This is a genomic window from Deltaproteobacteria bacterium (genome assembly GCA_029858205.1).
GTDB lineage: Bacteria > Desulfobacterota > GWC2-55-46 > GWC2-55-46 > DRQE01 > JAOUFM01.
Genome location: JAOUFM010000001.1, coordinates 1 through 57,671 on the forward strand (window position 1 = coordinate 1; position 57,671 = coordinate 57,671).

Consider the following 57,671-nt stretch of genomic DNA (forward strand, 5'->3'; position numbering starts at 1 on the left):
GGTATTCGACAGTATCGCTCTCTCTATGCCGGCCCTTTCCTTGGCAAAAAGGAAGTTGGCCTGTCCGATAATGGCAGTGGTTACGTCGGAATCGCGGCTAAGGAACGACGACATATCGACCATCGTGAGAAAAGAATTGTTCATTGCGGTATAGTAAGCGATGGCATCGGCCGCGGAAATGGTCATGGCGCTTACCGCGCTTCTCTTGTCCTGAAGCTGGTCAAGCCTGCTGACGGCGTCATTGATAAGCGACTTAAAGTCCGAGCCGTACTCGTCGATATCCATTGCCTTCAGGTCGGCCCGGAACTCGGCGATTTTTTTATCCGTATCAGAACGCTGGGTAAGGAGTTCCGATGCATTCTCCTTGCCGCCGCTGCCGAGGAAAAGGGCCGTCTGCCCCCTCTCCTTTTGCAGCTCATGTACCATGGAGCTTGTAAGCACAACGACATCTGTCACCTCGTCGAGCTTGTTCATACTGCTAAGATACGCCGCCTTGCTGACTATCTCCGATATGGAAAAATACAGCGCCGCGATTATCGGCAGAATAATCATGAGAATCAGCTTATTTCTTACCTTCATGTTTGAAAGAAATGTCATACAGTCTCTCCTTTTCTTTGTTATTAAAAAAACTACTCCTTCACTATCTCCATATCCATCTTGTCCTCGATGAGCTTAAAGACACCGGGGACGTCCAGAACCATCACGATTTCGCCTGTGCCGAGGATGCTCGCACCCGCTACACCTTCCACAGGCTCCGGAAGCCTCTCGATGAACTTTCCAAGCGGCTTAATCACCGTCTCGACCTTGCCGAGAAAACCGTCCACGATAAAGCCCACGCGTTTGCGCATGATATTCACTATCAGCACCGAGTACCTCTGTAGCTTGCTTCTATCCACCATCTTCATATCAAGCACGTCGCTAAGGAACACGAGCGGCACGGCATGATGACGAAGCATGTACATCATCTGCCCTTTTATGGACTCGATTTTTGTGATATCCACCATTATAGTCTCATCCACGTAATTTAACGGGATACCGTAGTTAAGGCTGCCCTCTTTAAGAAGGAATAGCTGCACTATGGCGAGGGTTAGCGGCATCTTCATCGTGAACTTCGTGCCAAGCCCCTTCTTGAAGCTAACATCCACGCTCCCACCAAGCTTCTCGATGTTGGTCTTGACAACATCCATGCCAACACCCCTGCCCGAGAGGTCGTCTACCTTCTCGGATGTAGAGAACCCGGACATGAAGATAATCTTCACTGCATCGTCGTCGTGGATTTCCTTTGCCTCTTCTTCATTAAGTATACCACGCACTATCGCTTCCCGCTTTATGCGCTCGGGGTCGAGCCCCTTGCCATCGTCCTCGATTTCCACGACAACCGAGTTATGCTCGTGCGAGGCCCTAAGCGTGAGCGTGCCGATAGCAGGCTTCCCGGCCTTTTTCCTGTCTTCGGGAAGTTCTATGCCGTGCCCTATAGAGTTACGTACCATATGGAGAATCGGGTCGTGCAGGACTTCTATGATGGTCTTATCGAGCTCTGTATCCTCTCCAAATATCTTCAAATCGACTTCCTTGCCAAGGGGCTTGGAGATATCCCTTACAAGGCGGTAGAACTTATTAAAAAGCTGTTTTATCGGCACCATCCTGATGGATAGCACTTCGTCCTGCAGCTGCGACGATATGGAGGCAATAAACGAGGCAACGTCGTCGAAGGCCCTGTTTCTCATCTCGCCCTTTAGCTGAAGCATGCGCGAACGCCCTGCCGCAAGCTCTCCGACGAGGTTTACGAGCTTATCGAGCCTGCCTGTGGAGACCCTCATGTACGCTGCCTCGGCCTCCGGTATATCGCGTCTCTCCTGAGCCCTTCTCTCCTTATGTCGCCTATTGCTGTCGGCCTTTTTGGCAGCCGCTGTCTTTGCGCTGTTTTTTACGTCCTTCGCCGCCTTGGCAGCCTCAAGAGAGCCCGGGCCCTCAAGAAGCGCTTCGAGCCTCTTGAATATGGCAACGAGGTCGTGGTCTACTTCCCTGCCCTCAATAAACTCAATCAGCATGTGTCTTGAAATATCGAGACCTTCGAAAAGAGCGTCGTTTATGCCCGAAAAGAACGGAAAGGCCTTGTCCCTGAGCTTTCCAAGCACGTTCTCCATCCTGTGGGCCAGGTCGGACATGTCCATGAGACCTATAAATCCGGCATTGCCCTTTAGCGTGTGGAACGCGCGAAATATCTTGTTAATGAGCTCCGAGTTGGACGAGTCCTTCTCGAGCTCAACAAGATCCTTGCCGACCGCTTCGATGAGCTCTTTACTCTCGTCGATGAACTCGCCGTAGAGTTCTTTTATGCTTATATTATCCTCTGCCACGACTACCGCCTTTCGCGAATATAACGTACTTTGACAAACGCCTACACGCCTAACGCCTTGGATACCGCCTCGATAAGCTCAGGCGGCTGAAAGGGCTTGGTAAGAAAGCTCGTTGCGCCAAGGGACATAGCCTTTTGCCTGTCTGCGTCGCCCTTTTCGCTCGTGAGCATCAGTATCGGAATGTCCTTATACGGGGTCTTGGTCTTGATTTCCTTTAAGACCTCGAGCCCGTTCATCCTCGGCATCATAATGTCGAGAATGATAAGGTCAAACGATTCCGTTCCAAGCTTCTCTAGCGCCTCGATGCCGTCGTTTGCGGTCACGACGTCGTAGCCCTTATACTTAAGCGTGAAGCTTATGAACTTCTGCGTGGCCGGTGAGTCTTCGGCGCTTAGTATCTTCTTTGCCATCATTACCTCCTTGGTTGGTACAAAAAATATTTCAGGACAATACTTTCTCTGCCGTTATCGAACGCAGCTATACACTTAGTCCGGCCTTAAGCGAATTTTCGAACTCCCCGGATGCCGCCGGCTTCTGGTACACCATGCCTCCCGGATGAAAACGCATGGCAAAGGGCACCTTTCTTACGTCAACCGACTCGGCGTTGCCAAGAAGGAGAAAACCTCCGGGCGCGAGCAGCCTTAGGAATTTCGCCGCTATCTTCTCCTGCACATCGTCCGGAAAATATATGAACACGTTCCTGCAAAACACGAAATCCAGCGGCGCCAGGCGCGACGCGTGCATGTCTATCTCGGTTAGAAGGTTCAGGTGCGCGAAGTTTATCATGTTCATCACGGATTCCTTTGCCGCGTACTCCTCTCCCCTCTTGTAAAAATACTTATCGACGATTTCCTTTTGCATGTCCGTGAACCTGAACCCCGGGAAAATCCCTTTTCTCGCAAGCGAGAGGGCGCGCGTCGAGATGTCCGTTGCCATTATCTGCGCTGTCCACGTCGAGAGAAGCGGCATGGCCTCGTGAAGTATTATGCCAAGCGTGACCGGCTCCTCGCCTGTAGAGCATGCAGCGCTCCATATCTTTAGCGTCTTGTCGTTTGTCTGCTTCTTTCTCTCGAATGTCTCCTTTAAAAGCACGTCCCTGAAACTTTTAAGCTGATCGTGGTTCCTGAAAAACGACGTCTCCTGCACGGTTATGAGGTTCACGAGCTGCTGAAACTCTCCGGAATTGGTCGGACTGTACTTTAAAAAGTAATAGTACTCCTCGAATGTCGAGATGCTTACCGCAGCCATCCTGTCCAAGAGCCTGTATTCAAGATAGTCCACTCTTGTATCCCTTATATGTATGCCCGTACGCTCCCTTATAAGGTCGCGTATGATAACGAAGTCTTTGCTCGGTATCCGCTTTGCCGGTTGTTGTGTCATTTACCCGTGCCTTGCCATAAGTTCCTGAGCAGCCTCTCTCACAAACTGGTTCTCGTCGTCAGCCACCTTCCTGACGGCAGAGATGTACTTCTTGTTGGTGCAAAACCCTATGGAGCACACAGCTGCCTCTCGCACCTGCCAGGAACTGTCCTCGAGAAGAGAGACAAGGGCCGTGCAGCTCTCGTCGGAGGCAAAGGTCGAGAGCACCTCGGCAATCGTCTTTCTAACGTCCTCGTCATCGTCCTTTAGCATGGATATGAGTTCCTTTAGCGAACTCTCGTCTTTAAGCGCCCCGATGGACTTGACACTCGCTATCCTCACGAGCCCGACAGGGTCCTTTAGCCCCTTGTGCAGAGCAACAACGCCACGCTTATCGCCCACCTGCCCAAGCGACACGGCGGCATGGTACCTCACCCACATGTCGTCATCGTTTGCAACAAGCAGACAAAGCGGCTCAACGCCCCTTTTATCCTTGAGCTCGCCGATTACCGTTGCGGCGGATTTCCTTAGCACAGCATCGTCGCTTCCAAGAAGCATGATAGGCAGCGAACCTATCTTTATATCCTCTATTTTGGCAAGGGCCACCACTGCCGCGTTCTTTACAAGCGGGTCGTGGTCCTTCAAAAGCGGCTCTATCAACTCTACCGCCCGCTTATCCCCTTTTTTGCCGAATATCTGTATGGCAGAGCGCTTTAGCGACGAATCGTCGCTGGCAAGCGCGCCCTTCAGGTTCGAGAACAGCTCGTCTGTCATCGGATACGCGCTAACGCCCTCAACAGCCGCGTGCCGCACCTTTTCCGAATCGTCTTTAAGAAGCTTTATCATCGTGGTAAGGCCGCCGGCCGGCGCAAGCCTTCCGACCGCTATGGCCGCGGCCCTTCTTATATCGTCGTCCTCGTCGGTAAGAAGCGGTATGAGCGCGCCCTCGCCCTCGCGTATGCCGATTTCTCCAAGCGCCTCTATGGCAAGAAGCCTCGCCCTTTTCTCCGGTATGGAGAGAAGGTCTAGAAGTGTCGGAACCGAGGCATTTCCAAACCCTATCATGGCCTCGTACGCAGAGACGCTTAAGTCCTCGTCTTTCGCGCTAAGCTTCGAGGCAATGGGCTTTAACGCGGGCTCGATTTTCAGCCACCCGAGTATTACGGTCGCGGCCTTGCAGACCTCGGGCTTTTCCGAGCCAAGCGCCTTCAATCCTGACTTTATGAGAAGTTCGGAGTTTATCTTCGCGTTCCCGGGAATATTGTACGGAGGGGTTGCCCTCTGCTTTAAGACCATCAACGCCTTGAGTATTGCGTTATTTAGTTCGTCGTTCTCCGCATCAATGGCAGCGGCGATATCGGGCATTATGGATATGTCCGCGATATTGCTTAGCGCCTCGACGACCTGCGCCTTTATGAACGTGTCGGTCGAGAGCATGCTCTTAAGCTTCGGTATGGCCCTCTCATCGCCTATCATGGAAAGGGCTTCGACGGCAGCGCTCTGGAGCCACATGTCCTTATCAAGGAACTTAAGAAGGTGTTCTGTTGCTTCCTTATCGCCTATTTTTCCAAGCGCCTGTATGATGTAGTACTGGACGTCAACAACGGAATTATCGAGGGTCTTTAAAAGCTTCTTGGTGCCGCGCTTATCCTTTATATCGCCGATGACGTCTGCAGCGTAGCGGACTATGTTGGGGTCCTTGTCGTTTAGCGCGTCGAGCACGACGTTTATGGCCTTGTCGCCAAGGCCCGTTAGTATCTCTATGGCCGAACTTCTAACCCTCGCGTCCTCGTCCTTCAAAACAGAAAGAAGAAGCGGCATGCCCATGTCGCTGCCTATTTTGATCAAGGCCTCGACCGCTGCCTCCCTTACGAGCCACGATTCGTCCCTGAAGGCCTTTATCAGCGGCCTAACCGCCTCGTTGGCGCCGCTTTCGCCAAGATACCGGCACGCATCCCTTCTTACGAATTCATCGTGATTCGAAAGTTTCTCGATGACAGCTCTAAGTCCCATGGAATTTTCCTCCCGCAAGTGTCACTCCCGCAAATACGATTATACTCAGATGCCGATACGCTTGAACTCGACGTTAAAAGTCTCGATACGGCGCTTAAGGTCGTCGGAACTCGACGCAAGCTCCTTGATGGCCTTAATGTTCTCCGATGAAATGTACTCTATTATCTCGATTGCCTGAAGTATCTGGTCGGAATCGTTTTTCTGGCCCCTGGTTATATCGAACATCTCCTTGACCATGCCCTTGACCTCTTCTATGACCTTGGTAACATAGGCATTGGCCTTTTCCTGCTCGAGGTTTGCCGCGGCAACGTCCTGGGTGATGGTGACCATCCTCGCTGCCGAGACCTTTATCTTGTCGCTTCTTTCGGAATGCTCTTCCATGGCCGCGGCGACCTCGCGTATATAGCCGACTTCGTCCTGGATGGACTTTTTCACCTGCTTAGCCTCGTTCGACTGCTGCACCGTGCTCTCGGCTATCAGGCGCGCCATCTCGGAGGCCTTCACCGTGCTCGAATGTATCTTCTTTAGCGCAGCTCCTGCCTCGTGCGCGAGCTTAACGCCGTCCTCTGCGCTCCACTTGCCCATCTCGTTTGCCTGTATGACGTCGCTAACCATGTTCTGAATGCCGCCGATGATGCCTGAAATCTCAACGGTCGACTGCGCGGTCTGCTCTGCAAGGCGCTTTATCTCGTCTGCAACAACGGCAAAACCCTTGCCGTGCTCGCCTGCCTGCGCAGCGATTATAGACGCGTTCAAAGCAAGAAGGTTCGTTCTGTCGGTTATCTCGTTTATGACGTTTACGATATCGCCTACCTCGCCCGACTTCTCGCCGAGTTTATGGACGACGTTCGCGCTCTCGATGACGATTTCCTTTATTCTCGTCATGCCGTCGATGGTCTTTGTTGCCGAAGCGCTTCCGAGCTCGGCGTCTCTTTTTACGGCCTCCGACAAAGCGTACGACTCCTTGGCGCTGCGTTCAATCTCCTTTATGGCCGCGTCTATCCTGGCAACCGCCTTCGACGTATCGTCCGACGATTCGGAGAGCCCTGTAAACCGCTTCCTTATCTCGCGAACGGAATTGACCATGCCCTCGATATTGGCAGAGACCTCTTTGACATTATTTAAGAGGTCCTGCGTCGACCTGCTTATCATCTTGTTCGACTCGACCATGTCGAGAATCGAGTTCGTGGCCTTCTCGGCATTCGGATAAAGGCGCTCGACCATGCCAACGAGCTTCATTATGGAGGCCGATATGCCTTCTATGGAATGCGCGGTTTCCTTAAGAGAGAACGACTGCGCGTCCGTGCCAAGGGAAATCTGGTCGGCCTTCACGGCAACGCCCTTGATATAGGCCGTAACGTCCTCGAGCGGCCCCTTTAATCCCTTTACCGCGTCGACAAGCTCGGAGAGGACAGAGGCAAGCGCTATGTCTACCGGTTCATCGCCCTGCGTAAGACGGTCGGCGTATCTGCCCATCCCTACGGAAACAACGGCGGTATCGACGGCCTTCTTGTCCTCGGTCCTGCGCGACACGTAGACAAGGACATTGAAAACCGCAAGCAGTATCATTAGCGTTACGTCAATGGAGATATTATTCAGGGAAACACGGCTTATGAACAATCCCAGCAGCAGGCCGGAGTTCAAAAGCACCTGTATTTTAATGCTCCTGAGTATTTCTGAGGTCATACTTTATTCAAGGCGCTCTACTTTAGCACCCTGTTTATCCTCTCCATAAGATCGGACGGGCTAAACGGCTTTACGATGTAATCCTTTGCGCCCATGTCCAGGGCCTTTTGCACCCTTTGTGAGTCCGATACGGCCGTAAGCATGATTACCGGCACGCCCTTGGTCTCGGGAATTTCCTTAAGCACCGCGAAGGTTGCAAACCCGTCCATCTGCGGCATCATCATGTCGAGAAGTATCAGGCTCGGCGTCTTTATTTCCTTACTCTTCAACTTCTCGATGGCCTCTTCGCCGGACACGGCATACTGCACATCGAAACCCTTGGAAATGAGCAGAAAGCTCATCATCTTATCGTGTCTTGTGTCGTCGTCTATCACGAGTATGCACTTCTTAACCGACATCTTTGACAATCCTCCGTTTATTAGTGCGTTGCTATCGGCAGAACCCGAAACTGCGGCGCGCCCCCGGATGTGAATAAGGCGCGCTTCCTTGAATCACCAACAGCGCGCGCCTCTATAGCCTGTAAAAGGCTGCAATTATCCGTCAAGCGATATTGAGAAGCTTTTTTGCCGTGTCGATGAGGCCGGTGGCGTGTATGGGCTTGGTTATGTACGAATTGGCGCCAAGCGCCAGTGCCCTGTCCCTGTCCTCCTGCCCGCCTTCGGTGGTTATCACCACTATCGGAACGTCCTTGTTGTTCGGGTCCTTGCGTATGAGGCTCACGAGCTTTATGCCGTCCATTATCGGCATGTTTATGTCGGTAAGAATCAAGTCGAACTTGCCGCCCGATATCTTCTTCAAACCGTCAACGCCGTCATTGGCCTCGACTATCTCGACATCCTTTAGCCGCTTTAGCGTGAAGGTTATCAGCTGACGCATGGTCGGCGAATCTTCGACAACGAGAACTTTAGCCATAATAGAAAGACCTTTCTCCTTTGATAAATTTTACTGACAATCCCTGCAAACGCCGTAGAAGTTCACGTGCGCCGAGCTAACCTTGTACATGTCCCCTACACCCTCAGGAAGCATCGTCTCGAGACCGAAGTCCTTGAACACGTCCCCTATCTTGCCGCACTTGGTGCATATCACGTGATGGTGCGGCGTTGTGTTCGGATCATAGTGACGTCTTTCGTTGTCTATCGTGAGCTCAAGCACCGCTCCGCTCTCCTTCAATGCCTGCACGGTGTTGTAGACTGTGGCAAACGATATGGCAGGATGCTTCTTTCTTATGCCGGCGTATATGACCTCGGCGCTCGGATGGTCGGTTCTGCCGTCCAGGAACTCGAATATTGCCATACGCTGCGGCGTGAGCTTAAAGCCGCTTTTTCTGACCTTTTCCATCATAATGTTTGCATTCATCGATACACTCCAAAAACAGTAGTAAAAGCTACTTAGTCATCAAATCTATGAAGCCCTGTATGGTCGAGAGCTTTCTCTCGGACTCGGAATAGAGCTTGGAGCTAAATATCGCCGTTGCCGTGTGACCGGCAAGAAGCGTGAAGAGCTCGTAATCGAGCTTTGTGAACTTGTCCTTTTGCGCAAGGAGCGAATAGATGACGATGGTGCCTATGACGCGCTCCTTTATCTTCATGGGTATGCAGACGATTGGCTTGGTGACGTCGTACTTGGCGCCGAAGGCCAGGTTCTCGGCAAAGTAGTTTTCTCCGGTCTCGGCGGTCTTTCCGATTATGCCTTCTCCAGCCGGCACCGGCGCTACCTCTTCCTTTTCCATGCCCTCGGTAGCAACGACCGTCAACCTGCTCGTCTTTTCGTCAAGTAGCATCAGAGCGAACTTCTCCGCGCCGACGAGATTTATGATTATCTCAAGTATTATGCGAAGCACTTCGTTGAAGTCGAGTGTCGAGTGCAGCTGATAGCTCGCGACATAGAGGTTGGCCATGATGTTATTCTCGTTCTCTATCTCGATGTAGCGCTGAGCGAAGTCCTGGTTCTCGGCCTCGACCTCCTTGTAACGGTCCTGCAACTTGACCTTTTCCTCGGAAAGCGCGGCGAGCTGTTTTTGCAGCTTATCGAGCTGCGAGGATAAGTTCGCATCCCCGCTTGCCATGCCAATTGTCGTATTCGCTTCCTCGAGTTGGGCAACGCGGTACCTGAGCTTCTCGTTTTCCTTCAATATCTCGTTGGTAAACTCGGTGCCCTTTTTGAGGATATTGAGGATTTCCTCTCCCCTGCCGCCGGAGAGCAATCCTTTTTCAATATCCTGCTCAAGGTCCTTATCCTTGCTCATAAAAAAACCTCCTCATTATGCTGTGAACGGATAAACATCACTACGCTAATCTGGCGTCCACTACAAGTTATGAATTTATCGGAATAATATCGAAAATTTTAACATAAAACCCTTTATCGCACAAGGGGTATTATTAAAAAAATGCTTAATCTGCCCAACATCAAAAAACGAACGAAAACGGGGCATTACAGATACCCTCTTTAGAGCCCTTCGCCCGCTTCAACCGCCTCTGCCTGGCCGATAAGCTCCTTGAACTTTCGCACGCTTTCCCCCGGCAGTTCGTGGCGTTCAATGTAAGACCGCTCGATATCTTCAATAAAGAACCTGTCAAAACCGCTGTTTTCAATGAAATCCTCGCGTATCTTCGTATCGAAGGAAACTATCAGCTTGGGCAACACCTCGTTTAAATAAAATATCTCCATCTTTAGCGTCGTGAAAACCTTCATCATGACGTTCTTTGGTATCTTGGAAATAGGGCCGTCCTTCAAAAGGCTCTTTAACGCCTCCTTCAAGAACCCGTCCTGCTCCTTTACGTCTATCTCCATGAAGCTTGGCACTTTATCGAGGCGGTCCTTTGCGGTCTTATAGAGAACCTGCACCATCTTGTTCTCCTCGTTTATCTTGGCTATCTCTGTGGCAACGTCGTTTAAGGACTTATAACCGTTCTCGACCTCTTTTAGCCCCGTCGTAATCGCGTTTATCTTCCTTCTTCCGGCGCCAAGGAGGTACGGGTCTCTTAAGAGGTCGTCTATGAAGAGCTTATTATAGAGCCCTGGAGAAAGTTCCTCGAAGCTCTTCTTGTTGCCAAGGAGGCTTCTTAGCTTCTCAACCGACACGTCGTCGTCCATAAAGGACATGTGATTTATCATCGATGACGTGGTGTCGAACCTGTCGAAGTACGTAATCAACTCGCTAAAACGCTCGAAGGCCGTTACGTTTCCGGCCTTGAACTTCTCATCGCACATCCTGCCGGCATCGAGCATAAGGCCGTCGAAGCTCTGGTCGCGGCTCGCCATCGCCGCCTTCTTGTTGACAAGCAGCTTGACTACGTCGTCCTTACTTATGACGGCGTCCAAACCGCCCTCCATCATGAAGAGCCCCTCGAGAAGCGCCCTGGTCTCCCTCACGAACTCTGGTTCGTCGTGCTGCGCGGCAAGGGCCTTGTCCTTCAGAAGCATTTCGTCTAGCGCATCGAAGAGATAATGCGGTATGTTGTTCTTTATGGCAAGGGCGCGGAGCCTGTTTAGCGCGGCAAGGTCCTTTGCGGCTATTTCCGCCATGCTTTCGAAGGATATGAGTATGTCCTTATACTCGTCCACGACGCGCTTGTTGTCGCGGTGATTGTACATGACGTCTATCTTTATTCTCTCCTGCTGGTACTGGTCGATGCCGAATTCGGCGGCAAAGGAGTTAAGCACCCTGTCGTCGTCCTCTGTTATGATGCGCTTTTCGAAATACAGTTCCTTGAAGAAATCGCAAAACCGCTTATTGACGCGGTTCACAATCCTAAAGAGAAACACCACCGGGTTATAGCCGTCGAGATCGGCGGTAAGCTCCGATATCAGCGACATGTCGTCCTCGCGCCCTATGGAAGGCGTGTACTTAAGGGTCTTGCCAATTAGCCTTAGGAGTTCCTCCTGCTTTGCCTTTATGTCGCCGGGGATATCGACGCTTATGAAGAAGTAATAGTTCGTAACGGCATTGCCGTCCATGAACATGCTATCGAAGTTTATGGAGCCGTCCGTTTCGTTTGTGAACTTAAGATGCGCCTTGTCCTTGTCGAACCCGACGCCGTACATCGCAAGACGGTTTAGAACGTCCTTTCTTACAAGGTCCTTGATTGGCTGCTCAACACCGAACATGTATTTACAGAAGCTGCCGCCGTTGCCGCGGTGCCTCACGCCGTTTTTATCGAGTATAATCTCGTTGCCGGCGTAGAAAAAACGGTCCGAGCCGTTATCCTGCTGCTCGTAGAAATGACGGTGCATGAGCGCCTTGCCGGCTATCGTGGCAAAGTACTCGACAGTCTCGTTCACCTTACCGTGAAATGTCATTTCCTGTATCATGCTATAATCCCATCCATCCTATATAATATATAAAACAAGCAGTTATGGCAATTCCAATCTATTGGCTCTCCGTCTGCCTCTTTAATGCCTCATTTTTGCACGCGGTGACTATAGCCGGCGCTATGGAGTTAAGCGGCAGCACCTCGTCGACCGAGCCAGTAGCTATGGCCTCCTTTGGCATACCGAATATGACGGAGGTCTCCTCGGACTGCGCGATGATATGCGCGCCCTTTGCCTTTAGCGCCTTAACGCCCTCCTTGCCGTCGTTGCCCATGCCCGTTAGCACAACTGCCACGGCCAGATGCCCGAACAACTCGGCCCCGGATAAAAACATCTTATCCACAGAGGGCACAAACTTATCTGTCCCACCAGTGGTAAGATGTGTCTTTATATCTATGCCGTCGTGCACAAATGTCATGTTGTACCCTCCAGGCGCTATGAGCATCCTGCCCTGCCTGAGCACAGAGCCGTGCGAGGCTTCCTCGACCTTGATATAGGAAAACCTGTTTAGCCTGTCGGCAAACGAGCGCGTAAACCCGGCCGGCATGTGCTGCGACACGGCAAATGCGGCAGGCACGTCGGCAGCAATCATCGCGCAGATGGTGTTTAGCGCGGCAGGGCCTCCGGTTGACGAGCCGATTAGCACAACGGAAAACGGAAAGGCAACCGCCTTTTTCCCGGTAAAGGGCTTTGCGGTATAGAGCCTGCCCATCTCGATTGCCTTCGAGGGCTTTACCGCGTCTATATTCATGGACGAGGCCATGGCAATCTTGGTCAGGAGCTCGTCCTTTACGTTATAAAGGTCTGTGGACGCAAGGTGTGTCGGCTTTGCGATAAAGTCGACCGCGCCAAGCTCCATGGCCTTGAAAACGAACCTCACCTCGTCTCTCGAGCTTATTACTATGACCGGAGTCGGGAAATTACTCATGAGGATACGAAGGAAGGTAAAGCCGTCCATCTTTGGCATCTCGAGATCAAGCGTGATGACGTCGGGCTTTAACTCGATTACGCGCTTCATCGCGTCCTCGCCGTCCACGGCAGTGCCCACGACCTCGATAAGCGGCGAGGTTTCTAGCATCTCCTTGATGGCCTTTCTGTTGAAGGCCGAATCGTCTACGACAAGCACTCTTTGTCTTTTATACATAAGTACGCCTCAAAGCGCCGGTTCCTTTACCGCATGGCGCAGCGGTTTCTGGTACACCATGTCGTTCTTGAAGTGCTTTAGCGTGAACTGTGTAGTGATGTTCATCAGCGATTCCGAATGCCCAAGCATCAGATACCCCTCGTCGTCGAGCATCCCGTAGAACGTCTCCATGACCCTCTTTTTGGCCTTTGTGTCGAAGTATATGATGACGTTTCTGCAAAATATCACGTCCATGCGCCCAAGGAGCTCGACCTTCATCGGATCGAGGAGATTGACGTGCGAGAAGGTAACCATGGACTTCGGCTCGTCTGCGAGCCTCTTACGGTCGCCCTCGTCGATAAAGTACTTCATCCACTGCTCGTCCACGCCCCTGAAGGAGGCCTTGCCGTAAACGCCCTTTCTCGCAACGCCCAGCACGCGGTGGCTTATATCGCTTCCGAGTATGTCGACCTGCCATCCCTTTAAGAGCCCCTTCTTTCGCATTTCCAGAACAAGCATGGCGATGGAATAAGGCTCTTCCCCGGTCGAGCACCCCGCGCTCCAGATGCGAAGCACCTTCTCGCGCTTGCGCGCGGCTATCTCGGTTATTATTTCCTCGCTAAAGGCCTTTAACTGGTAGTTCTCGCGGAAAAAGTAGGTTTCGTTGGTGGTGAGGTTGTCGGCGACCTTGGCCATCTCCTCGTCGCGCTTTATATCGTAGCGAAGGTAGAGCGCGTAGTCTCGAAACGTCTCTAGCTGAAGCTCGCTAACGCGCCTCGACAAACGCTTCTCGAGAAGGTACTTCTTGTCCGGCTCGAAAAACAGTCCGCAGTACTCGTATATGACGTCGCGCAGATCGCAAAACTCGTCATCGGACATCGCAAGAGCTATATTTTCGGAAAAAAGAGGCATAGCATTCCATAAAACGCCGGCAACCGCGCCGCTTAGCGCGCTCCGAGCTTTATAAGTTTATCCTCCGCTGCCCTGACAACCTCCGAGTCCTCATGCGAAAGCCCGAGCCTCAAAAACGCTATCGCGGCCCCGCCCTTTGCCTCGTACACGGCGTCCATGGTCATTATCGCAACAAGCGGCGTCTCGCGCTCTATCGCATGCTCAAGGGCATTCGACGCGTCGTCCGACTCAAACCTCGATAGCCCCTTTAGCGCGGCGCCCCTGACCCACACGTCGTCGTCCTTGGATGCGAGAATAAGCAGCTTCTCGACCTCTTCTCCGCCTAACTTTTCCAGCGCCTTTGCGGCCGAGAGCCTGACCTTCACGTTCTCGTCAGCAAGGGCTATTGCCAGGTGCTCGACCCCGTGCTCCACCCTGGCAGCGCCAAGCGCCGTCGAGGCAACGCGCCTTACCTCTGCGTCCTCGTCCTTCAACAGAGCAAGCAGCGCCTTTTCGGCCTCCTTGCACTCTATGGTGCCAAGCACCGCAGCTATGTGCTTGCGAAGAGCAGGCTCCTTGCCCTTGGAGAGCTCCATTATGCTCTCAACGACATCCTTGGGGTGCTGCTTTGCCAGCACGATAAGGGCCTTTGCCGCGGCCTCGGAAACATCGCTATACCTGTCGGCAAGAAGCGTTGCCACGTCGCCTATGGCCTCAACAGCGCCAAGACGCGCAATGGATTTAAGCGCCGCCGAGCGCGTGTGTCCGTAAGGATCCTTCAATGCCGTCTTTAACGTCGGGAGGGCATCTCGCACCCCGGCGTCCCCAAACACCGCGCAAAGCATGGCGCGCGTTTTATCGTCGCTGGATTCGCTAAAACATCTTATTATATCGGCAGGAACCTCCCTGACGGCAATGCTCTCTATCGCGCCCTTTAAGTCCTCGCTCAGATCGTCGTCGCCGGAAAGCGCAAATAACGCCGGAAGGTTCGCTGCGGAGCCTGATATGCCTATCAGGTCGATGGCCGCGATAACCACCATCTTATTTGAAGAAGACAGTAACTGAGTCAAAAGCCCGGGGTCGGAGTTATCACGGATAATCGGATAGTGCTTGCGTATATCAGAGCGACCAAGCGAATTAAGTATCTTTACTATGCTCACGGCAGATGCGGCCCTGCTCTTCTCGCTCCTGTCCTTTAGCCCTTTCACAAGATGCTCGAGCGCAGAGGCGCTTAACGTGGCGCCAAGGGCCTCCATCGCCGCTTTTCTCAAAAACGGCTCGTGTATGCTTTTCGCTACCGGTTCTACAGGCACTCCCCTGCCTATCTTTGCAAGGGACTCGAGCACGGAAAACCTCAACCACTGATCTTCGTCCTTTTCCAGAAGATCTACAAGCGTTGTCACAGCCTCCTCGCCGCCGATTTTTCCGATGGCCTCGCCTGCCGCGGCCTTGACATTGGAATCATTGTCCCTCAACGCGCCAATCAGCCCCTCTACAGCGCACCTGTCGCCTATGTCGCCGAGTATGTCGGCGGCGAACTTCCTTATGGCCTCGTCCTTGTCCTTGAGCGCCGCCAAAAGGAGCCTTAGCGATGCGCCGCCGGCCTTGGTAAGAAGCTCTACAGCCGAGTTCCTCAGCCCTGCGTTATCCTGGTTCCTTAGCGCCTCTATCAGGCGGCTTATAAGGGACTCGTCTCCGATATGCGGCGTCAGGGCGTCGGCAGCGGTCTTTCTCACGCGCCAGCTCAAATCGCCAAGGGCCTCCATAAGAAGCGCCGCAGAATCATCGAAGGCACGGCTGCGCAGAGACTCGACAGCGGCTATGCGCGACTCTTCATCAGGGTCAGCAAGTTTTTTTCGTATATCATCTGTCATAGAATTGATATGCCGGCGATAACACGCTTACCTGCCCCGCGCCTAACGGCCGTCACGCAAGGCGACGGCGGCGCGCAGACAGAAAAGCGGCTTAAAAAAACACGTCAGGAGCTTATGCCGTACTCCCGCTTCTTAGCTGCAATGAATTCTTCGAAGGCCTCTTTTAGATAAGACTCGGGCCGTATCTCCGGTGTCGAGAGCCTCTTCTTGAAATACTTTATGCCGTCCTTTATATCGTCCATCAAAAGATTATAGAGATTGCCGCCCTTGATGCCCTCCTCCACGGCATCGTTATTATACAAAACGATGTCGGAGACGATAATCCTCGCGAGTTTTCGTGCCCTTACCGTAACGTCGTCGGCATTAGGGTCGATGGGCTGGGTCGAGTTCTGGAGCGCGTCGGCGTACTTATCTGGCTCATACGACGTCGGCATCGGTGCCGGTGCGGCCGCGCCGCTGATACTCGAGCCCAGAAGGTTTTCCAACTTGGATATGAACATGTCGTGTATGTGGTGGCGCTCTATGTAGTCGTCTGCGCCGTAAAGAGAGGCCGGGTTCCTCTTGTACCTGGTCTTGTCGTAGACAGCGGTCATGAGTATCACCTTTATCCTGGAAGACAGGTGCGCGTTCTCCTTTATATGAGAACAGACCTCGAAGCCGTAGAGCTTTGAGAGCGCGACGTCGAGCACCGCAACGTCGGGCTTCACCTCCTCGACTATCTTCATTGCCTCTACTCCGTCGTATGCGCTTAGCATCTCGGCAGATGTCGCCGCCAATGCGTCCTTGAAAGCTATGTGCACGGCGCTGTCGTCGTTTGCTATGAGTATCTTCCATGTCCTGCCGGCTATAGCCTTTTGCCCCGCGCCGTCCCATACAAACACGTTCGAACAGACCTTGCAGCGCATCTTGGCTCCAGGCGGCGGAAGCTTCGCATCATCGACCTCGAAAACGGTAGAACATCCCGGACATGTTATGTTCACGCTGTTGGAGCCTCCTTATCGGTTATAACCTCTAATCCGTCGAACGAGAGCTTCTCCTTCGAGGTCAGTATCTTGTCGATGTTGAGTATCATCACAAGTTCATCCGAGTCCCACAAAACGCCTTCCAGGTAATCGGTATCCACGCCCTTTACCACGTGCGGGGCTTCCTTAATCTCGTTTTTCTCCGTGTTGATTACCCTCTCGACCGAGTCCACTATCATGCCGGTATCTTTCCCTCCAACCTTTACGATAACAACGCGCGTCTTCGCACCGCGCTCAGCGCCGGCAATGCCGAGCCTTTTACGCATGTCGATTACCGGCACGGCCTGGCCCCTCAGGTTCATCACGCCTTCGATAAAATCAGGCACCTTGGGCACGGCCGTTATCTTCTGAAATCTTATTATCTCGCGTATCTTCATTATATCGGCTGCGTACATGACGTCGCCGACCTTGAAACACGCAAATTGCACGCTCATATGTCCCTATACCCTGGAAAGTACTTTATCAACCGCGATGAGTATGAACGGCCTACCATCGCACCTGCCAATAGCCTGTATCGTCTCGGTATCGAGCGAGTCCACCATTGGCGGCGGCTCAAGCGTCTTTCTCGGCACCCTTACAACCCCTTCGATAGCATCTACCTTGAAGCCCATCAGCTCTTCACCGTCCTTGACTATGATAATACGCTCCCTAGATATCCCGGCCTCGTCCATGAAGCTCGGCTGCACATAGCCTTTTATGCTAAGGGCCGTTGGCAGATCCATCACCGGCACGACAGTGCCTCTTAGCGAAAGGACACCGAATATAACGTCCGGGGCCCTTGGCACATCGGTTAGATCCTTGGTCTTTATTATCTCGCGTATCTCGAGTATGTCGATGGCGTATATCTCCCTGCCTATCATGAAGGTAATTGCCTCGAGGTCCTCGCCTGCAGCTTCCTCTGACTCAACTGGCGCAGCCTCAGACACTTCCTCCGGCATAGGCGCAGTAACCGCCGCCGCTTCGCCGGCAGCAGGGGTATCGTCGATTATGTAATCCTCCATCACCTCGGAAGGCGCTGCGGCCAGAGGCTTCGTGGACGCAGCCTCTGGCGTATCGTCTATAAGATAATCCTCGCTGCCCTCGGGCTGCGCCTCTGGCACGGTGTCGTCGATGATGAAATCAGCGCTGTCATCAAAAGACACGGCCTCGACCTTTGGAGCCGCTTCGGCAACTTTTTCAAGCGCTTCCGGAGTATCGTCGATTATGAAATCATCGTCAGGCGCCGAAGGCCTTGGCGGCGGACTAACGATATCGAGAGATGCCTCGTCAACGGACACTGCGCGAGGCAACACCTCGGGCACTGCGTCTTCCTTTGGCGCCAAGTCCTTTAGAGCCGCTTCTTTCGCAGCCTCCATCTGTTTTGCTTTTTTTCTTATCTCGGCTATGTCCATACGTTAACTCTTCCAGTTTATGAAGCCGAAGTCTCTTGCAACGTCCACAACGACCTCGCTGTCTATTATGGAGTCCTCCCTGCCAAACCCGACTATTATCGAGTTACTCGATAAATTATTTATCTTCCTCGGTATGCCGCCCGAGAAACGGTATATGGCCTCGAGCGCTGCCTCCGTAAAAAGAGGCTCTTCCCTTCCGGCCCTTTTAAGACGGAATGCAATGTACTCCTTTGTCTCCTCGAACCCGAGCGCAGGGATATGGTACTGTATGCCGATTCTCTGCCTGAAAGGCTCGAAGTACCCGGACATGAGACGCGTCTTTAATTCCGGCTGCCCTAGAAGCACAAGAGAGAGAAGGTTTGCGTCGTCGAGCTGCAAATTCGTTATAAGCCTCAACTCGTCAAGCCCCTCGTTACCCGGAATAAGCTGCCCCTCATCCACTATAAGCACCGGGCACACGCCTGCCTGGTAGAATTCGAAAAGCTTCGTGCCGATTTCGTCAATAAGCTCCGTTCTGTACTGGCTCGGGTTCTCGACACCGAGCTTTATCGCAAAGAGCCTTAAAAGCTCGCCCTGGGAAAAAAGCGGCGCAACGATGTTGATTATCTTGAACCTCTCGTCAAGAGAGTCCATCAAGCATCTCGACAGAGTCGTCTTGCCTGCCCCGACCTCTCCTGTGAGAACGACAATCTCTCGTTCCTCGACACCGTACTTTAACCTCGCAAGCGCTTCCCTGTGCGCCCGGCTAAGATATAGAAACTCCGGGTCCGGCGTCTTGCTAAAGGGTTTTTTCGATAGTCCGTAAAACGCCTCGAACATGCGCTACACCTTGTCTCCGCTGTAAGATGTCCTTCCGCCCATGAACTCCTCGATTATGCCGCCAACGTCGAGCACGAGTATGGTCTCCTGCTTATAGTCGGTCGCGCCGGCGATTACGCCTATGTTCTTTAGCCTCTTGCCAATTGACTTTATCACGATGTCCTGCTGCCCCTTAAGATCATCGACAACGAGCCCGAGCCTCTTTTCCGCAAGCCCAACGACTATGACGTACTTGGCCCTGCCGCCTTCCTTCGTTATGCCGAGAAAATTCCCAACCCTCACAAGCGGGATATTGGTGTCCCTAAGATGCACGTACTCCTTTTCCTCGACAGTCTCTATCGACGAAGGTTCGAGAATAAATGTCTCGAGTATGGAGTTAAGCGGCACGGCAAACCTTCTCCCCCCTGTCTCCGTTATAAGGGCGCGCATGATGGCAAGCGTCATCGGCAGCACGAGCGACATGGTGGTGCCTTTGCCAAGCGTGCTCTCTATGTTGACCATTCCCGAGAGCGCAGCGATGTTGCTTTTGACGACATCCATGCCTACACCCCTGCCCGATATCTCGCTTACCTTTTCGCTAGTGCTAAAACCCGGGAGGAACATGAAGTTAAGTATGTCTTCTCTCTTGTACTTCGCCCCGGCATCGGCAAGCCCCATGCTAACGGCCTTCTTAAGTATCTTATCCGGGTCTATGCCCTTGCCGTCGTCCGAGACCTCGATGACGACGTGGTTGCCGCGCTGAAAGGCGTTTGCGAGTATCGTGCCTCTTGGATCCTTACCGGCCTTTTTCCTGTCAGCCGGCAATTCTATGCCGTGGTCTATGCAGTTTCTGATTATATGCATGAGCGGGCCGCCAAGCTCCTCGACTATAAGCTTATCGAGCCTTGTTTCCTCGCCCCTCATCTCGAAGGTAACGTCCTTGCCAAGGTCTCTGGCGAGCTTTCTAACGGTCCTGGCAAGCTTATCGAAGACCTGGCTAAGCGGCACCATCCTTGCTTCGAGCAGGCCCTGCTGAAGCTCCGTGAGCTTCTTATCCAGGTTCATGTGGGCCTTGGAGAACGCTGCGGCAAGCTCAACGTCCTTCCACTTATAACGTATTGTGTCTATGACGCCGCCCATGTACGCCTTGATGAGCGAAAGCTCTCCGACTACGTTCATAAGACCATCGAGCATAGAGATATCGACCCTTACCGTCCTCGATATGCTCTTTAGCCCTTCGTCAGAGACCGGCTGCTCCTGCGGCAAATGTTCTGCCGCGCGCTCGACCTCCGCCTTGGGAGCCGCCTCGTGACCGCCCTTTACGGCACTTTCGATTCTGACGTTCTTATTGTCGATTACGCGCGCGATGTCGTCTTTTCTTGCGCGTGTAGCAAGTATTATATCGAAGTCTATGGTCTCTCCGGGAGTGGAGCCGGGAGAAGGAAGTGTGGTTATGGTCTCGCCGTTTTGCTTCAAGACGGCGGTTAGCTCGTCAAGGCCCTGGTCGAAGGTGGCTATCGGAAACGATGCCGTGACCCTGAAGATGTGCATGTGTTCCTTAAGGCACGTTATCAGGCGGTGTTCCTCGAACTCGGTAAGAACGTTTAGTATTGCCGGATCGACGCCGTCGGTAATGGAGGTATCGCCGGCCTTTGCCTGGTTCTTTTGTATCGTGGCCTTTATCCTGTCGACCACCGCGTCTACGGAAACACCGGGCTCGACGCCGCGGCTTTTGGAATCCAGAAGCACGCGGATTACAGAGAGCGCCTCGAGAAGCATGTCCGTTACCTCGACGGTCATCTCGACACGGCCAAGACGCACGCCGTCCAAAAGCTCCTCAAGGTTGTGAGTGAGGCGCTCCATCAGGGTAAAGCCAAACATCCCGGAGAGTCCCTTTAGAGAATGCGCCGAACGGAATATGGAATTAAGCAGATCCGGGCTCGCTCCTCCCGGCTCATCGAGCTTCATCAGGTCCGCGTTAAGGTGCTCGATTATCTCCTCTGATTCGGAGATAAACTCATTGAGGGAACCCTCGTTACCCATGTTCTGTGTGTCACTCACGCCGCTGCCCTTTCGTAACAAAGCGACTCTACTTAAGGTACTTCATGACAATCTTTTGCAACTCTTCCGGCTTAAACGGCTTTACCACGTACTCGTTTGCGCCGAGCGCAAGACCTTTTTTCACGTCGTTTGCGCTGCCCTCTGTGCTTATGATGAACAAAGGAATATTCTTGTAGTTTTCGCTCTTCTTTATGAAGTTAACGAGCTCGAGCCCGTTTATGTCCGGCATGTTTATGTCGGTGATTATAAGGTCGTAGCGCTCCCTTGGGAGCATCTTAAGGGCTTCGAAGCCGTTTGGAGTCTCGACGAACTCGAAGTCCCCGAGCATGTCGAGGGTAGACACGATCATCGACCTTATGGTTGAAGAGTCCTCGGCTATAAGAATTTTTCGCACGCTCTCTTACCCTTTAACGGCGCCTATACGGCCATGCCCTCGTCGTCGGCAGGGGGCTGCCCCTGCCCGCCAAGTTTCTTTTGCAAAAGCATTCTCTCAAGCACTATCCTCATCTGCGCCAGGAATATCTCGAGGCTCGATATATCGCCGACCCTCGCATTCGTCTGCGCGTTGTCGGCGTAGAGTATGAAGGCGACCTTGCCTCTCACAACAACCGGGTTTACGTAGGACTCCGGCGCGACCTTTCCGCCAAGCGTATCGATTATATACTTGTCCGTGGTCGTGTCGTCGAGCCTTCTTACAATCCTCGACTGCGTTGCAATGGCGTCGGCCACTATCGATTTTTCCGTGAGCGGGAACTTCATCTTCCTTACCACCAAGTCGGCGTTCGCGTCCGTAAGCTCTATGCCGAACTGCCCCATTCCGACGATGTTGCCCTGCTTTATGGCAAACACTACGGCGCGGTTCATTATCTCGCTTGCGAACCGAAGCATCAGGAGCACGGCCTCGCTCATGGTAAGCGGTCTCGCAAGCTCTTCGAGCATTTCCTTTAGAAGCTTTAGGCCCTTGCTTTCCTGTATCATCACGGGCTTGTCTCTATCGATATCCCTGAAAAGTTTTTCGCCCTCGAGTTCCTTCAGGAGCTCCGGCGTGATTATCTGAAAATGCTCCGGCTCCTCTATGACCGGCGTCTCGGAGGAATCATTGTCGCCGGAAGACACGACACCGACGGTAATATCGTGCGACGACGTCTCGTCGCCAAGCACTCCGGCCTCGCCAACGGGTATATCGTCTGGAATAACGCCTGTGCGCATGGCCTCGTCGTGCACGCGCGAGCCTTCCATGGCCATGAACTGCGGGTTAACACCCGTGCTAAGCATATACTGCACCTTGTCTGTCTTTAGCACCTCCGGTGTCTCAAAGTAATCCTTCAATTCAAAGACAAACGTGCCGTCGTGCCAGAAGAAGAAGGAAACCACCAACTTTTCTATCAGGGCCTTTGCCGCTGTTTCAACAATCTCTTTGTTAACACTAAGCTTGTTTATGAGTATGGTGCCAAGATTCTCGGCGTACTCGCCCTTTTTCTGGGCTTCCATGGCACTAAGCACCGTGCCTGTTGCGACAGCGCCCTCGGCAGCGAGAAAATCCCCTACACTTCTCGTATTGACCGAACTCGTAGCCTTCACAACAAGGCCGTTTCTAAAGACAATGCTGCCAACGCGCTTTGAGCTGTTTAGCCACAGTATGCCGGACTTCTGGCTAAAGCTTATTATCTGGAGTATCTCTCCAAGCCCAAGGTCCTCTATTTTACCGACCAATTTCATTCAAATAACCCCTCTGATGTTTCATAAAACGAGAAATGCCGTAACAAACGCAAGAATACGCATCGAATGCGACACGATATCAAAAACCCTTTAATTTACCAAGGGTAAGCACACCACTGCTTATTATAACATAGCTGTATAATTATAATTTACAGGGCTGCTAAAAGCAAGAATTTTATGGTGTTTTTAAAGAGTTGCGTAATTCGGACTGTATGTGGATGGAATCATTAAAAACCACTTCATACGAGCTGCCTCAGGCCGCCAGGCTGCTTTTGGGCCCCCTGATAAAATAAAAGCCGCCCCAAAAGGCGGCTTTTATGGAAAAACATCATATAGTTCGAGCCAAAATTACACGACGAAATTATCGATTTTACCTTTAAGCACTGTCGTGTGCTCGTCGAGCTTCTGTATGGTGGTGTCGATGTTGGCGATGCTCGAAGTATGTTCCTTACTTTTCTTCTTTATGGTCTCGACAAGTCTAACTATTTTATCGAAGCATATCTTCTGATCCATGCAGCTCTTGGTTATGCTCTCCATGTGGGAGGCGACCTCGGCTATGACGCCTGAGATGTGCTTTATTTCCTTGGACTGCTCATTCGTTGACTGCTCGACATGGAGCGTAATGTCCTTCATCAGCTCTGTAGCCGAGCTTATGCCCTCTGCTGCCCTGGACTGCTCATCCGTTGCCTTCTTTATGCCCTCGACCATGCCGTTTATCCTGTGTATGGACTCAACGACCATGCTTATGCCTCTCGATTGCTCCTCCGTTGCCCTCTCGACCTTCTTTGCCATGGCAAGCGAGTTATCGGCGCTCTTTATTATCTTATTTAGCGCGTCTTCACCCTCCCTCGACATCCTTGTTCCCTCCTCGACCCTCTCGAGGCTCGATTCCATGGACTTGACCGCTATATGTACCTCTTCCTGAACGAGCTTTATCATGCTCGATATTTCCTTTGTCGATGCGGTTGTCCTGTCGGAGAGATCCTTAACCTCGTTTGCCACGACGGCAAACCCCTTGCCGTGCTCTCCGGCCTGGGCTGCGAGAATGGTTGCGTTTAGCGCAAGAAGGTTGGTCGTATCCGCGACCTCGTTTATGACGCTGACTATCTTGCCTATCTCAACGGAGCGCTGCCCGAGCTTATCGACAACGCCGGCGGCCTTCGAGACCTCTTCCTTGATTTTCTCGATACCCTTTCTGGTCTTGCCCATGGCATCCATGCCAAGCGTAAAGGCGTCCTCCTTGACCCTCTCGGCAAGCACTGCCTGCTCCCTCGAATGCCCGGCGACTTCCTTGATGGTAAAGTCTATTTCGTTTGCCGCGGTTCCTACCTGCTCCGTTTCGCCAAGAAGAGTATCTACGTGGTTCGCCACTTCCCTAAGTGTCGCGGCTATCTGGATTATAGAAGAAGCCGACTCGCCAACAGCCGAGGCAAGCCTCTGGACGTTTTCAGAGACCTCGGATATCGCCGCGCTCATCTCAAGAGTAGAAGCCGACGCGCCTTCTGCGGAGGCATGTATGCTTTCGCTTCTCTCGGCAACGTGCTTAACAGAGGCATCGACTTCCTGTATTGCGTCGAAAGATTCCTCGATTGCCAAGTTCTGGCCTTCACTCGCCATCTTTAACCCGCCAACAGCCTCCCTTATGCCCTTGGTCGCGCCCACAAGCTCGTCAACGGCAGAGGCCACGTTCTTTATAAGCCCCTGCAGTCCGTCCACGAACTTATTGAACCACCTGGAGAGCTGCCCGACCTCGTCTTCTGTGGTAACGTGGAGTCTTCTGGTAAGATTTGCCGTACCCTCGGAAATTGTCCTTAACATCTCTGAGGTATGCTTTATCGGGGTCGAAACAACCGTATTTACGACTATGCCAAGTATGAGGCTCACGCCACCTATCGTGAGAAGGCCTATCAGGAACCATTTGAGCCTGTTCGTGGCAAGCTGGTCATACATATCGTCTAGCGAAGTGCTTATCATCAAAACGCCCCTGGCATCGTCCGATACGTGGCAGGCCATGCACTCGGGGCGGTGAAGAACGGGCACAAGCGTTGTAAGCAGCTTCTTGCCGCCTTCTTCCTCGACGTAGCTTATGCCGACCTTGGCGTCCTTTGCCGTGAACATGAACTCCTTGAACTTCGGATTGTCTATGCCCTTTGCAACGTTGCTTTTTACGTCCGGATGATTGGCCGTCCATTCGGGCTTAAGCGAGCCTATGCGTTTTTTCACCTCATCAAGGGTCTTGAAATCCTTAAACGCCTCCTCGCGCCCGTTGCCGCGTATAAGCTGCACGCGCTCGATGCCGCGCACCTCTTTTGTGCCATCCACAAGGTAGCGCGCCATCTCTGCCCTCATATCGAGCATATCCTTGTATATGGCATGCAATATGGGCTCTGCCATCATCTGGTTGGCACGGGTCTTCTCATCTATCAGCGCCTTTTCCTCGCTCTTTACGGCCTGTACGATAAGGAAGGTAATGCCTATGGCAGTAACGATTATGACAATGGCAAGAAGCTTTACAAGAAGTTTCTTGGAAAAACTCACGATAGTCTCCTCACTCAAACTTATGGTTGCGTGGTCCGGGATGAAAACGATTATAAAAATTCAAAATCGGCGCCGCACTGCGCTGCCAATACGAGCCGTATTATACCACAAAAACACCTCTAAATTTACCAGTAATTTCGACATGTTGTCAAGACATTTGGCAATGCCGTGCCGCTCTTATGCAAAAACTGCAGCATTTGATACGCTTTTTACGCGCTCTATCACCATTAAAGTTGACAATAAGTGCGGGAATTGGTAGAGTATTTTTCTCTAGTTGCAAGAGGTCCCATCGTCTAGCGGCCCAGGACGTCGCCCTCTCACGGCGAAAACGGGGGTTCGAGTCCCCCTGGGATCACCAGTTGTCTTACAGTCTTTTTTTTCGTTGCCCCTTTCGGGGCTTTCTCCGGTGTAACCACAGTGTAACCATCGAGAGCCTTGACCACTTCAATACTACCATACAGACATAAAAATAAATACCGCTGCCGGACGTCCGGCAGCGGTATCTCAAACAAGGCTTCAGAAACCGTAAGAAACCATCATTCCCCACCCTGTCTTGGTAACCAGTTTAGTGTCGACATTGGTTGCTCCGGCAGGCAAAGGCCTGCCTTCGACATAACCGTTAGCAAGAACCTTTTCCTTTGGGTCAACGACATATCCCACACCTATGTTGAAAGTCTGATTACTTCTTTCATCATTATATTGCTTATACTTAAAACCGACCATAAAGCCTAACATCGCAGCATCTATCAACTCACCCTCATCAGGTTTTATTCCCAAAAACGGGCCAAAGAAGACATTTTTACAAAAAGGAACTCTCCTAATAAAGTTATGTGTCTCAAACATAAGCCCAACATTCTGATTATCTCCTTCGTCGATGCTTACAACACCGTTCTTCTCAGTTGCCGAATTAACCACCCTTTTTCCCGTATAATTCGTATATAAAATTCCCATGCCAAACTTAAACTTGAAAGTTTGCTCCAACTCATCCTTTTTATTCTTCGCCTTCGCTATTAGATCCTTTATAGCACTTTTTTGCTGTTCCTGAGAAAGTTTATTCTCAGGATTCAATATCTCATCAATAGCCGCATCTAATTGCTTCTCTACTTCAGCCGCTGATTCTGTACTTTTAAGCTCTTTAGTAAACTTTTTATCTGTCTCTGCTATTTTTACAAGTGCCTTTTTAGCATCGTTAGATGAGTCCTGCTGCGCATCCTCACCAAAAGACTCTTTCTGAAGCACAAACACGCTAACGAACAACAACACTGCTACAAAGACCATACTCCTTGCACTCCATGTCATGTCCTTACCCTACCTTTCCTGTTGTATTTTTTTATGCCGCCCCCATAACCACCGCCCGTAACCAAGCATGTACCGCCGCCAATAAGCAGCAAAGGAAACCGCCTAAAGCATACTTTCGGTCACGATAAAACCTTAAGTGTTCTGGGAGCCAGCATAAAATAGCACCATCAGGGATGTTTTTCAAGAAAAAAATGATTTTTATATTTTTTAGGAAAAACACAGGCGGATGGAACAATACAAAAAATTAACAAAAAAATGCGGCGCTTTAAAAATAAGCCTATCTGCAAGACACTACGCAAGCCAAAATTATATCCATTAACAAACCAGCCCCCTACTCCCCGGGCGACCACATATAGAGGAACTTAAAGCCGCTACCTGCCTCATCAAGGCCGAACACGGACGTATTGAACATGCTGATGTCGAGAGACAGCGGCGCTGCTGCTGTAGCGGAATACACGTTTGGCCTGAAACTTCCTGGCCTCGAATACACGATAATGGATGCGTCCTTTAGCCCTGCCCTGGACTTGGCATCAGCCACGGCATCATCTGCGTAACCTACTGTATCGACAAGCCCGTTACCAACTGCCTCGTCGGCTGTGAACACGCGTCCGTCGATAACGGCCTTTAGCCTGTCGTCCTTTAGCCCTCTTCTCTCGGAAACAAGTGTTTTAAAGCGCGTAAACAGGCCGTCCACAATACCCTGAATGACCTTTCGCTCCTTCTCGGTAGAGGGCCTAAGCGGCGAGCCCATGTCCTTTAGCTCCCCGGACTTTACCGTCTCATCCGTGAGGCCGACCTTCTGCATAAGCCCGCTTGCGTTCACCCTATACGCTATGACGCCAATTGAACCGGTAACTGTCGTCGGATGGGCTACAATCGAATCAGCGGCAAGCGCGATATAGTAGCCTCCTGAAGCTGCGATCGACGATAACAGCGCGACAACAGGCACGTTCTTTTTCTTCCTAAACACCGTAATCTCGTTATAAAGCACGTCCGTTGTAGTGACGTCGCCGCCTATGGAATCTATCCTAACGATAAGGGCCTTTACGTCCGCGTCCTTTGCGGCCTTATCAAGCTCTTCTCTTACCCTCGATACCAGCCTTTCACCCTCTGAAAACGCAAAACGCTTTTCCGTTTTATCGGTTATGATGCCGCTTATATCAAGAAATAATATCTTATCCTTACCCTCGCCGCCGACAGTGAACTCCTTTAGCGGCCCCTTTGGTTCGGTAAGGGATATGTTGTATATGCATGAGGAGAGAAAAACAGAAAGGAACAAAACAAGCGCGGCTACAGCGGCCCTGCCGCTATGCGTAATCCCAGGAATCATCATGCCTCCTCTATTATGCGGCGTATGCGCTTTTGGGTTTCATCAACGGTCTCGACCCCGGTATTGAGTATGTGGCAGGGAGCAGCCTCGAAAAGAGAATTGAAAAACCTCCGCTGCTCGTCTCTACGCCTTACTAAAAGATAGGGATTATAATACGGCTCATAGCTAAACTCTCCGATATTGGCCCCTGCCCCGGCAAGCACCTGGTACTTGCCTTCCTCGAGTACCTTTATCGCATCTGTAGCGGCAAGCGAAAGCTCGGAGGGCGATTCCTTGTCCCTTCGTAGAAGTATCACGGACTTAACTACCGCCCGCTCAACGAACTTATCTGGCCCGGCTATCCATTCGGGGTCAAGCAGAGCGCGCGAATTTGGGAACTTCGTAAAGTCGTTATCCTCGACGTTCTCGCACTTGGATTTACGAAGTAGCCTTTCCAGATCGGGAAAGCTGCGCACCATGTCGGTTCGAAGATAGAACTTACGCTCCGATATATCGGCCATGGCAAGCCCCTTCTTATATGTAACGAATATCCAGTCGTCGGAATGAATTTTACCGTCAGGAAGCTGCATTAGCCCCCACGTGTGCGTGCTCTTTCCGGTGCCCGTGGGAGCGATTATAACAACCCCCTTGCCCTTCACTATGGCGCAGGAGCCGTGTATGGAGTGGACGTTATGCTGGGCCTCGAGTATATCGGCCGCGAGCCCGAGGGCCCAGGACTTGCACTGGCCGTAGTACTCGGTATTTATGAATACCGCTGTTCTCGTTTCGTGGTTATAATACGCGTGAGGTTCGTGGCCTTCGACACCGGTTACCGCGTATATAAGGCCGTGCGGCATGACTGTGTGCGTCCTTGGCCCGGCAAACCAGTTCTCCACCCAGAAGTCGTAGAGGTGGTATGAATTGGTACGAAGCCGTATGACTATGCCGTGTATGTTGGCGTTCCAGTGATAGGTCTCGAACGACGAGGCAAGCTTTTCTTCGGCAAGGGCAACAAGACGGTTACGCTCCTCGACACTCACGTCCTTTGTCGAGTCCACTCTGCGCTTTACGGCAGTGACGCTGTTGGATATCATCAGGGCCCTTTTTCTACGTGATTTTTCCCTGGCGCGCCATGAAGTCTCCGACTGCGAGCCTAAGTACAGCGCTTAAGTCCCACGCCTGCGAGAGCTTTTTCGAGTATTCAGCCGCAAGCTCCTCAAGCGCCTCTATCTGATCGCACTCAAGCGTAACGGTTATGCTCTCCATCTCGTCGTGATGACCGTGGCCGTCGCCGCCGTGCCCGTGATGTTCTCCCATACGCTTCTCCCTTAAATTATTTTTGCTTAAGCGCAGCTATGCCTTCTTTTGCGTCCTTTACAAGCGGGCTGTCAGGATACTTCTCTACAAAGGCCTCGAGCTTTGCCGCTGCCTCCGGGTTCTTGCCGTCATCGATAAGCTTAAGGGCTTCGTTGAATGCGGCCCTCTCCTCGTCCTTTATCACTACACTCTTCCAGTAGAGCTCTTCCTTATTCTCGCCCTCTGCGCCCTTTGCGCCTGCAACAGCGTTCTTGGAGCTCGATGCAGAGTCGTTGCCGGAATTAAGCTTTAACTTATATGAGATGCCCTTTAGCCACTTGCTTACGGTGCCGTTACCTGCCAAAGCAGCCCCGGGCATAAATAGAGCAAAAACAGCAACCGCCGTAAACACCACCAATATCCTTTTCATAAACTACCTCCTTGTCATTCGTGAAAGAATTACTTCTTTAGTTCCATATAGACCCCGTAGTAGCGTTCCTTTGCGCCCGGGTCTATTTCGAGCGCCTTATCAAAGACCTTCTCCGCCTCGTCCTTCTCGCCATTCTTAAAAAGCGCGCGAGCGAGATTGGCAAGCACTCCGGCATCGGCCGCGTCCAACTCAGAGGCCTTGCTGTAATGCTTTATTGCCTCGCCGTAATCGCCGCTTAGATAATACGCGTTGCCGATGTTGTTATATGATTCGGCGCCAAGCCCCGGCTCCTTCAAAAGCCGCTTAGCGTACTCAACGGCCTTGGTAACGTTACCCTCGGCAGCGCTGTCCTGTATGAGTGCGTTAAGGCCGTCTGCTCCAACGACCTCTGCCTCGCGCTTTCTCACGCTTCCCTTCTCGGCAATAAGCGCCTCGAGCTCTTTGGGGAACTTCTTCTCTATCTCGGCCTTGCCGATGTTCAAATCAAGCGACGATTTGACGAGATTCGGGGCCTTATACCTCGACCTTGCCTCGTTTATGTCAACGGTCTTAAGCTTCCCGGTCCATCTGCCGTAATTCTCCATACCCTTTTTCCATGCGTCGGTAAAAGAATACCCCGAAAGTGTCGTCTCTATCGGCAGCCACACATGCCCGTCCTCTATAACGTAGCTTCCTTCGGATATGCCAAGTGTAGAGGCCTGGGTATCGGGCACGCCGGTTGAGAACATCATGAACACGTGGCCCGGCGCATCTATAAGTTTAGTCCTTATCCCGAGGGATTCAAGGGCAGAGATGTAGAGGCTCGTAAGATCGTCGCAGTCGCCTGCCTTTCTAGATAACGTTTCCCTTGGAAACTGCACGTAGTCAACAACCGTCGTAACGCCCGAGACGGCCTCGAAGGGGCTATTGGGGTCGACCATATATGTAATGCCAGCAACCCCCATGGCGGCGAATACAGCCCTTGCCTTGACGATGTTTTTATTTAACGCAACGTCCTTATATGCCGAAGCCGCGTCACCGGCAAATGTAACGACAACCGGGTCCTTTGGCGTTATGAATGACGCAATTTTACCCTTATCGTCCCACACAAGGGCGTGCTTCTCGTAGACAAAGAGCGGCGCCGTTGTCGAGTACGACTGCTCCTTCTTGCCCTCATAGTATGTGACCTTTACCTCGCTCTGTAAAAACGTATCGTCGGTCATGTCGAGTATCTTCTCCGAGAACACGGCCTTCAGCTCTTTTGTGATTTTCGTTCCGGGAGAGATATCTCCGATGTCAATGTTGGTTGAGAAGTCCATGTACTCCTTTATGGAGACAGAGACCTTTGCCGAAGAAAATGTTTTTTGCGTATTGTTAGTGACCGATACCGTGCCGACCGGGTTCGAGGCATAGTACTTATAGTTGCTTGAAAAAGCCTCGATAAAATCTATTGCGACCGTAAGAGGCGGCCCTCCCGAGCCAAGTGTAGTTGCCTCCTCGGCCGCCATGGCGACCGCGCCCTTTAGCTTGTCGGCCATCATGTCAAAGGCCTTTTTAACGGCAGCCTCGCCGCCCTGCTTCTCGGAGATATGGAGTATGGACGACCTCTCGGAAAGTTCCTTTATGAGTTTCTTAGACGACGCGCCGTAGACGTTCACGCCAAGCGCTGCCTCGATATTACGAAGTTTACTGCCAAGCACCTCGCCCTTTGCAACACTCGAATCGTTTAGCTCTACTACCACCGAGACGTTATCGGCCCGCTCGCCTATCGCGTAGAAATCGCCTCTGCCAAGGTCCTCGGCCTTGTACCCGGCGGCATTCAGGCTATCGACAACGGATTTTCTAAGCGCCTCGCTGCCATTTCTCGAAATAACGCCGACACTGACAAACTTATGCTTGGCGCCGCCCGCTCCGTTGCCCTTTATGCCAAGTAGCGCCTGCAAAAGCCCTCTGTCAACAAAGGCTAGGGAGAATGTAACCTCGTCGTTCTCGTAGAAGACCTCGCCGCCAAGAAAGAACTTCGATATGTCCCTGGAGACCTTTTCGTCATAGAGCGCCCTGTCGGCCTCGGTCGGCTCTGGCACGACGGACTCAAAGACCTTTGAAACGGAAGACGTCTCAACCGACTTTGGCAGCACGCCAAGGCTCACAGAGCCCTTTGCCCTGCGCTTTTTCACTACAACCGCCTCGACAAGAGTTGCGGCAACGTCCCTTTCGGGAAGCTTTACGTTCTTATCTCCGGAATTTACGAGCACGCGCACGGCCTCTACACCGGCGCCGCTTCTATTCTTCAAAAGCTCGGCAGCCTTTGCCTTATTGCCGGTTTTATGGAAGGCGTACGCAAATAGCGCGGCAACGCTGTCGTAGACCTCGTCAGTTGGCACAGCTTGATACGACGAAGCGACCGTGCCCCACTCGCCCTTTGCCGCGTACACGGCGACATCGGCTACTGACACCTCTTTTTTGGGCGCTACAGCGCCCTCGCCCTTATCTTCGCAACGCGCCGAAGGGGCCGTAAGAAAAATAACCGAGACAACTGCCGCAAAAAGCAACAGCGCCGTATATCTATACGATGTGTTCATAGATTAAAATACCGGAACGTCAGAGCCTTCCGTCGCTAATAACGGAATTGATGGCCTCTTCTATGGCCGAGGTGTCGGCCGATTTTTTGAGCGCTATAAAATACGCGCGGACAAGTTTATCGAGCGCGCCCTTGTAGTTCTTCTTTTCACGAAGCTTCTCGGCCTCGGCAACGAGCTTGACGTCCATGCTGGCAAATATCTTTCTTAAGTCGGCCTTCAAATCCTCCACAGCCTCGCTTCGCGCAGTGTTCAAGAGCTCGCCGTCGGAGGGAAGGTTCGCGATCTTCGCCTCTATGACGAACTCTCCCAGGTTTACGCTGTCTGACGACTCATCGGAAACGTCCTTCTTCTTTTCTATCAGGCCGCTGTATAGAACGATGCCCCTCGCCTTTTCCGTGTCAACCACCTTGTAGCCCACACTTACAAAGGCCGTTTTCTTATACCTCACGCCGTCGACCTTCACGTCCTCGTAGACCGGCGTATCCCTGTACTTTGTGGGTTCGGGCCCTTCTTTCTTTTTCTGCCACTCGTCGTAGGCAGGGTTGCGCGTCTGGGTCATGCCGGTCTTGCCGCGCACCATCTTGCTCATCTTGCTTTCCTTGCTCTCCACCTTATAATCGGAAATATCGCCGACAAGCATGTAATCCGCATCTACGAACTTCATCGCGTTCTCACCCGACTCCCCGCCCTGCAGAGCCTTGACCTCGCTCTCCTTCACTATGTCGCTTAGGGCCGCGCCCCTCTCAACCACATTGACATCCGTTGCCATGTCCTTTATGAAAAAATCGGTAATCTTGGTGGTAAAGAACCTGCCCGCGCTCTCGTCGCCAGAAGGCCCGGTAAACGGCCTGACCGCGACCGTCGAAAGCGCCCTTCGCTTGACCTCGTCCCTCACCTTGTCGCGAAGCTGTGCCGTATCGCCGTAATCGGACTGTATGTTATACGCTGTCTCTATGTACGGGTACGCGCTTATATAATCGCCGGCGCCGATAGATGTTTTGGTCTTGGAAATGAGGCTGTCCAGAAGTTTGTTGATTGTTTGCGAGGGCTTGTTAACGCCGCCCCTCTTAGAGGCCGGAACCTGCTTATACATGCCAACGGCCTTTACAAACCAGTACCCGGCGAAGAGCGGGCTGCCGGAATCGAAGAGATCCTCTCCCTCGGTGAAGAAATAGTTCGCCGCGTTTACCTTGGCCGCGGTTATCTTTGCCTTGATATCGCCGGCGTTATCGTACTTTGCCGCAAAATCATAGAACCTGAAGGCCTCGTCGTACTTGTTGGCTGCCGCTGCCTCATCGCCCTTTTTCACGGCATATTCGAAGGAGTCCTTTTCCCTGGCCTCGTCTATGGCAGATGATGCCGCCGAGTTCGACGCGTCGATATACAAAACGTCTTCGTACGTCTTCCTTGCCGTTTTCCAGTCCTCGATAGCCGAGGCCTTTGAAGCCGCTTCGAGAAGGGCTGCCGAGGCCTTGGCAGCGAACTCGCTTAACGCGGGCTTTTGCCCCTCATCTAGCGTTACAGCGCTCTTATATGCGTCGAAAGCGCCCCTTACGTCGTTTGAGCCGTAGAGCTTTTCGCCTTCCTTGATTTTCTTCGTAACAGCCTTATTCGTTTCCTTTTCTGCATCGGATATCGCGGCGTTTATCTTCGAGAGGTCGGCCTTCGGGCTTACCTCGGCTATAAGAGAGACCTCGTCCCTTAAACCCTTTATCGCGCCAAGCGGAAACGGCTTCTCGCCCTTTTCGATTTTCTCAGTCAGGGTTGTCATTAGCTGACCGCCGTATATCGCCCGAACCTTGGGCATCTTTTCGCAAAGCGGCTCCTTGGGGTTCTTCGGGCAGACCTCTTTGAGGATTTTATACGCCTCGCCGTAGTCGTTGGCCTTTACCGCTGTTTCGTAGGATTGTTTGTAAGGAGCGGCTGCGCAGCCGAAAAACGCGGCTGCCACAGCGCTCAGGATAACGGCTTTCAAGATATGATAATTTCCACGCATGCAAAACCTCCTATGGCAAGAGCTTGTCGGAAAGGGGCCAAATCTCAGGCCAGAGGGCGCTTGCCCTTTTTAGCGGCCTTTTTTGCTCCGCCCTTCCTTGACTTGGCTATTATGCGCTTCTTCCACGCAACGTGCCTGTTGATGATATTTACCACATCGCGCGGACTGTCGGTGACTTCTATCAATTTGATATCATCTTTGTCGATTGTACCATATTTAACCATATTTCCCCTAATGAATTCAAGGAGCGGCTCCCAGTACGCCTTGCCCACAAGAATTACCGGAAACTTGTATATCTTATGCGTCTGTATGAGGGTTAGTGCCTCGAAGAACTCATCCATCGTGCCAAACCCTCCGGGCATGATAACGTAACCCATCGAGTACTTGACAAGCATGACCTTTCTTACGAAAAAGTAATGGAAGTTTAGCGATAGGGTCTGGTGCGGGTTGGGCTTTTGCTCGTGCGGTATGACGATGTTTAGCCCGACCGACCTCCCGCCCCTTTCAAAGGCCCCCCTGTTCGCGGCCTCCATGATGCCCGGGCCGCCGCCTGTCACTACGGTATAGCCGCTCTCCGAGATGCGTCTGGCTATGTCGACAGCGAGGCGGTAATACTCATGGCGCGGATGAAAACGCGCGGAGCCAAACACAGTCACCGCAGGGCCGATGTCGGCGAGTTCCTCGAAGCCATCGACAAACTCGCTCATAATCTTAAATACGCGCCAGGTCTCCTGGCCTCTTAAATCGGCTATGGATTTTTTCGACATTATGCTGCCTATTTCCCTTCTGTGGTATTTTTTACTCCCACTCTATCGTCCCGGGCGGCTTGGAGGTAATATCGTATGTAACGCGGTTAACGCCCTTGACCTCGTTTATCACGCGTGAAGAAATCCTGGCCATTACTTCGTAAGGAAGCCTTGCCCAGTCAGCTGTCATGCCGTCGGTGCTTGTTACCGCTCTGACCGCAAGCGTATTCTCGTACGTCCTCTCATCTCCCATGACGCCGACTGTCTTTACAGGCAAAAGAACCGCAAAGGCCTGCCAGAGCTTGGTATACAGCCCGGCTGCCTTGATTTCTTCAAGCACAATTGCGTCAGCCTCTCTTAGTATATCGCACCTCTCTCTTGTGACCTCGCCTATTATCCTTATCGCAAGCCCTGGGCCCGGGAACGGGTGCCTGTTTATCATGTCTTCCGCAAGCCCGAGTTCTCTGCCAAGCCTTCTAACCTCGTCCTTAAATAGTTCGCGAAGCGGTTCGACAAGCTTCAGTTTCATGTTCTTTAAAAGCCCGCCGACGTTATGGTGGCTCTTGATTGTCGCCGACGGACCCTTGAACGACACGCTCTCGATTACGTCCGGATAAAGTGTGCCCTGCGCAAGGAAAGCAACACCCTTTATTCTCAATGCCTCTGCGTCGAACACATGTATGAACTCGTTACCGATTATTTTTCTCTTTCTTTCGGGGTCTACCACACCCTTTAGCCTCTTAAAGAACCTGGCACTTGCGTCCACCTTCTTAACATTCATCTTGAAGCTTTTCGTAAGTGTCGAGTAGACCTTGTCAGCCTCGTTCTTTCTTAATACGCCGTTATCAACGAATATGCAGGTCAAGCGGTTGCCGATTGCCCTGTGGACTATGGCAGCTGTAACGCAGGAATCAACGCCGCCGCTTATGCCGCAGACAACCTTGCCTGTTGGCCCGACCTTTGCCCTTATATCCTCGATTGCCGTGCCGATAAAGGACTTCATTGTCCACCCGGACTTAAGCCCGCATATGCCGTGGACAAAGTTCTGTATGATTTTAAACCCGTGCTGCGTGTGCACGACCTCAGGATGGAACTGAACACCATAATACCCGAGTGAATCGCTACGAACAGCGCATATAACGCCGTTCTCGCTCCTTGCCGTTACCTTAAAGCCCTTTGGCGGTTTCTCGATTCTGTCGCCGTGGCTCATCCAGACTTTGAAGGGCTTTTTACCCGTGCCCTTGAATATGCCCTTTGAGTCTATTACTTTTAGCATCGCAGGGCCGTATTCGCGCGTGTTGCTCTTTTTGATTTTCCCGCCAAAGAGCTTTCCCGCAAGCTGCATGCCATAGCAAATGCCAAGCACCGGAACGCCGAGGTTAAAGACTTCCTTAGATACCATCGGAGCGCCCTTGTCATGCACGCTCGAAGGCCCGCCTGACAGTATTATGCCGCCCGGAGCAAACGAACGTATGAATGCCATCGACACCGTGCACGGATGTATCTCACAATACACCTTACTCTCGCGCACCCTTCTCGCGATTAGCTGCGTGTACTGGCTTCCAAAGTCGAGTATGAGGATTCTTTCGGAATGCGGGTCTTTTCTCATGACACCTCTATCTTATAGTTCGGCGCTTCTTTGGTGATTATAACGTCGTGCACATGGCTTTCCTTTAGCCCAGACGGCGTAATGCGCACGAACTTCGCCTTCTTATGTACCTCGGCTATGCTCTTTGTGCCCATGTACCCCATGCCGGCCCTTAGTCCGCCAATCAGCTGGAATATGGTTGAAGAAAGCGGGCCTTTATGCGGAACGCGGCCCTCGATACCTTCGGGAACAAGCTTAAGCTCGCTCTCAACATCGTCCTGGAAGTACCTGTCTTTGCTACCTTTTTTCATAGCTTCAATAGACCCCATCCCCCTGTATACCTTAAAAGTCCTACCTTGATAAAGGATAGTCTCCCCCGGGCTTTCCTCTGTGCCTGCAAAGAGCCCGCCTATCATTACAGAATGTGCCCCTGCTGCTATGGCCTTTGTTACGTCTCCGGAGTACTTTATGCCGCCATCGGCTATTACCGGTATGCCGCGCCTCTTTGCAACCCCTACGGCATCCATTACAGCTGAAAGCTGCGGTACTCCTATACCGGTGACTATCCTTGTCGTGCATATGGAGCCCGGACCAACCCCCACCTTTACGGCATCCACACCTGCCTTTATAAGCGCGGCAGTACCTTCGGCAGTGGCAACATTACCGGCTATGATCTGGCATTTGAAGTTCCGCTTTATGTCGCGTACAGCTTCGAGCACACCCTTACTGTGCCCGTGAGCAGTGTCAACGACTATGCAGTCGACTCCTGCATCGAGAAGCGCCTGCACCCTTTTATCCCTGTCAAAGGAAACCCCAACAGCAGCGCCGACCCTAAGCCTTCCGTACCTGTCCTTACACGAGTTCGGGTACTTATTTCTCTTCTCGATGTCGGTCATTGTGATGAGGCCCTTGAGTTTGCCCTTTTTATCGGCAACCGGGAGCTTCTCTATCCTGTGCTTATGCATCACTGCCATTGCCTTATCAAGCGAAACACCGGGGAGCGCAGTTATCATGTCCGTCGTCATTATGTCCGCGATTCGCTTATTAAGCTGTGTTTCGTACCTGATGTCCCTGTTCGTGACGATTCCAACAAGCTTATCGCCCTTTACAACCGGGAACCCTGAGATGTGCTCACGCCTCATTATCTCGATTGCGTCCGAGAGCCTCTGCTCAGGGGAAAGCGTCATGGGCTTTTGTATAATGACAGACTCGTACTTCTTTACCTTATCGACCTGAGCGGCCTGCTCGTCTATGGTGAGGTTCTTATGTATAATGCCGATGCCGCCCTCCTCTGCTATTGAGATGGCCATCCTCGACTCGGTAACAGAGTCCATTGCGGAGCTTACAAACGGCACATTCAGCCGTATCTCTTTTGTAAGCTGCGTAGAGATGTCTACGTCCCTCGGAAGCACCTTTGAAAATGACGGCATAAGAAGGACATCGTCGAATGTCAGCCCCTGCTTAATGTCGGAAGGTTTTGGCATGTTCTCTCCTTTCGTTTAAAACGTTTATGCAAGTCCGAGTTCCTTTATTATCAAGCCTTCGAGAAGCCCGGCATCGCTCACCCTTATGGAATCGAAACCAAAGGCCTCCATTACCTCTATCGTTATCGCGGAGCCGGGGATGATTAAATCCTCTCTCCCCTTTTCAAGTGTCAGGTAGCGCGCCCTCTCGGAAAGCGGCATTGCCGAAAGCTCCTTGTATATCGCGCGAACCCTGTCAATGCCGAGCACGTAACGGTTGATTCTTTCCCTGTCGTAAATATCGAGCCTCTGGTCTATTGCCGCAAGTGTCGTGATCGTGCCTGCGGTGCCGACTATCTCAGAGCCTTCTTTTGAAAAAAAATCCTTTATATCTATGCCGTCCTTCTCAAAAAGCCCTCTTACCGTAACTACCACGTCCCTGACATGTGATTCCAATTCCAAAAGGCTTTGCTTTGACGGCAACTCTTCTGTAAGGTAGCGCTCCGTCAGGTGCACAACGCCAAGCTCCATGCTCCATGCGCTGACGACCCTGTAGCCCTCGGTTATTATGAACTCTGTTGAGCCGCCGCCTATATCGAATATCAATCGGCGCGCTGTGTCGTCCTTGCCAATAGCCACTACCGACAGTACACCTGCTACCGAAAGCCTTGCCTCGTCATCCCCGCTTACAACACTTGGCCTGATGCCGCTTCTTTTCTCAGCCTCGTCTATGAACCAGGGGCTGTTTACAGCGCGTCTTACGACACTCGTTGCCGCGTTAACAACCTTGCCAACGCCAAACTTCTTTATATCTATTGCAAAATCTTCCAGCGCCTTTACTGTTCTCTCTGCCGCGTCCTTATCTATGCCATGCTCCTCGGTATACGAGCCGCCAAGCCTTGTAATATGTCTCTTATAAAGCAGCGGCCTTATGCCGCCTGTTTCCGAGGCCTCGGCTATAAGGAGCCTTAGCGTGTTGGTTCCTATATCAACGGAGGCGCATCTCAAGGGTTCGACTTAAACCACCTCTCCACTTCATCGTGCCACCCCGGCAGCACCACGTGCCCTGCCTTCGCGTTCCTAAAGACCTTCTTCTTTGTTGAGTCAGGGATTTTCTTTATCGTGTTCTGTATGCCTTCTTCGGGGCAAATGGTATCAGCGCCGCCTATGCCAATTAGCACGGGCTTCTTCATATAAGGCGCGTAGCGCATGACATCTATATAGGTGAGTGTTTTATCGGCAGCGGCAACATCTGCCGCCTTCCCCGCTTTGGAAAGCTTTGAGCGAAATTCCCTGACAATGGGATATGGCCCGCCGTCTGCCTTTTCAATGCCAAGAGGAACGTCATTTAAAAAAGGCACTCCGGCTGCAATGGCAGTCATGCGCTCATCCAAAACGGATAGCATCATTGAAGTGCCGCCTCCCATGGACGTGCCGTTAAGATAGATGCTCCCTGCCTCCGGAAGTGTCTTTAAATAATCGATTCCGCGTATCGCGTCGAGGAGCACGCCTACCAGAAAATAGGTTTCGGGCTTTTCTATGCCCTTTATTATAAGGTCCGTTGCCTCCGGGTTATATTCCTTTGCAAGCTGGCCGTGGCCCCTGACGTCTATTGCGAGAGCGAGGAATCCCTTCTTCGCAAACCGTTTTGCCCACTCGGGCCTGCCGTAGTCCCCGTAGCCGTGGAGAAGAAGGATTGCCGGAAGCTTGCCCTTTGCCTTTGCAGGCATGGCCACAACGCCGTGAACAGGAACGTTACCGTAGCTCATGAACTTCACTTCATAGGTCTTTATGCCGTCCGCTATAACAGGCTTTGTAGTTTCATAAGAAGGGTTAACTGCGCTAAGCTCAGTAAGCCTTGCCTCCCAGAAGGTCCTTAAATCGTCGGGAAGTTCTTTTACAGACGCAAAACCGTCTGCGACAAAAAATACAATCAATACGATTGCAACAACTACGGCACCAAAACGCCTTATCACCGCTTTACTCCCTCTCTTTCCTTTACATAGTGCGATGCGTACTCGATATAGTTCTTTGACGATTTAAGAATTTTCGCCACTTCGTCGTCAGTAAGCTCGCGCACTGCCTTGGCAGGGCTGCCGATGATGAGGCTACGCGGAGGGAACTTTTTACCCTCTGTAACAAGCGCTCCTGCCCCTACAATCGAATCCTCGGCAATGACAGCGTCGTCGAGGATAATTGCGCCCATGCCGATTAAGCATCTGTCCTTTACTGTGCAGCCGTGGAGAACGACGTTATGGCCAATTGTAATTTCACTTCCGATTATAAGAGGGAATGTATCTTTGGTAACATGCAAAACGGAGTTATCCTGGACGTTGGTTCTCTCGCCTATGCGGATATAATGGACATCGCCCCTGACAACGGCATTGAACCACACACTCGAGTACTCGCCTATCTCAACGTCCCCGATAACGCGCGCAGAGTCCTCGATAAATACGGTTTCATGAACCTTTGGCATCATGCCTTTATACGGCATCAGCATGTACTTGAAATCCTTCCTTATATAATGTCCGGTTAATGCAATAAGTTATCAAAATCCCCGGGCTTTGGCAATGGAATAGATGGCGCCAAAACGCCGGTCTCAGAGCATCTCAACCGTAAGCTTTAACACCTTTTTCGTGCCCTTTGCCACTTTATGACCTTCTGCCTGCCGAAGCCCGGCAAGCCACAAGACCTCGCCCGTTGCAGATACTATGACAGGAGTAGTGCGCCTCTTTGCAAGCGGCACCTTTGAATCTATAAATATATCTTTCAGTTTTCGAGTACGGCCATTCATGCCAAACGGCGCTATCCTGTCACCAGGAAGAGTAGCCCTCACACAAAGCGGCACATCGAACGAATCAAGAGAGAAGTACGCCGTATGCCTGTCAGCGCCAAAAGTCTTTGGAGCCTTACTAAGAATCGACACATGAACGCGCGCCTTTAACTGCTTTACAAACGTAACTCCCGGAATTGCAAGTTCAACTGCGCCTACAGCCGCTCTCGTGTCATCCTCTCTTGGAGCCATGGCAACGACCATATCATTATACGAACGGCTAAAGCGCACGCCGCTGCCTGCATCCACATAAGCAGCCCTGCCGCCCTTTGTAAGAAGCCCGAGGAGCGCATCCATCGTTTTTGCGCTTACCTCCATATCGCGGACAAAGGCCCTTGCAGCCCTAAGAAGCGCCCTTGAAGAAAGAGCAGAATGGACAGAGCTAAGAAGCCCGATATCGAGCGTAAGAGAGGCCTTTGCCTTCTTTATCAACGCGGCATCGAAGATATCTGCCGCAGCAGCCTCGATAAACTCGTCGTCACGAGAGAGAAGCCTTGCTGTTCGGGCAATCGTATCAACCACCGACGGGTTGAAATTCTTTTCCATATATGGCACAAGGCTAAGACGGACTTTATTTCTAAGGTACTTCTCTGTCCTGTTCGATGAATCCTCGACAAACCTTATCTTATTATCCCGTGCGTAACGCTCTATATCCGTGCGGCTCACGTCCAGAAGCGGCCTCACAAAAATACCGGACTTCTGCGCAATGCCCTTTAGCCCGCCAAGAGAAGCGCCCTTCATAAGACGCATGAGCACTGTTTCAATCAGGTCGTTCTTATTATGCGCAAGCGCGACAATAGAGGCATTGTGCTTCTTCGCACAATCCAGAAGAAAAGCCTTTCTCGCCTCTCTTGCAGCCTCCTGCATGCCGCCGTCTTTCTTTACGTCCTTTAACTCCCCTGCCTTGAGCCTTTTACCAACGAACTTGAGTGCGAGCTTCTTTGCCGTACTTTTCACAAAATCATGGTCTCGCCTCGACTCTCTACCACGAAGATTATGGTCAAGGTGGCAGACTATGATACTTATGCCAAGCGGTTCTTTTATTTTGGAAAGGACATGCAAAAGCGTCATGGAATCCACGCCGCCGGAAACGGCAACGCAGACCTTCGCGCCCTTTTTAAACATCTTGTATCCTGCTATATTCTCTCTTACCCTTGTCTCTATATCCATGCCCTCTTATCCCTAAAACGCGAAAAGCCGGCAAAGAGCCGGCTTTTACAGAGAAAAAAACACCGTCCGGCCTATTCGTGGTGCGAGTCCTTTTCCTTTGCCTTCATGTAGTACACGAGCGCCACAAGCACGAGCGCTATGGACACGGCGAACATCAACGTATCCTTGGCATCCTTCCACTCGGCTATATGCTCGAGGAAGGTGACTGCGAGCATTAGAGCTATGACGCTAGAAAGCTTCTTCTTTAAATCGTCCAGGTTGTTAATATTAAGCCACTCCGGCATCTTAAGCTCGCCTATAAACAGTTCGTAGAGCGCGACTGCGAATATATAAAGGATAACGGCCAGAAGAAAACCGTCGAGTATCGCAACCATGTGCACTGTGGCCGAAACGCTCTCTCCTGTCGCAAACGAATGAAACATATGATACACCGTCTTACCCATCTGTATGGACGACCAGACAAAAAGAGCAACCGAACCCACAAAACTCGATATCACGGCGAGTATTACAGCAAGCCAGCCTCTTTCAAGTATCGTTCTCATAAATAAGCCCTGCCTCCTTTTACTTTGCCGCTTGTATCTCGTCGACTATTGCATCACCCATGCCGATAGTAGAGAGCTTCTTCGTGCCTTCGGTGTAGATGTCCGCAGTCCTGAAGCCCTTATCAAGCACCCTCTCGACCGCTTTCTCGATAGACTCGGCAGCCTCGTTCATACCAAAGGAGTACTTTAGCATCATGGCAATGGAAAGTATCGTTGCTATCGGGTTTGCTATGCCCTTACCTGCTATGTCGGGGGCGCTGCCGTGTATGGGCTCGTACATCGCGTGCCCTGTGTCTCCAACACTCGCGGATGGAAGCATGCCTATAGAACCGGTCAGCATAGCTGCCTCGTCGGAGAGTATGTCGCCAAATGTATTCTCGGTCACTATGACGTCAAACTGCTTCGGGTTTCTGATAAGCTGCATGGCGCAGTTGTCGACGTACATGTGGGAAAGCTCGACCTTCGGATACGACGCGCCTACTTTCGTAACAACCTTTCTCCAGAGCTCGGTGGTTTCAAGCACATTCGCCTTGTCAACGCTCATGAGCTTTTTGCCTCTCTTCATGGCGATGTCAAAGGCGACCTTTGCGATGCGCTCGACTTCAGGTGTGGTATACACCATCGTGTTCACGCCTCTTTCCGTGCCGTCAGCAAGCTTCTCAACGCCTTTGGGAGTACCGAAATAAAGGCCTCCGGTAAGCTCGCGTATAACCATGATATCAACGCCGTCTATGACCTCGCGCTTCAATGTGGAGGCGTCGGCAAGGGCCTTAAATATCTTTGCTGGCCTAAGATTGGCAAAAAGCCCGAGTTCTTTTCTAAGCTTCAAAAGCGCCCTCTCCGGCCTTATCGAATAATCAAGGGCTTCCCACTTAGGGCCTCCAACAGCTCCAAGAAGCACGGCATCGGCCTCTTTTGCCATGCCTAGCACTTCATCTGTAAGCGGCGTTTTATTTACGTCAATTGACGCTCCGCCGACAAGAGCCTCCGTTACCTCGAACTCGACATTGAACTTTTCCTCAACGCACTCAAGCACCTTTACTGCCTCATCCACTATTTCAGGGCCTATGCCGTCGCCGGCTATGGCCAGTATCTTATGCATTCTCTATTTCCTCCTCGTTTGCCGCAGGAATTTCAAGTATCTTCTTTAACGAATCAAAGAACGACTCAAGGCCGCTGTGCGGAATGACAACGGTGCTCCTTCTGTCGTTCGAAAGCTCGGCTATCTGCAAAAACTTCCCGCCGGGGTTTTCCTTAAAGTCTATGAAAAGCGTTTTATTTTCTATCTGTAGCTTGTCCGTTGAAATCGTCCTGCTCTTTGGCTTATCGCCCCTGTTATCGTTTCTTCCCATTCAATCATCCTCCCTGTTGTGCTTTCGCGCGAGTTTTAGCGGTGTTTATCGCCTTCTCTTTGCCGTCTAACTTACAAACCCTCTTTTCCTTATCCACTGCATAAGGCCGCCGGAACTCACAAGCTCCTGCATGAACGGCGGCACTGCAGCTGCCTTGTACCTCTTATTCTTCGTAATGTTCACTATCTCGCCGCTTGCCATATCCACCTCGAGTTCGTCGCCCTTGGCTGCGCCATCGACCGCCTCAACGCATTCCAAAATAGGAAGCCCCATGTTAAACGAATTCCTGTAGAATATGCGCGCAAAGCTCTTTGCAATGACGCATGAGACCCCTGCTGCCTTTATCGATATGGGCGCGTGCTCTCTCGATGAGCCGCAGCCGAAGTTCTTATCTGCCACGATAATATCGCCTGGCTTCACGTTCTTTGCGAATGTTGCGTCCTCGTCCTCCATGCAGTACTTCGCAAGTTCCTTTGGGTCAGAGGTATTTAGATGCCTTGCCGGTATTATCCTATCAGTATCTATGTCAGCGCCGTACTTCCAAACCCTGCCGCGTGCCTTCATTTTAGTCTTGCTCCTTCGTTAGTCGTAATTAAATTTTTACTTCTTCGCTATCTCGTCCGGATGCGCTATCCTGCCCTTAACTGCCGTTGCAGCTGCAACAGCCGGATTCGCAAGGTATACCTCGCTTGTCGTATGCCCCATCCTTCCGACAAAGTTCCTGTTCGTCGTCGAGAGCGCCTTCTCTCCCGGCGCGAGTATGCCCATGTGCCCGCCAAGGCACGGGCCGCATGTTGGAGGGCTGATTATCGCTCCGGCGCTCATGAAGATATCGAAGTACCCAAGGTCCATGGCCTGCCTGTAGATAAGAGGTGTTGCCGGTATTATAATGAGGCGCGTGTTCTTGGCTACCTTCTTACCCTTAAGAAGCCTTGCCGAGACTTCCAGGTCTTCTAGCCTTCCGTTGGTGCAGGAGCCGATGACAACCTGGTCGATAGCAATGTTCTTTACCTCTGATACGTTCTTCGTGTTCTCAGGCAGATGCGGAAGCGCGACCTGCGGGTCTATCTTTCTGCAATCGTACTCGTGCACGACCATGTACTCGGCTTCCTTATCGCTCGTATAGTACTTTGCCGGCCTCTCGCCCCTCTTCTCGACGTATTTCTTCGTCGTTGCATCCGGCTCTATGATGCCGCTCTTACCTCCGGCCTCTATCGCCATGTTGCACATCGAGAAGCGGCTGTCCATCGAGAGCCCCTTTATGGTCTCTCCGGTGAACTCCATTGCGCGGTAAAGAGCGCCGTCAACGCCGACCTTGCCGATAGTATAGAGGATAAGATCCTTGCCGCTTACCCACTTGTTAAGCTTCCCGTAGAATACGAACTTCATGCTCTCCGGTATCTTGAACCACACCTCGCCGGTTATCATGGCAGCGGCAAGGTCTGTTGAGCCAACCCCTGTAGCAAAGGCGCCCATTGCCCCGTAGGTGCAGGTATGCGAGTCGGCGCCGATTACAACATCGCCGGAAACGACTATGCCCTTCTCCGGTAAAAGCGCGTGCTCTACTCCCACCTCGCCGCCTTCGTAGTAGTGCTTTAGCCCTTGCTCGGCTGCGAACTCTCGAAGTATCTTTACCTGTGTTGCGCTCTTTATGTCCTTATTGGGCGTAAAGTGGTCGGGAACGAGCACGACCTTGCTTTTATGAAACACCTTCTTTGCGCCTATCTTCCTGAACTCGTCTATGGCTATCGGCGCTGTGATGTCGTTACCGAGCGCGATATCGACCTTAGAGTTTATGAGCATGCCCGGGGTTACTTCACTAAGCCCCGCGTGCTTTGCAAGTATCTTTTCGGTTATTGTCATCGGCCTCAATGCCTTTTTCTTAGCCATCGCTTATACGCTTCCTCTCTTTAATAATTACGCAGAAACCCCGTCCTCAGACGAGCCTCTCGCGTTTTTCCTTCTTTTTATATTCGAGCCTGTTAAGGGCGTTTATGTAGGCCTTTGCGCTCGCCACTATAATATCGGTATGAGAGCCCTGCCCAAGCACCGTATGCCCTTCTTCCTCGAGCCGCACGGTTACCTCGCCCTGCGCGTCCGTGCCGCCTGTAATGGCATTGACAGAATAGCGTAGCAGTTTGCTCTTCGTCGCAGTAATCGCGGATATAGCCTTGAAGACCGCGTCCACCGGGCCGTCGCCATCGCTGCTCTGCTTTTTCTCTTCGCCATCGGCCTCCATTACAACAACAGCGCTAGGCCTCTTTTCCGTGCCTCCCGATACTTCCAACTTTACGAGACGGAAACGGTCAGGCACCTCGATACGAAGCACCTCGTCCTGAACAAGGGCCTCGATGTCTTCGTCAAAAACCTCTTTTTTCCTGTCAGCGAGCTCCTTGAACCTCTCGAATGCGGCATTCAGGTCTTCATCCGAAAGCTCGTAGCCAAGCTCCTTAAGCCTTGCCTTAAACGCGTGCCTGCCCGAGTGCTTACCCATTACAAGCGTTGACTTGGATATGCCAACGGACTCGGGGCTCATTATCTCGTAGGTGGTCTTTTCCTTAAGCACGCCGTCCTGATGAATGCCGGACTCGTGCGAAAAGGCGTTGTCGCCGACTATGGCCTTATTGGGCTGCACCATCATGCCGGTGATGCCCGAGACAAGGCGGCTTGCCGGGTATATCTGCTCAGTAACTATGGCAGTATCAAGGCCGAGTATGTCTTTACGCGTCCTGAGTATCATTACTATTTCTTCAAGTGAGGCGTTCCCTGCCCGCTCGCCGATGCCGTTTATGGTGCATTCAACCTGGCGCGCGCCGTTAATCACAGCGCTAAGCGAGTTCGCAACAGCAAGCCCCAAATCGTTATGACAGTGAACGGAAATAATCGCCTTATCTATATTACCTACGTTAGCCCGTATCCCCTTTATAAGCGCGCCAAACTGCTCAGGGAGCGCGTAGCCTACGGTATCGGGAATATTTATCGTAGACGCTCCTGCAGCAATGACAGCCTCGATGACCTCGTAGAGGTACTTAAGCTCTGACCTCGACGCGTCCATGGGGCTAAACTCCACATCGTCGACATATCCACGGGCATGTGTGACCATCTCAACTGCGCGCTTCTTCGCCTCGTCGCGAGTGAGACGGAACTGGTGCTTAAGATGTATATCCGATGTAGAGATGAACGTATGTATGCGCGGCCTCGGAGCGCCCTTCAAAGCTTCCCAAGCGGAATCGATGTCGTCTTGCTTCGCTCTTGCAAGGCTGCAAACAATTGGCCCTTCGACTTCGTGCGCGATTCTCCTGACTGCCTCGAAGTCGCCCGGAGAGCTGAAGGCAAACCCAGCCTCTATCACGTCAACGCCGAGCTTGGCAAGCTGCCTTGCCACACGGATTTTTTCCTCGACGTTCATCGAGGCCCCGGGCGACTGCTCGCCGTCTCTGAGTGTCGTATCGAATATTCTTACCCTGTTATCCATAAAAATTGCCTAACCCTTATGCTCCCCGCTGCCCTTATGCACTGCCTGGCCGTTTATCTCTAACTTGTGCCCGTTTTTCATCATGTCAATGAGCGTATATACCGGCCCTGACGCGACATACCCGAAGGTGAGCACGAGAAGAAGTATCTCGTGCTGCGCCGCAACAAGCACGGCAAGAAGTATCACTCCCACAAGAAGCCTGAACGGAGACCTCTTTTTTATGTTAAACTCCTTGAAGCTATAGTACTTGACTGTGCTCACCATCAAAAACGCGAGCGTGTATATCATCACAAGCACGGTAACGTGCTTTGCTATCTCTATCTGCCCAAGATAGTTAAAAAATATCACTGTCGAGGCAACGAGCACTGCGGCAGCAGGTATTGGCAGCCCGTTAAAGTGCTTACTGCCGATAGTCGCTGTCTGCACGTTGAACCTCGCAAGACGAAGCGCCCCGCATACGACGTAGAGAAATGCCGCAAGCCACCCGAACTTTTCAAAGGGCCTAAGCGCCCAGGTAAATACCAATATGCCAGGGGCAAGGCCGAATGCCACGAGGTCGGACAATGAATCATACTCCATGCCGAACTTGCTTGTGGTGTTCGTTAGCCTCGCAACGCGTCCGTCCATGCAATCGAGCACCGCAGAGATAAGTATTGCGACTGCGGAGTGAACGAAGTTGCCGTCAAGGGCCGCTACTATCGAATAAAACCCTCCAAAAAGACTTGCCGAGGTTATGAGGTTTGGCAGAAGATAAACACCGCGCCGAAGCTTCCTTGTCCTGTCAGGAGCAATTTCAACGTCAATCTCGTCGTCCTTGAGTTCTTCCTGCTCTTTCTCTATATCGTGTTCGTAGTCGCTGTTTGCCATGTCCCCTCCGGTCTGCCTTTCCCCTTGCCTACCAGCGCGCGAGTATCGAGCTTCCCGCGCTCACCTTGTCGCCTACCTTGACCTCCACCTTAGCGTCGAGCGGAAGATACACATCTAGCCTGGAGCCGAACCTTATCATGCCAAACCTTGCGCCCTTTGTGAGCGCGTCGCCTTCTTTCGAGTAACACACGATGCGGCGCGCTATAAGCCCTGCTATCTGCGTAAAGATAAACTTCTTGCCGTTCTTTGCCTCGGCCAGAATGGCATTCTGCTCATTTTCCAAGGAGGCCTTGTCGAATGCCGCGTTCATGAACTTGCCTTCGTTATAGGCAACCTTCAAGACCTTACAGTCCGCAGGCGCCCTGTTAACGTGGACGTTAAAAACATTCATAAAGATGCTTATCTTATTAGCCTCGGCCTTTAGAAGCCTGTCCTCACGAACAACGTCGCATATTATAACGCGGCCGTCTGCCGGACTGACTATAACGTCGTCACCGGAGGGAATATCCCTCTCCGGGTCGCGAAAGAAGTTAAGAACAAACGCCAAAACAAGCGCGAAAAATATGAAAAGCGGCCATACCGCGAGTACTCCTGTTATTACGACAGGCACTGCCGCGATAAAAATAAAGACATACCCTTCCTTTGCAAATGGTATGCGCATCCGGCGGCCCTTAGTTCTTAGCCTTATCGACTATCTTGGAGGCCTTCATCCACGGCATCATCGCCCTTAGCTTCTCGCCGACCTCTTCTATCTTATGCGTCTCGCCCTTCTTCGTAAGTTCGTTAAACTTCTTAAGCCCGTTCTTGTACTCGCCCATCCACTCATCGGCGAACTTGCCGCTCTGTATTTCACCAAGTATCTTCTTCATCTCGGCCTTGGTTGCGTCCGTTATCACGCGCGGGCCTCTTGTAAGGTCGCCGTACTGCGCGGTGTTGCTTATCGAGTAGCGCATGTTGGTAATGCCGCCCTCGTATATCAAATCAACGATAAGCTTCATCTCATGGAGACATTCAAAGTACGCCATCTCCGGCGGATAGCCTGCCTCCGTAAGCGTTTCAAACCCTGCCGTTATAAGGGCCGTTACGCCGCCGCAAAGCACTGCCTGCTCGCCAAAGAGGTCTGTCTCTGCCTCGTCCTTAAAGCACGTCTCGATGATGCCGGCCCTGCCGCCACCGTTGGCGCTAGCGTAAGCAAGAGCGACCTTTAGCGTATCCTTGGACGGGTCCTGATGCACAGCAACGAGTGTCGGCACGCCCCTGCCCTTCGTGTACTCATGCCTTACAAGATGCCCAGGGCCTTTTGGCGCAATCATCATGACGTTCACGTCCGAGGACGGCACGATTTTCTTAAAGTGTATGCTAAAGCCGTGCGCGAATGCGAGGTACGCGCCCTTCTTAAGATTCGGCGCTATTTCCTTCTCGAAGGTCTCGCTTTGCCTCTCATCCGGTATAAGTATCATCACAACGTCCGCGCCGTTTACAGCGTCGGCGACATTCTTTACCGTAAGCCCCGCTGCCTCGGCCTTCTTCCATGAACCGCCTTCCCTTAGGCCTATCGTAACGTCAACGCCGCTTTCCTTAAGGTTCTGCGCGTGGGCATGGCCCTGGCTGCCGAACCCGACTATCGTTACCTTCTTAGAGCGTATGTTCTCGAGATTTGCGTCCTTATCGTAGTAAACCTTCATGTATGGCTCCTTTGCTTTTTTTATTCCTTGCCTTTGCCTCTAACGCTTCTTGCCATTGCAATTTTACCTGTACGAACCATTTCCTTTATGCCAAACGGACGAAGTAGCTCCGTAATGGCCTGTATCTTCTGCTCATCCCCCGTGACCTCGATTGTATAGGATTTGGGCCCGACGTCCACGATCTTTGCCCTGAAGATATCGACTGTGCTAAGTATCTCCGGCCGCGTTTCGTCGGTAGCGTTCACCTTGACGAGCGCAAGCTCCCTGTCGATAAACTCCTCGCCGGTCATGTCGTGCACCTTGATGACGTTTATGAGCTTGTTTAGCTGCTTCATTATCTGCTCAACTATCCTCTCGTCCCCGGTCGTGACAATAGTCATCCTGGAGACATTGGAGTCCCCTGTCTCTGCCACACACAGGCTCTCGATGTTGAAGCCCCTTCCGGAGAAGAGCCCCGATATTCTGGAGAGCACGCCAAATTCGTTTTGTACAAGAACCGATATCGTATGTCTCATAGATAGCCTTCTTTACACAAGTAGCATCTTTGTGAGCCCCTGGCCCGCGGGCACCATCGGGTACACGCACTCCTTGGGGTCAACGATGAACTCCATGAACACTGGTCTGTCGTTTATCTTCATGGCCTTCTTTATGACCGCGTCAACGTCCTTTGGCTTCTCTGCCCTTAAGCCAGCACCGCCGTACGCCTCCGCTATTTTCACGAAGTCGGGTTTCTTACCAAGGCACGTGTGCGAGTACCTCTTATCATAGAAGAACTCCTGCCACTGCCTGACCATTCCGAGGAAATGGTTATTTAGTATCGCGACCTTTACAGGCAACCCGTACTCGACCGCAGTTGCAAGCTCCTGGATGTTCATTTGTATGGAGCCGTCACCTGCTATGTCGATAACCGTCTTTTTAGGATATGCAACCTGCGCCCCTATGGCCGCAGGAAAACCATACCCCATTGTGCCGAGCCCGCCGGAGGTAAGAAAAGTACGCGGCTTGTCGAACTTATAGAACTGCGCAGCCCACATCTGGTTCTGGCCGACCTCGGTCGTGATTATGGCATCGCCCTTTGTAAGCGCGTAGATACGCTCTATGACGTACTGCGGCTTTATGCGCCCGTCCATGGGCTGCGTGACCTTCAAGGAATGCGTCTTTTGCCACTTCTCTATTTCCTTATGCCACTTAGAAGTATGCTCCGAGAAAGCCGACACGTGCTTCTTGTCCTTCTTTGTAAGCGCATCGAGCAGATCTTTTAGAACATGCTGCACATCGCCGACAATCGGAACATCGACCTTGACGTTCTTACTAATCGATGTCGGGTCTATGTCTATGTGCACGATCTTCGCGTACGGCGCGAACTCGTCGAGCTTGCCGGTGACGCGGTCATCGAACCTCGAGCCAACGGCTATAAGGCAATCGGTATGCGAGATTGCCATGTTTGCTGCGTACGTGCCATGCATCCCGAGCATCCCGAGGTGCAGCTTATCGGTGCCGGGGAACGCGCCCATGCCCATGAGTGTAGTCGTAACCGGTATTTCGAGCTTCTTTGCAAGCTTTGTAAGCTCGGCCGCTGCATTCGAACCAATGACCCCACCGCCGGCGTATATAACCGGACGCTTCGAGTTAAGTATCATCTCAAGGGCCTTGCTGATTTGCCCGGGGTGCCCTTTGTACGTCGGCTGGTAGCTCTCTATCAACGCCTTCTCTGGGTAATGAAACACAGTTGAATTGGTCTGCACGTCCTTTGGAATGTCGACGAGCACAGGGCCCGGCCTTCCTGTCGTTGCAATGTAAAAAGCCTCTTTGATAATGCGCGCAAGGTCTTTCACGTCTTTAACAAGGTAATTGTGTTTTGTGCACGGCCTCGTGATGCCGACTATGTCAGCCTCCTGAAAAGCGTCGTTACCTATAAGCGCGGTCGGCACCTGTCCTGTGAACACGACCATTGGAATAGAATCCATGTAAGCGGTTGCTATTCCGGTAACGGTATTGGTTGCTCCAGGGCCAGAGGTGACTAAAACAACACCGGGCTTTCCGGTCGAGCGCGCGTAACCGTCTGCCATATGCACAGCGCCCTGCTCATGGCGCACGAGTATATGATTTAGCGGACACTTCTTGCCGTAAAGCACGTCGTAGAGCGGAAGCACAGCTCCGCCAGGATACCCGAAAATGGTATCAACGCCTTCCTTCCTAAGCGCCTCTATGAATATTTCTGCCCCTGTCTTGGTCATTTTCTCAAATAGGCCGCAATCGCATCGCGGCTAACATTTTTTTTATAGACACACGGATTAGGAATCCGTTATTCCAGCCATCTACTCCACTACCGCCCCTGTGTTTGCGCTTGTAACCACCTTTGCGTAGCGCGAGAGCCAGCCTGTCTTGATCTTCGGCTCCGGGGCCTTCCACTTCTTCTTTCTCTTTTTTAGCTCAGCGGCAGACACCTTGAGCTCAAGCTTTCTCTTTGGAATGTCAAGCTCGATAACATCGCCGTTCTTCACAAGCGCTATGGGGCCGCCCTCCATTGCCTCTGGCGATATATGGCCGATGCACGGGCCTCTTGTACCGCCAGAAAACCGACCGTCGGTTATGAGCGCAACACTCTCGCCAAGCCCGAGCCCGACGATTGCCGCAGTTGGAGCAAGCATTTCGCGCATTCCGGGGCCGCCTTTGGGGCCTTCGTAGCGAATTACCACCACATGCCCGGCCTTTACCTTGCCAGACTGTATGGCTGCCTGAGCAGCTTCTTCGGAGTCGAATGTTATGGCCTTGCCGGTAAAGCGCATCATCTTATCGCTAACCCCGGACTGCTTTACAACCGCACCAAGAGGAGCAAGGTTACCGCCAAGCACCGCTATACCGCCCTCTTTGTGATAGGGCTTATCAACCGGCTTTAGCACTTCCTCATCCACGTATGTAACCTGTTTTACTATGTCCTTCACCCTGACGCCGGAAACGGTAGGGTTATCTTTTATAACCTTCTCAAGCCTCTTCATCACGGCCGGTATGCCGCCTGCCCAGTGAAGGTCTTCCATGTAGAACTTCCCTACCGGCTCAAGCGATGCTATGTGAGGAGTCGTCCTGCTAAGCTTGTCAAACGTATCGAGCGGAAGCTTAACCCCTGCCTCATGCGCAATCGCCAGAAGATGCAGCACGGTGTTAGAAGAACCACCGAGCGCCAAATCAACCCTGATTGCGTTCTCGAATGCGTTTTTCGTCATGATGTTTCTTGGCAAAATATTTTTCCTTACAAGCTCGACGATTCTCTCGCCCGAGTCGAAGGCAATGCGCCTTTTCTCGCTCATCACTGCCGGAGCAGTGCCGCACCCAGGAAGGCTCATGCCCATTGCCTCTGTAAGCGAGTTCATCGTATTGGCGGTATAGAGCCCCTGGCAGCTTCCAACCCCCGGGCACGCGCCAAGCTCGCAAGCCGCAAGCTCTGACTTCGTGATTTCGCCCTTTTTATAACGTCCCATCGCTTCAAACGTATTGCGTATAAACGAAAGACGCTGTCCCTTCAACCTTCCTGTCATCATCGGCCCTGCGCTCACTACTATCGATGGGATGTTCAACCTCGCGGCTGCCATGAGCATGCCTGGGGTAATCTTATCGCAGTTAGTTAGAAGCACGAGGCCGTCCAGAGCATGCGCCTCGGCTACACTCTCTATCATGTCAGCTATAAGCTCGCGTGTGGAGAGCGAATAATGCATGCCCTTATGGCCCATGGCAATGCCGTCGCAAACGCCTGGGAGCCCGAAGAACATCGGGTAGCCTCCGCCCGTGTGCACGCCCTTTTCGATGAACCTTTCCAGATCCCTCATGCCGATGTGGCCGGGGATAAGGTCTGTAAAGCTCGTAGCAACGCCGATAAAGGGCTTTTGCATCTCGCCCTTTGGTATGCCGGTTGCGTACATAAGGGCCCTGTGCGGGACCCTTGAAAAACCTTTTTTAACGCGGTCGCTTCTCATATCACCCCTGCGTATTTATTTAACGCCGCTTTCCTTTAAAACGTTTATCATGTGCTCCATCTTGTCCTTAAGAGCAAGCTTTTGTTTCTTCAATGTGGCAATCTCGACTTCCTCGTCCTTGGTAAGATGCGGCCGCTTCTCCAACTTCTCGACCACCTTCCTGTGCTGACGGAATGTCTCGTATGCCTCCTTGAACTCGATATTATTCTTAAGAAGCTTATCAACAACAGGGTCGTTTACGTCAATAGGCATATCAGCTGCTCCTTTCCAAAATACGTGAAATTCGCTTAAGTTAGTAATAATACACTAAAAAGAGGGAAAAAGTCAATAAAATAACGGGATTAGGCGTTGTTTTGGCCGCTTTTGAGCTCGGCCTCGGATTTGCGCAGGTATAGCGGCGTAACTTCAAGCGGGGTAAGGGTTTTATAAGGCCCGCTTTCGGCAAGGATAGCTATATTCGACGCCCTGATATGCCACTTTTCTTCCGGCAAAAACACGGCATCGGGCATAAGGACTGACACGCTCTCTTTATATTCATTTAAGCCGTTACCAAGGAACACGGCCCCCCTGCCGGAAGTGACGCCTTTAAGGCTTTTGATAAAATCCTCTATGGAAGAAGCCCTGTCGTCAAGAAGCCTCTTGGGCGCGCCCAGGCTCAAATCAAATGCAGCGGCGTAGACCTCTTTCTTACGCGCGTCGAATACAGGGCAAACTATTCTGTCCGTTTTCCCGGCGTTCATCGAAAGCGCCATGAGAGTAGATACTGTTCTTATCTCCATCTTGCCTGTTGCCCAGGCAAGCCCCTTAATAAGGCTTACTCCGATTCGAAGCCCTGTAAACGAGCCCGGGCCGCTTCCTATGGCAAAGCAATCGATATCGTTTATCGTGAGATTTAACGAAGTAAGCAGTTCATCTATGCTCTTTAGAAGCCACTCGGAGTGAGTGGTGACGCGCTCCGCGTGCACTTCCTTGAGCACGCGCCCGGAATCAGAGACCGCAACGCTTCCTGAAAATGAAGACGTGTCTATCGAAAGAAGCCTCACGCAAAGAGCCCCGTCAGCTGAAAATTCTCCAGATATCGTTCCACATGACAAGCGCAATGAGCGCGATTATCATGGCAAACCCGATTTGCTGGAACATCATGACCAACCTGTCGCTAAGAGGAGCGCCCTTTAACTTCTCAGCGATAAGCATAACGACAACGCCGCCGTCCAATACCGGAATGGGGAAGAGGTTTAGCACGCCGAGATTAAGACTTATTATGGCGACAAGCACAAGGACCTTGGTAAACCCGGCGCTCGTTGCCGAGCCCGTTACCTGCGCTATCATTATCGGGCCGCCAAGGGCCTTTACCGAATAAAGCCCCGTGAAGAGCCCCTTTATGAACTTGAATATCAGATACGTCTGCTCGTAGCACTCCGCCATGCCAAGCTTAATTGACTCGACAAAACCGAACTTCTTTACCACTGTCTCGATAAGCGGATTTATACCGATAAGCTGGCGCTTTGCCTCCTCGTCGAACTTGGGAGTAAGCTTTACATCCATAGTTTTACCGTCGCGCACATAGGTAACGACCCTCTCGCCCTGTTTCTTCGCCATCTCGCGCGATATCTGGTACCAGTAGCTTATCTCCACGCCGTCGATTGCAGTTATCCTGTCACCCTTTTTAAGCCCGGCAACGTCCGCAGGCATACCCGGAGCAAGCGCGCCCACGACAGGCGGACTGCTCGGCAGTATGTCGTCTGCCGTGCCCATGCCTTCCTTCGCGCTCTTACCCGGAGTATAAGGAGCCTTAAAGGTCTCTGCGTCACGCTTTACGGTAAATATAATCTCCTTACCCGGGCTTAGAAGTATTACCTTATTTAACGCGCTCCAGTTCTCGATTTTCTCGCCATCGGCCTCTATAATCACATCCCCGGCCTTCATGCCGCCTTTATCGGCCTGACCGCCCTTATCAACGTACTCGAGCCTGGCTTCATCGTAGAGAAACGCCGGCATGCTGGTGCCAAGCATGTATGGAAGCGGGAATACTACGAACGCGAGTATGAAGTTCATCACCGGCCCTGCAGCCACTATAAGCACGCGCTGGTATATCGGCTTACGGTCGAATGCGCGCTCGAGCTCCCACGCGCTCCACTCCTTGCCCTTCTCATCCTCTCTCGACTCTCCAAACATCTTTACATACCCGCCAAGCGGAATGGCAGAGAGCATGTACTCGGTCTCGCCTCTTTTCACGGAGAAAAGAGCGGGGCCGAACCCGAGAGAGAACTTCTCGACCTTGACGTCGAAGTACTTGGCAACCGCAAAGTGCCCGAGCTCGTGCACGAAGATCAGCACGCCAAGCACTATTATAAATACCAATATGCCTTCTGGTGTGAACATTTTATCTTTTTTGTCTCCTTACTTTATTTGCGCTTAAGCATTTCATTTTACAAGCGACGCTGCCTTATCCCTTGCCCACATATCGGCATCGAGCACGTCGTCGAGCGTTTTTATGGTCTTTGCCCTGTGCGCGCCAAGCACCATGGCAAGTATTCGCGCTATATCCATGAACCCTATTTCTTTTTTCAAAAAAGCCTCGACACAAACCTCGTCCGCGGCATTCAAAACTGCAGGCGCAGTACCGCCTATTTCGAGAGCCTCGTACGCAAGCGTCAGGCACGGAAAACGCCTCTTCTCGGGCGTTAAAAACTCAAGCCTTCTTCCGCCAAGCTCCAACCTCGGGGTGCAGTTCTTCCCTATCCTCCCCGGGAACCCGAGGGCATAGGATATGGGACCCCGCATGTCTGAGGTGGAGAGCTGCGCGACAACGGAGCCATCGACATACTCAACCATCGAATGCACTATGCTCTCCGGGTGCACGACAACGTCTATTTTATCATTCTGGACGCCAAAAAGCCACTTTGCCTCTATTACCTCGAAGCCCTTGTTCATCATTGTAGCGGAATCTATCGTAATGCGCCGCCCCATTTCCCAGTTCGGGTGCTTTAGCGCCTGCCCGGGCGTAACGGACTTAAGCTTCGAAAGCGGCGCCCTTAGAAACGGCCCACCGGAGGCAGTAAGTATTATCCTTTCGATTTCAGCGGTGTCGTGGCCCTTTAAGCACTGAAACACTGCAGAGTGCTCGGAATCGACCGGAATGAGGCTTACCCCTCTTCTCTTGACCTCATTCATCACAAGCGGCCCTGCGGCAACAAGCGCTTCCTTGTTTGCAAGAGCGATGTCCTTGCCTGCCTTTATGGCGTGAAGCGTCGGGATAAGCCCGGCAAACCCGACGATTGCCGACACGGTCATGTCAACGCCCTTATATGCAGCTGCAATCTTCGCGCCCTCTGTGCCAAAGCCTATATCAACGCCAAGCGACTTAACGGACTTATCACTGGAAAGCGCCTCTGCGCTCTTTTCATCGGTTACCGAAACAAAATGCGGCGCAAACTCGCGGATCTGCTTTTTTAAGAGCGCGATGTTCTTTCCGGCGGCAAGTGTTACGACCTTGAAGCGCCCCTTATTGGCGCGCACCACGTCGAGCGTGCTCGTGCCTATGGAGCCTGTTGAGCCAAGTACAGCTATGCCCTTTTGTTTTTTCATGAGAGAAGGTTGCGAAGCTCGAGGTAATAGTAAAGCGCCGGAACAACGAACACCATGCTGTCTATCCTATCGAGCAGACCGCCGTGGCCAGGTATAAGGTTACCCGAATCCTTCACGCCGGAAGCGCGCTTTAGTAAAGACTCGAACAAGTCTCCATATACCGAGACTACACCTAACCCGAGCGTTAAGAGCGCGACCTCGTAGTGGTAGAGCCCGAGACCTAAGAAATAATTCATGCAAAGAGAGGCTATGACGCCGCCAAGCAAGCCGCCAACAAGCCCTTCTATGGATTTTCCCGGGCTTAGCACCGGAGCTAATTTATGTTTGCCTATCGCCTTTCCCGTAAAGTACGCG

At 52.0% G+C, this 57,671-nt stretch carries 53 protein-coding genes and 1 tRNA gene (1 of these 54 running past the window's edge); 1 reads left to right on the plus strand and 53 read right to left on the minus strand.

Annotated features, from left to right (window positions below):
• From OEV59_00005 to OEV59_00110, 22 genes are all read right to left on the minus strand, one after another.
• On the minus strand, window positions 1–597 hold a 597-nt coding region (locus OEV59_00005), incomplete at its 3' end, for a nitrate- and nitrite sensing domain-containing protein (GenBank protein ID MDH4226123.1).
• 32 nt (window positions 598–629) lie between these two features.
• On the minus strand, window positions 630–2,360 hold the full coding sequence (locus OEV59_00010) for a chemotaxis protein CheA (protein ID MDH4226124.1): 1,731 nt from the start codon (window positions 2,358–2,360) through the stop codon (window positions 630–632).
• Window positions 2,361–2,401: 41 nt separating this feature from the next.
• A complete protein-coding gene (locus tag OEV59_00015; GenBank protein MDH4226125.1) occupies window positions 2,402–2,770 on the minus strand; it encodes a response regulator in 369 nt (122 codons plus the stop codon).
• Window positions 2,771–2,837: 67 nt separating this feature from the next.
• Complete coding sequence (locus tag OEV59_00020; GenBank protein MDH4226126.1) at window positions 2,838–3,740, minus strand: protein-glutamate O-methyltransferase CheR; 903 nt, start codon at window positions 3,738–3,740, stop codon at window positions 2,838–2,840.
• Window positions 3,741–5,732: a HEAT repeat domain-containing protein gene (locus OEV59_00025; protein MDH4226127.1), complete on the minus strand. Its 1,992-nt coding sequence runs from the start codon at window positions 5,730–5,732 to the stop codon at window positions 3,741–3,743. It lies immediately after the preceding gene.
• Between the two features lie 45 nt (window positions 5,733–5,777).
• Entirely contained in the window at window positions 5,778–7,418 is a 1,641-nt protein-coding gene (locus OEV59_00030; protein ID MDH4226128.1) for a methyl-accepting chemotaxis protein, read from the minus strand.
• A gap of 17 nt (window positions 7,419–7,435) precedes the next feature.
• A complete protein-coding gene (locus OEV59_00035; protein ID MDH4226129.1) occupies window positions 7,436–7,816 on the minus strand; it encodes a response regulator in 381 nt (126 codons plus the stop codon).
• A gap of 142 nt (window positions 7,817–7,958) precedes the next feature.
• Window positions 7,959–8,330, minus strand: coding sequence for a response regulator (locus tag OEV59_00040; GenBank protein MDH4226130.1), 372 nt, complete (start codon window positions 8,328–8,330; stop codon window positions 7,959–7,961).
• A 30-nt stretch (window positions 8,331–8,360) separates the two neighbouring features.
• Window positions 8,361–8,774 carry a transcriptional repressor gene (locus tag OEV59_00045; protein ID MDH4226131.1) on the minus strand — a complete coding sequence of 138 codons (414 nt, stop codon included), beginning with the start codon at window positions 8,772–8,774 and terminating at the stop codon, window positions 8,361–8,363.
• A gap of 28 nt (window positions 8,775–8,802) precedes the next feature.
• Complete coding sequence (locus tag OEV59_00050) at window positions 8,803–9,663, minus strand: GAF domain-containing protein (GenBank protein ID MDH4226132.1); 861 nt, start codon at window positions 9,661–9,663, stop codon at window positions 8,803–8,805.
• Window positions 9,664–9,863: 200 nt separating this feature from the next.
• Entirely contained in the window at window positions 9,864–11,729 is a 1,866-nt protein-coding gene (locus OEV59_00055; GenBank protein ID MDH4226133.1) for a TIGR04442 family protein, read from the minus strand.
• Between the two features lie 58 nt (window positions 11,730–11,787).
• Window positions 11,788–12,873: a chemotaxis response regulator protein-glutamate methylesterase gene (locus OEV59_00060; GenBank protein ID MDH4226134.1), complete on the minus strand. Its 1,086-nt coding sequence runs from the start codon at window positions 12,871–12,873 to the stop codon at window positions 11,788–11,790.
• Between the two features lie 9 nt (window positions 12,874–12,882).
• The gene (locus OEV59_00065; protein ID MDH4226135.1) at window positions 12,883–13,764 is read right to left on the minus strand and encodes a protein-glutamate O-methyltransferase CheR; all 882 of its coding nucleotides are present in this window, start codon (window positions 13,762–13,764) and stop codon (window positions 12,883–12,885) included.
• A gap of 32 nt (window positions 13,765–13,796) precedes the next feature.
• Complete coding sequence (locus tag OEV59_00070) at window positions 13,797–15,617, minus strand: HEAT repeat domain-containing protein (protein ID MDH4226136.1); 1,821 nt, start codon at window positions 15,615–15,617, stop codon at window positions 13,797–13,799.
• Between the two features lie 104 nt (window positions 15,618–15,721).
• On the minus strand, window positions 15,722–16,597 hold the full coding sequence (locus OEV59_00075) for a zinc-ribbon domain-containing protein (protein MDH4226137.1): 876 nt from the start codon (window positions 16,595–16,597) through the stop codon (window positions 15,722–15,724).
• Entirely contained in the window at window positions 16,594–17,073 is a 480-nt protein-coding gene (locus OEV59_00080; GenBank protein ID MDH4226138.1) for a chemotaxis protein CheW, read from the minus strand. The genes OEV59_00075 and OEV59_00080 overlap by 4 nt, the downstream gene beginning before the upstream one ends.
• A gap of 6 nt (window positions 17,074–17,079) precedes the next feature.
• Window positions 17,080–18,030 carry a chemotaxis protein CheW gene (locus tag OEV59_00085; protein MDH4226139.1) on the minus strand — a complete coding sequence of 317 codons (951 nt, stop codon included), beginning with the start codon at window positions 18,028–18,030 and terminating at the stop codon, window positions 17,080–17,082.
• A 3-nt stretch (window positions 18,031–18,033) separates the two neighbouring features.
• Window positions 18,034–18,849 carry an AAA family ATPase gene (locus OEV59_00090; protein MDH4226140.1) on the minus strand — a complete coding sequence of 272 codons (816 nt, stop codon included), beginning with the start codon at window positions 18,847–18,849 and terminating at the stop codon, window positions 18,034–18,036.
• A gap of 3 nt (window positions 18,850–18,852) precedes the next feature.
• Window positions 18,853–20,871 carry a chemotaxis protein CheA gene (locus OEV59_00095; GenBank protein MDH4226141.1) on the minus strand — a complete coding sequence of 673 codons (2,019 nt, stop codon included), beginning with the start codon at window positions 20,869–20,871 and terminating at the stop codon, window positions 18,853–18,855.
• Between the two features lie 46 nt (window positions 20,872–20,917).
• The gene (locus tag OEV59_00100; GenBank protein MDH4226142.1) at window positions 20,918–21,283 is read right to left on the minus strand and encodes a response regulator; all 366 of its coding nucleotides are present in this window, start codon (window positions 21,281–21,283) and stop codon (window positions 20,918–20,920) included.
• Between the two features lie 23 nt (window positions 21,284–21,306).
• Window positions 21,307–22,608, minus strand: a complete 1,302-nt coding sequence (locus tag OEV59_00105) for a DUF4388 domain-containing protein (protein MDH4226143.1) — start codon at window positions 22,606–22,608, stop codon at window positions 21,307–21,309.
• 348 nt (window positions 22,609–22,956) lie between these two features.
• Window positions 22,957–25,146, minus strand: coding sequence for a methyl-accepting chemotaxis protein (locus OEV59_00110; protein ID MDH4226144.1), 2,190 nt, complete (start codon window positions 25,144–25,146; stop codon window positions 22,957–22,959).
• A gap of 282 nt (window positions 25,147–25,428) precedes the next feature.
• Here OEV59_00110 and OEV59_00115 point away from each other — a divergent pair.
• Window positions 25,429–25,504 (plus strand) — tRNA-Glu (locus tag OEV59_00115).
• 158 nt (window positions 25,505–25,662) lie between these two features.
• Here OEV59_00115 and OEV59_00120 read toward each other — a convergent pair.
• From OEV59_00120 to OEV59_00270, 31 genes are all read right to left on the minus strand, one after another.
• Window positions 25,663–26,424 carry a hypothetical protein gene (locus tag OEV59_00120; GenBank protein ID MDH4226145.1) on the minus strand — a complete coding sequence of 254 codons (762 nt, stop codon included), beginning with the start codon at window positions 26,422–26,424 and terminating at the stop codon, window positions 25,663–25,665.
• A gap of 352 nt (window positions 26,425–26,776) precedes the next feature.
• The gene (gene sppA / locus OEV59_00125; protein MDH4226146.1) at window positions 26,777–27,778 is read right to left on the minus strand and encodes a signal peptide peptidase SppA; all 1,002 of its coding nucleotides are present in this window, start codon (window positions 27,776–27,778) and stop codon (window positions 26,777–26,779) included.
• A complete protein-coding gene (locus tag OEV59_00130) occupies window positions 27,775–28,848 on the minus strand; it encodes a hypothetical protein (protein ID MDH4226147.1) in 1,074 nt (357 codons plus the stop codon). Before OEV59_00130 ends, sppA begins: the two co-directional genes overlap by 4 nt.
• A gap of 13 nt (window positions 28,849–28,861) precedes the next feature.
• Window positions 28,862–29,071: a hypothetical protein gene (locus tag OEV59_00135; protein ID MDH4226148.1), complete on the minus strand. Its 210-nt coding sequence runs from the start codon at window positions 29,069–29,071 to the stop codon at window positions 28,862–28,864.
• 16 nt (window positions 29,072–29,087) lie between these two features.
• Window positions 29,088–29,480: a hypothetical protein gene (locus OEV59_00140; protein MDH4226149.1), complete on the minus strand. Its 393-nt coding sequence runs from the start codon at window positions 29,478–29,480 to the stop codon at window positions 29,088–29,090.
• A gap of 29 nt (window positions 29,481–29,509) precedes the next feature.
• Complete coding sequence (locus tag OEV59_00145) at window positions 29,510–32,041, minus strand: tetratricopeptide repeat protein (protein MDH4226150.1); 2,532 nt, start codon at window positions 32,039–32,041, stop codon at window positions 29,510–29,512.
• Window positions 32,042–32,060: 19 nt separating this feature from the next.
• Window positions 32,061–34,037 carry a hypothetical protein gene (locus OEV59_00150; GenBank protein ID MDH4226151.1) on the minus strand — a complete coding sequence of 659 codons (1,977 nt, stop codon included), beginning with the start codon at window positions 34,035–34,037 and terminating at the stop codon, window positions 32,061–32,063.
• A 44-nt stretch (window positions 34,038–34,081) separates the two neighbouring features.
• On the minus strand, window positions 34,082–34,804 hold the full coding sequence (locus OEV59_00155) for a TIGR00730 family Rossman fold protein (protein ID MDH4226152.1): 723 nt from the start codon (window positions 34,802–34,804) through the stop codon (window positions 34,082–34,084).
• A gap of 31 nt (window positions 34,805–34,835) precedes the next feature.
• A complete protein-coding gene (gene guaA, locus OEV59_00160) occupies window positions 34,836–36,392 on the minus strand; it encodes a glutamine-hydrolyzing GMP synthase (protein ID MDH4226153.1) in 1,557 nt (518 codons plus the stop codon).
• Window positions 36,389–37,855, minus strand: coding sequence for an IMP dehydrogenase (gene guaB / locus OEV59_00165; GenBank protein MDH4226154.1), 1,467 nt, complete (start codon window positions 37,853–37,855; stop codon window positions 36,389–36,391). Before guaB ends, guaA begins: the two co-directional genes overlap by 4 nt.
• 24 nt (window positions 37,856–37,879) lie before the next feature.
• On the minus strand, window positions 37,880–38,842 hold the full coding sequence (locus tag OEV59_00170; GenBank protein MDH4226155.1) for an exopolyphosphatase: 963 nt from the start codon (window positions 38,840–38,842) through the stop codon (window positions 37,880–37,882).
• Complete coding sequence (locus OEV59_00175; protein MDH4226156.1) at window positions 38,839–39,810, minus strand: acetylxylan esterase; 972 nt, start codon at window positions 39,808–39,810, stop codon at window positions 38,839–38,841. The genes OEV59_00170 and OEV59_00175 overlap by 4 nt, the downstream gene beginning before the upstream one ends.
• The gene (locus OEV59_00180; GenBank protein ID MDH4226157.1) at window positions 39,807–40,334 is read right to left on the minus strand and encodes a gamma carbonic anhydrase family protein; all 528 of its coding nucleotides are present in this window, start codon (window positions 40,332–40,334) and stop codon (window positions 39,807–39,809) included. Before OEV59_00180 ends, OEV59_00175 begins: the two co-directional genes overlap by 4 nt.
• 99 nt (window positions 40,335–40,433) lie before the next feature.
• Complete coding sequence (tilS, locus tag OEV59_00185) at window positions 40,434–41,837, minus strand: tRNA lysidine(34) synthetase TilS (protein ID MDH4226158.1); 1,404 nt, start codon at window positions 41,835–41,837, stop codon at window positions 40,434–40,436.
• A gap of 71 nt (window positions 41,838–41,908) precedes the next feature.
• The gene (locus tag OEV59_00190) at window positions 41,909–42,379 is read right to left on the minus strand and encodes a YqhA family protein (GenBank protein ID MDH4226159.1); all 471 of its coding nucleotides are present in this window, start codon (window positions 42,377–42,379) and stop codon (window positions 41,909–41,911) included.
• A gap of 19 nt (window positions 42,380–42,398) precedes the next feature.
• Window positions 42,399–43,481 (minus strand): 3-isopropylmalate dehydrogenase, encoded by a 1,083-nt coding sequence (gene leuB / locus OEV59_00195; protein MDH4226160.1) that lies wholly within the window; start codon window positions 43,479–43,481, stop codon window positions 42,399–42,401.
• The gene (locus tag OEV59_00200; GenBank protein ID MDH4226161.1) at window positions 43,474–43,731 is read right to left on the minus strand and encodes an RNA-binding protein; all 258 of its coding nucleotides are present in this window, start codon (window positions 43,729–43,731) and stop codon (window positions 43,474–43,476) included. The genes leuB and OEV59_00200 overlap by 8 nt, the downstream gene beginning before the upstream one ends.
• Window positions 43,732–43,797: 66 nt before the next feature.
• On the minus strand, window positions 43,798–44,295 hold the full coding sequence (gene leuD, locus OEV59_00205; GenBank protein ID MDH4226162.1) for a 3-isopropylmalate dehydratase small subunit: 498 nt from the start codon (window positions 44,293–44,295) through the stop codon (window positions 43,798–43,800).
• Window positions 44,296–44,331: 36 nt separating this feature from the next.
• Window positions 44,332–45,621 carry a 3-isopropylmalate dehydratase large subunit gene (leuC, locus tag OEV59_00210; protein MDH4226163.1) on the minus strand — a complete coding sequence of 430 codons (1,290 nt, stop codon included), beginning with the start codon at window positions 45,619–45,621 and terminating at the stop codon, window positions 44,332–44,334.
• Between the two features lie 46 nt (window positions 45,622–45,667).
• Complete coding sequence (locus OEV59_00215) at window positions 45,668–47,206, minus strand: 2-isopropylmalate synthase (protein ID MDH4226164.1); 1,539 nt, start codon at window positions 47,204–47,206, stop codon at window positions 45,668–45,670.
• A 9-nt stretch (window positions 47,207–47,215) separates the two neighbouring features.
• Complete coding sequence (gene pssA, locus OEV59_00220) at window positions 47,216–48,073, minus strand: CDP-diacylglycerol--serine O-phosphatidyltransferase (protein MDH4226165.1); 858 nt, start codon at window positions 48,071–48,073, stop codon at window positions 47,216–47,218.
• A gap of 28 nt (window positions 48,074–48,101) precedes the next feature.
• Window positions 48,102–48,734, minus strand: a complete 633-nt coding sequence (locus tag OEV59_00225; protein ID MDH4226166.1) for a phosphatidylserine decarboxylase family protein — start codon at window positions 48,732–48,734, stop codon at window positions 48,102–48,104.
• A gap of 10 nt (window positions 48,735–48,744) precedes the next feature.
• Complete coding sequence (ilvC, locus tag OEV59_00230) at window positions 48,745–49,758, minus strand: ketol-acid reductoisomerase (GenBank protein ID MDH4226167.1); 1,014 nt, start codon at window positions 49,756–49,758, stop codon at window positions 48,745–48,747.
• Window positions 49,759–49,778: 20 nt separating this feature from the next.
• Entirely contained in the window at window positions 49,779–50,273 is a 495-nt protein-coding gene (ilvN, locus tag OEV59_00235; protein MDH4226168.1) for an acetolactate synthase small subunit, read from the minus strand.
• Window positions 50,274–50,285: 12 nt separating this feature from the next.
• Entirely contained in the window at window positions 50,286–51,995 is a 1,710-nt protein-coding gene (gene ilvB, locus OEV59_00240; protein MDH4226169.1) for a biosynthetic-type acetolactate synthase large subunit, read from the minus strand.
• Between the two features lie 81 nt (window positions 51,996–52,076).
• The gene (ilvD, locus tag OEV59_00245; GenBank protein ID MDH4226170.1) at window positions 52,077–53,729 is read right to left on the minus strand and encodes a dihydroxy-acid dehydratase; all 1,653 of its coding nucleotides are present in this window, start codon (window positions 53,727–53,729) and stop codon (window positions 52,077–52,079) included.
• 15 nt (window positions 53,730–53,744) lie between these two features.
• Complete coding sequence (locus OEV59_00250) at window positions 53,745–53,981, minus strand: YdcH family protein (protein ID MDH4226171.1); 237 nt, start codon at window positions 53,979–53,981, stop codon at window positions 53,745–53,747.
• An 89-nt stretch (window positions 53,982–54,070) separates the two neighbouring features.
• Window positions 54,071–54,772, minus strand: coding sequence for a tRNA (adenosine(37)-N6)-threonylcarbamoyltransferase complex dimerization subunit type 1 TsaB (gene tsaB / locus OEV59_00255; GenBank protein ID MDH4226172.1), 702 nt, complete (start codon window positions 54,770–54,772; stop codon window positions 54,071–54,073).
• Window positions 54,773–54,785: 13 nt separating this feature from the next.
• On the minus strand, window positions 54,786–56,111 hold the full coding sequence (rseP, locus tag OEV59_00260) for an RIP metalloprotease RseP (protein ID MDH4226173.1): 1,326 nt from the start codon (window positions 56,109–56,111) through the stop codon (window positions 54,786–54,788).
• 42 nt (window positions 56,112–56,153) lie between these two features.
• Complete coding sequence (locus tag OEV59_00265; protein MDH4226174.1) at window positions 56,154–57,317, minus strand: 1-deoxy-D-xylulose-5-phosphate reductoisomerase; 1,164 nt, start codon at window positions 57,315–57,317, stop codon at window positions 56,154–56,156.
• Window positions 57,314–57,671: the 3' end of a phosphatidate cytidylyltransferase gene (locus tag OEV59_00270; GenBank protein MDH4226175.1), read on the minus strand. It continues 446 nt past the right edge of the window; the window shows 358 of its 804 coding nt (coding positions 447–804); its start codon lies off the right edge, out of view; it ends in the stop codon at window positions 57,314–57,316. The genes OEV59_00265 and OEV59_00270 overlap by 4 nt, the downstream gene beginning before the upstream one ends.

Coding starts and splice junctions, on each gene's coding strand:
- OEV59_00030 (MDH4226128.1), bottom strand. CDS start 7,418: ATGACCTCAGAAATACTCAGGAGCATTAAAATACAGGTGCTTTTGAAC.
- OEV59_00095 (MDH4226141.1), bottom strand. CDS start 20,871: ATGGGTAACGAGGGTTCCCTCAATGAGTTTATCTCCGAATCAGAGGAG.
- OEV59_00050 (MDH4226132.1), bottom strand. CDS start 9,663: ATGAGCAAGGATAAGGACCTTGAGCAGGATATTGAAAAAGGATTGCTC.
- ilvC (MDH4226167.1), bottom strand. CDS start 49,758: ATGAAGGTTTACTACGATAAGGACGCAAATCTCGAGAACATACGCTCT.
- ilvN (MDH4226168.1), bottom strand. CDS start 50,273: ATGAGACATACGATATCGGTTCTTGTACAAAACGAATTTGGCGTGCTC.
- OEV59_00040 (MDH4226130.1), bottom strand. CDS start 8,330: ATGGCTAAAGTTCTCGTTGTCGAAGATTCGCCGACCATGCGTCAGCTG.
- guaA (MDH4226153.1), bottom strand. CDS start 36,392: ATGAGAAAAGACCCGCATTCCGAAAGAATCCTCATACTCGACTTTGGA.
- OEV59_00155 (MDH4226152.1), bottom strand. CDS start 34,804: ATGTCGAAAAAATCCATAGCCGATTTAAGAGGCCAGGAGACCTGGCGC.
- OEV59_00015 (MDH4226125.1), bottom strand. CDS start 2,770: ATGGCAAAGAAGATACTAAGCGCCGAAGACTCACCGGCCACGCAGAAG.
- OEV59_00060 (MDH4226134.1), bottom strand. CDS start 12,873: ATGTATAAAAGACAAAGAGTGCTTGTCGTAGACGATTCGGCCTTCAAC.
- OEV59_00035 (MDH4226129.1), bottom strand. CDS start 7,816: ATGTCGGTTAAGAAGTGCATACTCGTGATAGACGACGACACAAGACAC.
- leuC (MDH4226163.1), bottom strand. CDS start 45,621: ATGGCTAAGAAAAAGGCATTGAGGCCGATGACAATAACCGAAAAGATA.
- OEV59_00025 (MDH4226127.1), bottom strand. CDS start 5,732: ATGGGACTTAGAGCTGTCATCGAGAAACTTTCGAATCACGATGAATTC.
- OEV59_00250 (MDH4226171.1), bottom strand. CDS start 53,981: ATGCCTATTGACGTAAACGACCCTGTTGTTGATAAGCTTCTTAAGAAT.
- OEV59_00215 (MDH4226164.1), bottom strand. CDS start 47,206: ATGGATAACAGGGTAAGAATATTCGATACGACACTCAGAGACGGCGAG.
- OEV59_00085 (MDH4226139.1), bottom strand. CDS start 18,030: ATGGACATAGCCGAGATAAGAAAAAAAGCAAAACAGATGGAGGCTGCG.
- OEV59_00145 (MDH4226150.1), bottom strand. CDS start 32,041: ATGAACACATCGTATAGATATACGGCGCTGTTGCTTTTTGCGGCAGTT.
- OEV59_00140 (MDH4226149.1), bottom strand. CDS start 29,480: ATGAAAAGGATATTGGTGGTGTTTACGGCGGTTGCTGTTTTTGCTCTA.
- OEV59_00190 (MDH4226159.1), bottom strand. CDS start 42,379: ATGAGAACGATACTTGAAAGAGGCTGGCTTGCTGTAATACTCGCCGTG.
- OEV59_00080 (MDH4226138.1), bottom strand. CDS start 17,073: ATGAGCGTGCAATTTGCGTGTTTCAAGGTCGGCGACGTCATGTACGCA.
- rseP (MDH4226173.1), bottom strand. CDS start 56,111: ATGTTCACACCAGAAGGCATATTGGTATTTATAATAGTGCTTGGCGTG.
- pssA (MDH4226165.1), bottom strand. CDS start 48,073: ATGGCAAACAGCGACTACGAACACGATATAGAGAAAGAGCAGGAAGAA.
- OEV59_00200 (MDH4226161.1), bottom strand. CDS start 43,731: ATGGGAAGAAACGATAACAGGGGCGATAAGCCAAAGAGCAGGACGATT.
- OEV59_00225 (MDH4226166.1), bottom strand. CDS start 48,734: ATGCGCATACCATTTGCAAAGGAAGGGTATGTCTTTATTTTTATCGCG.
- ilvB (MDH4226169.1), bottom strand. CDS start 51,995: ATGACCAAGACAGGGGCAGAAATATTCATAGAGGCGCTTAGGAAGGAA.
- leuD (MDH4226162.1), bottom strand. CDS start 44,295: ATGAAGGCACGCGGCAGGGTTTGGAAGTACGGCGCTGACATAGATACT.
- OEV59_00065 (MDH4226135.1), bottom strand. CDS start 13,764: ATGCCTCTTTTTTCCGAAAATATAGCTCTTGCGATGTCCGATGACGAG.
- guaB (MDH4226154.1), bottom strand. CDS start 37,855: ATGCCAAAACCTTCCGACATTAAGCAGGGGCTGACATTCGACGATGTC.
- OEV59_00090 (MDH4226140.1), bottom strand. CDS start 18,849: ATGTTCGAGGCGTTTTACGGACTATCGAAAAAACCCTTTAGCAAGACG.
- ilvD (MDH4226170.1), bottom strand. CDS start 53,729: ATGAGAAGCGACCGCGTTAAAAAAGGTTTTTCAAGGGTCCCGCACAGG.
- OEV59_00055 (MDH4226133.1), bottom strand. CDS start 11,729: ATGATACAGGAAATGACATTTCACGGTAAGGTGAACGAGACTGTCGAG.
- OEV59_00045 (MDH4226131.1), bottom strand. CDS start 8,774: ATGAATGCAAACATTATGATGGAAAAGGTCAGAAAAAGCGGCTTTAAG.
- leuB (MDH4226160.1), bottom strand. CDS start 43,481: ATGCATAAGATACTGGCCATAGCCGGCGACGGCATAGGCCCTGAAATA.
- sppA (MDH4226146.1), bottom strand. CDS start 27,778: ATGATGATTCCTGGGATTACGCATAGCGGCAGGGCCGCTGTAGCCGCG.
- OEV59_00135 (MDH4226148.1), bottom strand. CDS start 29,071: ATGGGAGAACATCACGGGCACGGCGGCGACGGCCACGGTCATCACGAC.
- OEV59_00070 (MDH4226136.1), bottom strand. CDS start 15,617: ATGACAGATGATATACGAAAAAAACTTGCTGACCCTGATGAAGAGTCG.
- OEV59_00180 (MDH4226157.1), bottom strand. CDS start 40,334: ATGCTGATGCCGTATAAAGGCATGATGCCAAAGGTTCATGAAACCGTA.
- OEV59_00105 (MDH4226143.1), bottom strand. CDS start 22,608: ATGAAATTGGTCGGTAAAATAGAGGACCTTGGGCTTGGAGAGATACTC.
- tilS (MDH4226158.1), bottom strand. CDS start 41,837: ATGGATATAGAGACAAGGGTAAGAGAGAATATAGCAGGATACAAGATG.
- OEV59_00150 (MDH4226151.1), bottom strand. CDS start 34,037: ATGCGTGGAAATTATCATATCTTGAAAGCCGTTATCCTGAGCGCTGTG.
- OEV59_00265 (MDH4226174.1), bottom strand. CDS start 57,317: ATGAAAAAACAAAAGGGCATAGCTGTACTTGGCTCAACAGGCTCCATA.
- OEV59_00120 (MDH4226145.1), bottom strand. CDS start 26,424: ATGGTCTTTGTAGCAGTGTTGTTGTTCGTTAGCGTGTTTGTGCTTCAG.
- OEV59_00130 (MDH4226147.1), bottom strand. CDS start 28,848: ATGATATCCAACAGCGTCACTGCCGTAAAGCGCAGAGTGGACTCGACA.
- OEV59_00020 (MDH4226126.1), bottom strand. CDS start 3,740: ATGACACAACAACCGGCAAAGCGGATACCGAGCAAAGACTTCGTTATC.